The 57,671-nt window shown below is 43.1% G+C and carries 53 protein-coding genes (1 of these 53 cut by a window edge); 16 read left to right on the forward strand and 37 right to left on the reverse strand.

Annotated features, from left to right (window positions below; genetic code table 11):
• A protein-coding gene (locus B5X76_RS00990) for an RNA polymerase sigma factor (protein WP_176140955.1) crosses the window boundary here: on the reverse strand, positions 1 to 573 show its 5' portion. The gene continues 21 nt to the left of window position 1, outside the view; only the first 573 of its 594 coding nucleotides appear in the window; its start codon is at positions 571 to 573; the stop codon falls past the left edge of the window.
• 106 nt (positions 574 to 679) lie between these two features.
• Here B5X76_RS00990 and B5X76_RS00995 point away from each other — a divergent pair, with 106 nt between their 5' ends.
• The 5 genes from B5X76_RS00995 (at position 680) to B5X76_RS01020 (ending at position 5,429) form a co-directional block, all read left to right on the forward strand.
• Complete coding sequence (locus B5X76_RS00995) at positions 680 to 952, forward strand: hypothetical protein (RefSeq protein ID WP_079640562.1); 273 nt, start codon at positions 680 to 682, stop codon at positions 950 to 952.
• A gap of 492 nt (positions 953 to 1,444) precedes the next feature.
• Complete coding sequence (locus B5X76_RS01005) at positions 1,445 to 2,035, forward strand: L,D-transpeptidase (RefSeq protein ID WP_079640564.1); 591 nt, start codon at positions 1,445 to 1,447, stop codon at positions 2,033 to 2,035.
• A 289-nt stretch (positions 2,036 to 2,324) separates the two neighbouring features.
• Positions 2,325 to 2,699: a nuclear transport factor 2 family protein gene (locus tag B5X76_RS01010; RefSeq protein WP_176140956.1), complete on the forward strand. Its 375-nt coding sequence runs from the start codon at positions 2,325 to 2,327 to the stop codon at positions 2,697 to 2,699.
• Between the two features lie 135 nt (positions 2,700 to 2,834).
• Positions 2,835 to 3,347: a pyridoxamine 5'-phosphate oxidase family protein gene (locus B5X76_RS01015; RefSeq protein WP_139375162.1), complete on the forward strand. Its 513-nt coding sequence runs from the start codon at positions 2,835 to 2,837 to the stop codon at positions 3,345 to 3,347.
• A 210-nt stretch (positions 3,348 to 3,557) separates the two neighbouring features.
• A complete protein-coding gene (locus B5X76_RS01020; RefSeq protein ID WP_176140957.1) occupies positions 3,558 to 5,429 on the forward strand; it encodes a PAS domain-containing sensor histidine kinase in 1,872 nt (623 codons plus the stop codon).
• Between the two features lie 17 nt (positions 5,430 to 5,446).
• Here B5X76_RS01020 and B5X76_RS01025 read toward each other — a convergent pair whose 3' ends face one another.
• Positions 5,447 to 5,809, reverse strand: a complete 363-nt coding sequence (locus tag B5X76_RS01025; RefSeq protein ID WP_079640568.1) for a response regulator — start codon at positions 5,807 to 5,809, stop codon at positions 5,447 to 5,449.
• 127 nt (positions 5,810 to 5,936) lie between these two features.
• Entirely contained in the window at positions 5,937 to 6,401 is a 465-nt protein-coding gene (locus B5X76_RS01030) for an SRPBCC family protein (RefSeq protein ID WP_079640569.1), read from the reverse strand.
• A gap of 122 nt (positions 6,402 to 6,523) precedes the next feature.
• On the opposite strand from B5X76_RS01030, the gene B5X76_RS01035 reads away from it, so the two are divergent.
• Entirely contained in the window at positions 6,524 to 7,090 is a 567-nt protein-coding gene (locus B5X76_RS01035) for an RNA polymerase sigma factor (RefSeq protein ID WP_079640570.1), read from the forward strand.
• Between the two features lie 2 nt (positions 7,091 to 7,092).
• A complete protein-coding gene (locus B5X76_RS01040) occupies positions 7,093 to 7,908 on the forward strand; it encodes an anti-sigma factor (RefSeq protein WP_079640571.1) in 816 nt (271 codons plus the stop codon).
• A 59-nt stretch (positions 7,909 to 7,967) separates the two neighbouring features.
• Here the strand turns inward: B5X76_RS01040 and B5X76_RS01045 are convergent, their stop codons facing one another.
• Both B5X76_RS01045 and B5X76_RS01050 read right to left on the reverse strand, forming a co-directional pair.
• Positions 7,968 to 8,798 carry a ferritin-like domain-containing protein gene (locus tag B5X76_RS01045; RefSeq protein ID WP_079640572.1) on the reverse strand — a complete coding sequence of 277 codons (831 nt, stop codon included), beginning with the start codon at positions 8,796 to 8,798 and terminating at the stop codon, positions 7,968 to 7,970.
• A gap of 21 nt (positions 8,799 to 8,819) precedes the next feature.
• Positions 8,820 to 9,536 carry a ferritin-like domain-containing protein gene (locus B5X76_RS01050; RefSeq protein WP_079640573.1) on the reverse strand — a complete coding sequence of 239 codons (717 nt, stop codon included), beginning with the start codon at positions 9,534 to 9,536 and terminating at the stop codon, positions 8,820 to 8,822.
• Positions 9,537 to 9,860: 324 nt separating this feature from the next.
• On the opposite strand from B5X76_RS01050, the gene B5X76_RS01055 reads away from it, so the two are divergent.
• The gene (locus tag B5X76_RS01055; protein ID WP_079640574.1) at positions 9,861 to 10,214 is read left to right on the forward strand and encodes a VOC family protein; all 354 of its coding nucleotides are present in this window, start codon (positions 9,861 to 9,863) and stop codon (positions 10,212 to 10,214) included.
• Here B5X76_RS01055 and surE read toward each other — a convergent pair.
• Positions 10,211 to 10,939, reverse strand: a complete 729-nt coding sequence (gene surE / locus B5X76_RS01060) for a 5'/3'-nucleotidase SurE (RefSeq protein WP_079640575.1) — start codon at positions 10,937 to 10,939, stop codon at positions 10,211 to 10,213. The two genes, B5X76_RS01055 and surE, sit on opposite strands and share 4 nt — an antisense overlap.
• 74 nt (positions 10,940 to 11,013) lie before the next feature.
• Here surE and B5X76_RS01065 point away from each other — a divergent pair, with 74 nt between their 5' ends.
• Positions 11,014 to 11,928 carry a diacylglycerol/lipid kinase family protein gene (locus B5X76_RS01065; RefSeq protein ID WP_079640576.1) on the forward strand — a complete coding sequence of 305 codons (915 nt, stop codon included), beginning with the start codon at positions 11,014 to 11,016 and terminating at the stop codon, positions 11,926 to 11,928.
• Between the two features lie 41 nt (positions 11,929 to 11,969).
• On the opposite strand, the gene B5X76_RS01070 is transcribed toward B5X76_RS01065, so the two are convergent.
• The 6 genes from B5X76_RS01070 to B5X76_RS01095 form a co-directional block, all read right to left on the reverse strand.
• Positions 11,970 to 12,338 (reverse strand): SPW repeat protein, encoded by a 369-nt coding sequence (locus tag B5X76_RS01070; protein WP_079640577.1) that lies wholly within the window; start codon positions 12,336 to 12,338, stop codon positions 11,970 to 11,972.
• Between the two features lie 11 nt (positions 12,339 to 12,349).
• Positions 12,350 to 12,619, reverse strand: coding sequence for a hypothetical protein (locus B5X76_RS01075; protein WP_079640578.1), 270 nt, complete (start codon positions 12,617 to 12,619; stop codon positions 12,350 to 12,352).
• A gap of 128 nt (positions 12,620 to 12,747) precedes the next feature.
• Positions 12,748 to 12,933 carry a CsbD family protein gene (locus B5X76_RS01080; RefSeq protein ID WP_079640579.1) on the reverse strand — a complete coding sequence of 62 codons (186 nt, stop codon included), beginning with the start codon at positions 12,931 to 12,933 and terminating at the stop codon, positions 12,748 to 12,750.
• A gap of 149 nt (positions 12,934 to 13,082) precedes the next feature.
• The gene (locus B5X76_RS01085; protein ID WP_079640580.1) at positions 13,083 to 13,322 is read right to left on the reverse strand and encodes a hypothetical protein; all 240 of its coding nucleotides are present in this window, start codon (positions 13,320 to 13,322) and stop codon (positions 13,083 to 13,085) included.
• Positions 13,323 to 13,424: 102 nt separating this feature from the next.
• A complete protein-coding gene (locus B5X76_RS01090) occupies positions 13,425 to 15,566 on the reverse strand; it encodes a catalase (RefSeq protein WP_079640581.1) in 2,142 nt (713 codons plus the stop codon).
• Positions 15,567 to 15,719: 153 nt separating this feature from the next.
• Entirely contained in the window at positions 15,720 to 16,214 is a 495-nt protein-coding gene (locus B5X76_RS01095; protein WP_079640582.1) for a hypothetical protein, read from the reverse strand.
• Between the two features lie 277 nt (positions 16,215 to 16,491).
• Between B5X76_RS01095 and B5X76_RS01100 the strand changes: the two genes are divergently transcribed.
• Positions 16,492 to 16,998: an RNA polymerase sigma factor gene (locus B5X76_RS01100; protein ID WP_079640583.1), complete on the forward strand. Its 507-nt coding sequence runs from the start codon at positions 16,492 to 16,494 to the stop codon at positions 16,996 to 16,998.
• Positions 16,999 to 17,090: 92 nt separating this feature from the next.
• Positions 17,091 to 17,846 (forward strand): non-homologous end joining protein Ku, encoded by a 756-nt coding sequence (gene ku / locus B5X76_RS01105; RefSeq protein ID WP_079640584.1) that lies wholly within the window; start codon positions 17,091 to 17,093, stop codon positions 17,844 to 17,846.
• Here ku and ligD read toward each other — a convergent pair.
• Entirely contained in the window at positions 17,838 to 20,264 is a 2,427-nt protein-coding gene (ligD, locus tag B5X76_RS01110; RefSeq protein WP_079640585.1) for a DNA ligase D, read from the reverse strand. The genes ku and ligD overlap by 9 nt on opposite strands.
• A gap of 186 nt (positions 20,265 to 20,450) precedes the next feature.
• Here ligD and B5X76_RS01115 point away from each other — a divergent pair, with 186 nt between their 5' ends.
• Positions 20,451 to 21,050 (forward strand): hypothetical protein, encoded by a 600-nt coding sequence (locus B5X76_RS01115; protein ID WP_079640586.1) that lies wholly within the window; start codon positions 20,451 to 20,453, stop codon positions 21,048 to 21,050.
• An 11-nt stretch (positions 21,051 to 21,061) separates the two neighbouring features.
• Positions 21,062 to 21,223, forward strand: coding sequence for a hypothetical protein (locus B5X76_RS21905; protein ID WP_176140958.1), 162 nt, complete (start codon positions 21,062 to 21,064; stop codon positions 21,221 to 21,223).
• 69 nt (positions 21,224 to 21,292) lie between these two features.
• Here B5X76_RS21905 and B5X76_RS01120 read toward each other — a convergent pair whose 3' ends face one another.
• Genes B5X76_RS01120 through B5X76_RS01145 form a run of 6 tightly spaced genes read right to left on the reverse strand, consistent with a single transcriptional unit; the run spans position 21,293 to position 27,893 of the window.
• Positions 21,293 to 21,829 carry a PRC-barrel domain-containing protein gene (locus B5X76_RS01120; RefSeq protein WP_079640587.1) on the reverse strand — a complete coding sequence of 179 codons (537 nt, stop codon included), beginning with the start codon at positions 21,827 to 21,829 and terminating at the stop codon, positions 21,293 to 21,295.
• Positions 21,830 to 21,881: 52 nt separating this feature from the next.
• On the reverse strand, positions 21,882 to 22,082 hold the full coding sequence (locus B5X76_RS01125; RefSeq protein WP_139375163.1) for a hypothetical protein: 201 nt from the start codon (positions 22,080 to 22,082) through the stop codon (positions 21,882 to 21,884).
• A gap of 43 nt (positions 22,083 to 22,125) precedes the next feature.
• The gene (gene pdeM / locus B5X76_RS01130; RefSeq protein ID WP_079640589.1) at positions 22,126 to 22,773 is read right to left on the reverse strand and encodes a ligase-associated DNA damage response endonuclease PdeM; all 648 of its coding nucleotides are present in this window, start codon (positions 22,771 to 22,773) and stop codon (positions 22,126 to 22,128) included.
• Positions 22,773 to 25,220 carry a ligase-associated DNA damage response DEXH box helicase gene (locus B5X76_RS01135; RefSeq protein WP_079640590.1) on the reverse strand — a complete coding sequence of 816 codons (2,448 nt, stop codon included), beginning with the start codon at positions 25,218 to 25,220 and terminating at the stop codon, positions 22,773 to 22,775. Before B5X76_RS01135 ends, pdeM begins: the two co-directional genes overlap by 1 nt.
• Positions 25,204 to 26,805 (reverse strand): ATP-dependent DNA ligase, encoded by a 1,602-nt coding sequence (locus B5X76_RS01140; RefSeq protein WP_079640591.1) that lies wholly within the window; start codon positions 26,803 to 26,805, stop codon positions 25,204 to 25,206. The genes B5X76_RS01135 and B5X76_RS01140 overlap by 17 nt, the downstream gene beginning before the upstream one ends.
• Entirely contained in the window at positions 26,802 to 27,893 is a 1,092-nt protein-coding gene (locus B5X76_RS01145; protein WP_245800883.1) for a ligase-associated DNA damage response exonuclease, read from the reverse strand. Before B5X76_RS01145 ends, B5X76_RS01140 begins: the two co-directional genes overlap by 4 nt.
• Here B5X76_RS01145 and B5X76_RS01150 point away from each other — a divergent pair.
• Together B5X76_RS01150 and B5X76_RS01155 are read left to right on the forward strand one after the other, a co-directional pair.
• A complete protein-coding gene (locus B5X76_RS01150) occupies positions 27,882 to 28,391 on the forward strand; it encodes a hypothetical protein (protein ID WP_139375164.1) in 510 nt (169 codons plus the stop codon). The genes B5X76_RS01145 and B5X76_RS01150 overlap by 12 nt on opposite strands.
• A gap of 164 nt (positions 28,392 to 28,555) precedes the next feature.
• Complete coding sequence (locus tag B5X76_RS01155) at positions 28,556 to 29,659, forward strand: sensor histidine kinase (RefSeq protein WP_079640593.1); 1,104 nt, start codon at positions 28,556 to 28,558, stop codon at positions 29,657 to 29,659.
• 4 nt (positions 29,660 to 29,663) lie between these two features.
• Here B5X76_RS01155 and B5X76_RS01160 read toward each other — a convergent pair whose 3' ends face one another.
• The 7 genes from B5X76_RS01160 to B5X76_RS01185 form a co-directional block, all read right to left on the reverse strand.
• Entirely contained in the window at positions 29,664 to 29,918 is a 255-nt protein-coding gene (locus tag B5X76_RS01160; RefSeq protein WP_139375165.1) for a hypothetical protein, read from the reverse strand.
• A gap of 120 nt (positions 29,919 to 30,038) precedes the next feature.
• Positions 30,039 to 30,671, reverse strand: a complete 633-nt coding sequence (locus B5X76_RS01165; RefSeq protein ID WP_079640595.1) for a YciE/YciF ferroxidase family protein — start codon at positions 30,669 to 30,671, stop codon at positions 30,039 to 30,041.
• 135 nt (positions 30,672 to 30,806) lie between these two features.
• On the reverse strand, positions 30,807 to 31,574 hold the full coding sequence (locus B5X76_RS01170) for a DUF421 domain-containing protein (protein WP_245800885.1): 768 nt from the start codon (positions 31,572 to 31,574) through the stop codon (positions 30,807 to 30,809).
• Positions 31,575 to 31,730: 156 nt separating this feature from the next.
• Positions 31,731 to 31,886: a hypothetical protein gene (locus B5X76_RS21910; RefSeq protein ID WP_176140959.1), complete on the reverse strand. Its 156-nt coding sequence runs from the start codon at positions 31,884 to 31,886 to the stop codon at positions 31,731 to 31,733.
• Between the two features lie 205 nt (positions 31,887 to 32,091).
• Positions 32,092 to 34,722: a TonB-dependent receptor domain-containing protein gene (locus B5X76_RS01175; RefSeq protein ID WP_079640596.1), complete on the reverse strand. Its 2,631-nt coding sequence runs from the start codon at positions 34,720 to 34,722 to the stop codon at positions 32,092 to 32,094.
• Positions 34,723 to 34,745: 23 nt separating this feature from the next.
• Positions 34,746 to 35,750 (reverse strand): FecR family protein, encoded by a 1,005-nt coding sequence (locus tag B5X76_RS01180; protein ID WP_079640597.1) that lies wholly within the window; start codon positions 35,748 to 35,750, stop codon positions 34,746 to 34,748.
• Positions 35,751 to 35,759: 9 nt separating this feature from the next.
• The gene (locus tag B5X76_RS01185; RefSeq protein ID WP_079640598.1) at positions 35,760 to 36,368 is read right to left on the reverse strand and encodes an RNA polymerase sigma-70 factor; all 609 of its coding nucleotides are present in this window, start codon (positions 36,366 to 36,368) and stop codon (positions 35,760 to 35,762) included.
• A 177-nt stretch (positions 36,369 to 36,545) separates the two neighbouring features.
• Here B5X76_RS01185 and B5X76_RS01190 point away from each other — a divergent pair, with 177 nt between their 5' ends.
• Positions 36,546 to 37,532, forward strand: a complete 987-nt coding sequence (locus B5X76_RS01190) for an aldo/keto reductase (RefSeq protein WP_079640599.1) — start codon at positions 36,546 to 36,548, stop codon at positions 37,530 to 37,532.
• A 96-nt stretch (positions 37,533 to 37,628) separates the two neighbouring features.
• On the opposite strand, the gene B5X76_RS01195 is transcribed toward B5X76_RS01190, so the two are convergent.
• From B5X76_RS01195 to B5X76_RS01245, 11 genes are all read right to left on the reverse strand, one after another.
• Complete coding sequence (locus tag B5X76_RS01195; RefSeq protein ID WP_079640600.1) at positions 37,629 to 40,106, reverse strand: phosphocholine-specific phospholipase C; 2,478 nt, start codon at positions 40,104 to 40,106, stop codon at positions 37,629 to 37,631.
• A 26-nt stretch (positions 40,107 to 40,132) separates the two neighbouring features.
• The gene (locus B5X76_RS01200) at positions 40,133 to 41,572 is read right to left on the reverse strand and encodes a SusD/RagB family nutrient-binding outer membrane lipoprotein (RefSeq protein WP_079640601.1); all 1,440 of its coding nucleotides are present in this window, start codon (positions 41,570 to 41,572) and stop codon (positions 40,133 to 40,135) included.
• Between the two features lie 10 nt (positions 41,573 to 41,582).
• Complete coding sequence (locus B5X76_RS01205; protein ID WP_176140960.1) at positions 41,583 to 44,945, reverse strand: SusC/RagA family TonB-linked outer membrane protein; 3,363 nt, start codon at positions 44,943 to 44,945, stop codon at positions 41,583 to 41,585.
• Between the two features lie 226 nt (positions 44,946 to 45,171).
• The gene (locus tag B5X76_RS01210; protein ID WP_079640603.1) at positions 45,172 to 46,350 is read right to left on the reverse strand and encodes a FecR family protein; all 1,179 of its coding nucleotides are present in this window, start codon (positions 46,348 to 46,350) and stop codon (positions 45,172 to 45,174) included.
• 201 nt (positions 46,351 to 46,551) lie between these two features.
• Entirely contained in the window at positions 46,552 to 47,145 is a 594-nt protein-coding gene (locus tag B5X76_RS01215) for an RNA polymerase sigma factor (protein ID WP_079640604.1), read from the reverse strand.
• A gap of 297 nt (positions 47,146 to 47,442) precedes the next feature.
• Entirely contained in the window at positions 47,443 to 48,366 is a 924-nt protein-coding gene (locus B5X76_RS01220; protein WP_079640605.1) for a TlpA family protein disulfide reductase, read from the reverse strand.
• A gap of 99 nt (positions 48,367 to 48,465) precedes the next feature.
• A complete protein-coding gene (locus tag B5X76_RS01225) occupies positions 48,466 to 49,806 on the reverse strand; it encodes a TlpA disulfide reductase family protein (RefSeq protein ID WP_079640606.1) in 1,341 nt (446 codons plus the stop codon).
• 16 nt (positions 49,807 to 49,822) lie between these two features.
• On the reverse strand, positions 49,823 to 51,124 hold the full coding sequence (locus tag B5X76_RS01230; protein ID WP_079640607.1) for a TlpA family protein disulfide reductase: 1,302 nt from the start codon (positions 51,122 to 51,124) through the stop codon (positions 49,823 to 49,825).
• Between the two features lie 65 nt (positions 51,125 to 51,189).
• On the reverse strand, positions 51,190 to 52,272 hold the full coding sequence (locus B5X76_RS01235; RefSeq protein WP_079640608.1) for a TlpA disulfide reductase family protein: 1,083 nt from the start codon (positions 52,270 to 52,272) through the stop codon (positions 51,190 to 51,192).
• 67 nt (positions 52,273 to 52,339) lie between these two features.
• Entirely contained in the window at positions 52,340 to 53,794 is a 1,455-nt protein-coding gene (locus tag B5X76_RS01240) for a RagB/SusD family nutrient uptake outer membrane protein (RefSeq protein WP_079640609.1), read from the reverse strand.
• 20 nt (positions 53,795 to 53,814) lie between these two features.
• Positions 53,815 to 57,405: a SusC/RagA family TonB-linked outer membrane protein gene (locus B5X76_RS01245; protein ID WP_079640610.1), complete on the reverse strand. Its 3,591-nt coding sequence runs from the start codon at positions 57,403 to 57,405 to the stop codon at positions 53,815 to 53,817.
• Positions 57,406 to 57,671: the final 266 nt, after the last annotated feature.

Below are 57,671 nucleotides of genomic sequence, written 5' to 3' on the forward strand. Positions count from 1 at the left end.
TAGAATAACAGCCAAATCGATATGCCGACGAAGGTAATCGCGAATATTTTTCTTCGCTACTTTAAGGTGTGTCTGAACGGTAGATCTGCTTATATTTAGCTTTTCGCTGATTTGGTAACTGTTTAATCCTTCTGATTCAAATAAGCAGTAAACTTCTCGCTGTTGGCTGGATAAATTTTCTATTGCCTGATCAAGTAATTTACGTGCTTCTCTAAGTAGAATACGCTCTTCAGTTTCTTTAGAACTAATTTCCGCTTGAGCCACGAAAAAATCGTTTGCCCGCTTACGGCTTTGTTGCATGCGCAAAAAATCAATCGCCTTATTGCGCGCTAATCTTCTTAAGTAACCGTCGATATTCTGGATATCCAACAACTCCTCTCCCATTTGCCAGATTTTGAGCATGACCTCTTGCACTAGCTCTTCACAAAGTTTTCTGTCTTGTAATATCGGGATGCAGAAATTAAATACGCTAGTATGATGTTGCTCAAAAAAAACATTAAATGCTTTCTCATCTCCTTGAGCTATACGTAAAAGGAGGTTGGAAGTGGTTTTTGAGGACAGTTGGTTTATCACAAGCTTTTCAATTTCGGGGTCAATAATAGCACTTTTTTTTTAGACCACCTAATTAACCACAACTGCAAAAGGTTTGCAGATATACAACCTGAAGTAACTAATTAATATGAAGAAAGTAAAAATGGGACGTGACGGCAACGAGAAAAGCTGTGTATTTATTGTAAAACGTAATTTCTACGGTATGGGTTGCATCGATAACCGGTCTCAGCTCAGCGACATCCATGATATACGCGACAACCTGACCCGCTATGCCGGAAACCACTATATGGCGCAACTGACAATCATCTATGCGAAAAAGTGCCCTAGAAAGGTTTTGAAATTGGGGTGGATGAATGCCGACAGGAGAAAGAGAAGTTTGTGTTGGTCAACTTGTACTTAATTACCCTTGTATATGTAAAATACATGTCCTTTCAAATTCTCATAATTATTGTTGGTTATAGCATCATCTATAAATAATATTTGTCTCTTTATCAAAGGCATCCTGTTATGATATATTTTACTATCGTAAGGATCTATATAAATATCCAAATTTACGCGGTCTGGTACCCAACTTGGATCGGGATGTCCAACTTCTGACGCCGACCGCAGGATATTGAAGCCTAAATCTCGAAGCTCGTATAAAATGGGAATGCTCAATTTTACAAATCCAATCATCTATAATTACGTAATGGTTTTAACATACAACGGCTATGACGTCATAAAGTTGAAAATTTTTCATAATTCTATAAAGAGTATGCACTCTTCGTGAAATTGAAACGTCGGACTTAGAATCTCTTTCCGCGAAAGAGGTTTACGCTAGCGCTCTAAATATTTGGTAATACAATTTTGGTTTGCTTTTTGTAACAATGATTGGAACCAACAATTTTGTACTATGATAAAAACGATTAGCAAATTATCCATTATTACGGCCGTCTTGTTTAGTACTTCATGTGGGGAAAGTCCCTCTAAAAACGGGGCGAAACAGGAAAAACAAGCTGAGAAAGATAGCACGCATGTCCTTATTAGTATTTCACAACGACAACTTTATGTACTAGAAGGTACCGATACACTTAAAAAATATCCTATAGCAGTGGGAAAAGATGGGCATCCTACTCCTGAGGGTGATTTTCAGATTCATAAGATTGACTGGAACCCCGACTGGACTCCACCAGAAAGCGAATGGGCAAAATCCGAAAACTATAAAAAACCTGGAGAGGAAGGCAATCCTATGGGCCGTGCACGTATTGTGTATCAAATGCCATATACTATTCACGGCACAAAGGATATCGAATCTTTGGGTAATGCAGAGTCGCATGGTTCTGTCCGGATGGCCAACAACGATGTAATCGAACTGGGTAAATTGCTCATGCAAAAATCCGGAACAGAAAAGTCTGAAGAGTGGTTTAAGAATGTATTGAATGACTCCACAAAAATGGAATCTGTAAAGCTAGAAAAGCATATATCCTTAAAAAATATAAAATAAAATTTTACTGTCTCCTTGAGTGCTAGCACTCAAGGAGACAGTAAGTTTTGTCTAATCAAAAAGGTTTAAAAGACGATTGCCATTTAATGATCTAATCTTGCTGACGATACTTAGCAAGGCGATGCCGCCCTTCTCCATTTGGGAAATATTTATTCCACGTCCGGCATCCCCACAGAAAACACACATTATCAAAAAATTACAGGCATTTCGAATCAAACCAACAGCTGGAACACATAAAAATTTTGAAAAACTATTTATAACGACAATGGTTATTTATAACAAAAAGATTATGAGAAACGAAATTATAATTTTGGAAAAGAAATACTGGGATGCGATGGCAAACCATGACTTTGAAACGGTAAAGGAACTAACATTCTTTCCTTGCATTGTCGCGGGAAAAAAAGGTGTGCGGAGTATTGATGAAGACACATTTGCTACGATGTTTGAGCAAAGTAAAAATGATACAATCAAAGCTGTTGACATCAGCAACGAGCAGGTCAGTATCGTATCTGAGGACTACGTCGTACTGGGGTACAACATTAGGATGGAATACACGACAAAGGGACAAACCATGAAATTAGATTGTGTATGTACATCGGCCTGGGTGCGTATCGATGGTCGTTGGCAATGTCCATTACATACCGAAACGGAAATAGAAAGATAGTGATGAACTAATTTTGATTTGCCTTGTTCATTGAACATATAAACAGTTTACTTGTCGAGAGATAAGACCAATTCTGGGAGCTTACTCCCAGAATTTTTTTCTAAGATTATTATTCTTAACAAAAACAATTATACGATGAGCGAGGAAAATATTAACAACAGAAAAGAGGCGATATCAAAATTGAAAGAACTAGCGGAAGAAATTGACTTTTGCTTCTTTTGTACGAATGTCAAATCAGAACAATCCGACTCTACCCCCATGAGCGTACAGGAAGTGGATGAGGAAGGCTCAATATGGTTTCTAGCGTCGCTCGCCAGTACCAAATGTGAAAATATAAAAACGGATAGTGCCATACAACTGTACTTTTCGTCACCGAAAGACTTTAAGTTTCTTGCGGTCGCGGGGGATGCAGATCTGGTACGAGACGAAAAAAGAATTGATAAGTACTGGAATAAGATGGTAGAAGGCTGGTTTGAAAAAGGACGTGAGGATCCTAACATTATATTGATACGTGTAAAGCCCAAAAAAGCACATTATTGGGATACTAAATATCATAAGCTATTATCCTATGCCTTGACATTTTACAGCGCTATAACCGGCAATAAAAATGATCAAGGTCTGCACGGAGATATTAATGTCCCGAATTAATTTCGGGACGGCTTTCTTTAAGTAAACGACTCTTTTGGATATTCACAACATAATCCGACTTCAAGGATTAAGCGGTAAGCTATCCTAGTTTTACGCCTGAAACAAACGGTAGGCATCCTTCAATCTGAAAAGTAATTTCATTGCAGAGTTGGTATAGAGCATGATATTTCTTATATTCATGTGCTAACTTAGCAGATGCCTATTAATACTATGAAAAATATACGTGCGCTACAAAACGAACTAGAACAAATCCGCTCCGAAAATAGTCGATTAAAAGAAAAGGTTGCTGAATTAGATGATTGCTTAGAAAAAGCAATGGTCCCCATACATTGGATAGATGACAATGGTATCATCCTATGGGCAAATGCGGCCGAGCTGGATACAGTGGGGTATAATAAGGAAGAATATATCGGTTCATCTATATTGGACTATCATGTCGACAAGAATAAGATTCTGGATATCCTAATTTGCCTAAAGACTAACGAAACTGTCAAAGACTATCCCGCAGATATCAAGTGCAAAGATGGCTCGATAAAACATGTATTAATAAGTACCCATGTAGTCAGGAAGGATGGACACTTTTTGCATTCCTGCTGTTTTACAAGAGATATCACTGCTAGCATCAACGAAGAGCAATCCAGAAACAGACTCCTCCAACAACTGGAAGAAAATGAGACCAAAATGAGACTGGCCATTAAAGCTACTAAAATGGGCACTTGGTATTGGGATGCAAACAGCAATGATATTTATCTATCGGAGGAAGGCCGTAAAATACTGGGATTAGCAATGGAAACCGTAATAGATGAAACGACATTCCTAAACCAACTCTTTCCAAATGGCTATAACTCGCTGAAAAAAAATAGCATAGAATTATCAGAGAATGGTAAGGAAGGACATTTCGACTCTACTCAGCATATCCATAAACGAGATGGCTCTCCGCGTATTGTACGTGTCCAAGGTAGCATTCATCCTGCAGAAATAGGTTTGCCGCGCGTTGTAGGTACGGTTCTGGACGTAACAGAGATGGTAGCCGCACACGAAAACGACGAACTCCTAGCTGCGATAATACGCTCTTCCAACGATGCAATCGTCGGAAAAACCCTCAACGGGACGATCAACTCATGGAACGAAGCTGCCGAACGCATATTTGGTTTTAGCGCGCAAGAGATGATAGGTACTTCTATATACACTATTGTACCTGATGATAAGAAGGAGGAGGAAGCTTCTATACTGGCGACGTTGAGAGCCGGAGGACGGATGGAATACTTTGAAACAAAACGCTTGACAAAATCCGGGCGATTGATAGATGTGTCGCTCACCATCTCCCCGATAAAAGACATGGATGGCAACATTATCGGTATCTCAAAAATTGCGCGCGATATCACCGAAAAAAAACAAGAAGAAAAGCGCAAACATGACTTCGTAACGATGGTGAGCCACGAGATCAAAACGCCTCTTACCTCTATCCTGCTGTACACGCAGGTCCTACTAAAAGGTGCTCAGAATGATGAAAACAAGAACGCTTGGAATATCGGCTTGAAGATCGAAGCGATGACAAAGAAAATCATTTTAATGATAAAAGACTATCTGAGTCTCTCCAAGATCGAAGACGGAAAGATTGATGTTAGTAAAGAAGAGTTGGATCTGCGCAAAGTGATGTATGAGGCGGTAGAAGATGCAAAACTCGTAACGAGTAAACATGATATAACCATACATGGAGGTGACGGGATTAAGGTATTGGCGGATCCCAACAAGTTAGAACAAGTATTTGTCAACCTCTTAAGTAATGCCATCAAGTACTCTCCAGCCGGCGGGAATATAAGAATAGAATGCAAGCCAAATGCTAACACGGTGACGGTATCGGTCATCGATCAGGGTATAGGCATACGCCCTGAAGATCAAAGGAAATTATTCAAAAAATTCGCTCGAATCGACAGTCCTCGTACGCATACAATATCGGGATTCGGTATTGGACTCTATCTGGTTGCCGAAATACTACGAAGCCACGGTACGAGCATTCATATCGACAGCCAAGAAGGATATGGATCGAGATTCTATTTTGACCTCGAACAAAAAAAGTAAACCCATGCAAACATTTTTTATCCAATAGAGTCTTGTACCGCCCTTTCTAATTGTTCTAAATCAAATGGCTTGGCCAGATAAAGGTCAGCACCTGCTTCTCGGGCCAAGTCTTCAACATCACTATTTGCCGATATATAGATCACGGGGATATGTCTTATATTTTCATCCTGCTTTATGAGTTGGGTAGCGCGTACCCCTCCTATATCCGGTATCCAATTGTCCATCAGAATTACATCCGGTCTGACCACCATTACTTGTTCAACAATATTTTCTACCGTAGCAGAAGTAATAACATCATACCCAGAAAACTCAAGTACCATGGTACATACATCCAAAATTTGGGCATCATCATCAAAGAGCATTACGGTTTTATTATTCATAGGTTAATGTAAAGCTATTGCTTTACTAAAATAGATAATTAAATCTAATAATCGTAATTGGACGGAATCAAGTTATCGACATCGCGACTGGAGTCTTTTTTTCAAAGGTATTGGCTCCGACGTGTACTTATTGTCGGCTATTGAACACTGCTTCTAAAACCTGGTATCGGTAATCAAATATCTCTTTCAACTTTCTTTTTACAAATAAGGCATGCACCAGCCTACCTAAAATACCCATAGGCAATATATAACGTACACTGTCTTTGATAAGAACACCATCACTATTCGGGATGAATTGATGTGTGTGCTCCCATTTTTTATATGGCCCTCTTTCTTGAATATCTACAAAACTCTTTTTCGTATCCACATCTTTAATAAGCGTTCTCCAGCGCATGGGCACACCGAATATCGGAACAACTCTATAATCAATCTGCATCCCTTCGTAGATCGTCTCTTGAAGGTCTCTGGACAATACCTCAAATTGTATGTTCTCAGGAGTAATATTTGTTAAATTATGGGGATTGGAAAAAAAATCCCAAGCCGTATCCACATCGCAGGATAATTGTTGCTCTCTAAATAAGAGATATTCCATGTGTAAAAAAAAACTAAATCAACAAAAACAAGTACAAATATATACTATAAAAATCTAATACCCGCCAGTAATATATCTCTTATTACCAATTCTTTTTATTAGCTTTGTTAAAACAATAAACCTTGAGTCCAATAAATTACTTGTCTGAAGATGATCTGATTGACCTTTTGAAAAAGAAGGATCAGCGTGCATTTCATTATCTTTATGACAATTATGCTGGAGCGCTCTATGGTGTCGTGTTACGGGTAGTCACCAACAAGAATTATGCGGACGAAGTCCTACAAGATACCTTTGTCAAGATATGGACCCACGGCTACCAATTTGACCGAGAAAAAGGAAGATTGTATACCTGGATGTTGAATATAGCTCGCAATGCAGGTATAGACTACATTAAATCTAAACGTATCCGCAACGATCAAAAAAACCAATCGCTCCAAGATATCGTAAATAGTGAAGAAAAACTTAGTTTTGCGGAGACAGATTTGGAAGAGCAGTTAGGCCATATTGGGATCAATTCGGTGATTGATAAATTAAAACCTGATTGGCGGATACTGATTAAAATGGCCTATTACGAGGGTTATACCCAACAGGAGATAGCTGAAGAGCTTCAGATACCTCTGGGTACGGTGAAGACTCGCGTAAGAGCGGCATTAATGCAATTAAAGTTTGTTTTAAAAGAGTACAGGTAATTGTGGATATAAAAGAGTACATATCGTCAGGGATCATTGAATCGTATGTGATGGGTCTTGCTTCTGAAGAAGAAGTAAGTGTCTTGGAATGCATACGCCTAAAGCATCCTGAGGTCGAGCATGCTATCCAAGAGGCTCAAGTGCTATTAGAAGACCTAGCGACAACACAAGCAATAGAGCCTGAACCCCACTTAAAGCAATCTATATGGAATAAAATACAGGAATCGGAAGACAGTACGATTCGGGTAGACAGGTCCGCTGATAGACAGAATGTTGTTGCAGTGGAACCAGTACTCTCCGAAAAGCAAGTAAGTACATTCCCTAAAAGCTATTTCGTAGCGGCCTCTGTTGTATTAGCGCTTAGTGTCATGGGTAATATCTACTTCTATCAACGTACTAGTCAAATGGACACCAAACTGGATGAGATGGCTAGCCTACAACAACAGACCGAACAAAAGTTTGTTGAATCTGAAAAACAATGGGCTTTGTTAAATCGTCCCACGATGAACACTGTTACCTTAAACGGTGTAGAATCTCGCCCCACCCTAAAAGCGCTTGTACTATGGGATAGTCAAGAATCTACGCTATATCTGTCGGCGGCATCCCTACCGAAAGCTCCAACGGGCAAACAGTACCAACTGTGGGCCATAGTGGATGGCGTACCTGTGGATGCAGGAGTGATACCTATTCAAAATGCTGAAGCGCTGGTACGCATGCGCAATATCGAGAAAGCCCAGGCTTTTGCAATAACACTGGAAAAAGAAGGTGGTAATCCGACACCTACATTGACCGAAATGTATGTCATCGGTAATATCTAGTAATAACAAAAAACCATCTCATAGAGATGGTTTTAAAAGATAAAAAAACTATAACTAGACTAACTTTTTATAAATAACTTGGCGATATCCAATACTGCTGTCGCAGCCAACGGTTCGTCAAAAGATTGTGTAGCCGCATCGAGCGACAACTTGCCCATAACGCCGTTTAACCCCGTGATATCGACCCCTGCCTGTAGCTTATTGTCTTCACCCGCATACACAGCATCCACAACAGCTCCTATTCCGGAGTCATTTGCCCCGGTGATCCATGGTTTTTGCATAGATGCGGCACCTCCTCTAGCTCGACGCATCTGTCGGATATGGGATGCATGTCTGGCCTCAACGGAATGAATCTGCAACGCAGCTGTAAGCACCACTTTGTTGCCTTTTAATATACCCGCCTGTCCCTTGTAAGCACGTACGCCTGTATCTTCAAAGGCTTGTGCCAAGGCAAGAAAGGTGTCATAATTTGAAAACACATTAGCAAATGTACCCCCAGCTGTAAAATCAAAAGTTGGTTTGGATACGGCATTACTCCCTAAAACCTGCTTCAAAAAGTTAACATGGGCGACTTCGTGATCACGGATGGTTGTGATCGCACCCATAGGCTTGCCTGTAGGGACAAGATTGGATGCAGCAGCGCCTAATGTGTAATATTCGGCTTCTAGATATTCTAAGGTTAGCGCATAATTTAGCACGCCATTTACATCCGTTGGGGTCTGCCCATAGGCTCGCTTGAATAAATCATTTAATACAAAAGGCATTGCGGCAATACCAACCTTTTTACCAAAGGACATCATATTACGAATAGCCGCTCTACGTGGGCTCACACGTTCGTTGAACTCAGGGTCAACCTGTGTTACTTGGTCAAATATATCGAACAAATTCATGATTACTAAATTTAAATGTGACTAATAAGTAGGAAGATCCTTTGCGTCTATCTTGGTTTTTATAAATGGTGTCGCTGCCTGTAATACCACGGTAGGGCTCTTTGCCACATCCAGTCCATTACTATCGACCACTTCTTGGTTTGCAAACGTACCGTTATCGATAAGATCCCTTACCAATGCCGCGTGTCTTGCTTCTACCGATACGATCTTACCCGCCAATACTAAATAGGCTTCGTTTTTAATGAGCCATCCTGCCCCATTGTAAGCGGCAACACCTAAATCTTCAAATGCTTTGGCTGTTGCCAATACACTATCTCTAGATGAAAAATTTACTCCTGAAAAATTAAACTCTAAATTTCCTATTGCTCCTTTACCTAATGCTGCTTTGAAAAACTCCCGATGAGCGACTTCATGATTTCGAATATCCGTAAACAGTGTCTTCTCCCAATCCGAAATCCCAGTATATGGTTTGTTCGCTACTTCAATATAAAAGGCTGCCTCCAATTGCTCTAAGGCGTAAGCATAATTGAGTATAGCTATGTCTCCACTACCCATGTAATATCCATTTCCCCCCATATCTGGGGTATCATTATCCCGTTTGCAACTATATACACCCATCAATGCCATACCGGCTACCCCTGCACCCGCTAGCTTAAGAAAATTTCTTCGCTGAAGCGATTCACCTGTTCTAGGAATGATTTCCTCTTTCAGGCTTTCATTTGAGATTGTCTTGTTCATAACTCTTTTTTTTATTGTTTATAAATGTCTTTCTTCCTCATATACGAAGTCCGCTCCTACTTGGATTTTTATTTTTCACTTTTTTTTTAAACAATAGAATGTAGATACACATTAGCGTTAGTCTTCATTAAAGATCTGGGGATCGCATAGTCCATCAACAAGGCAATCATTTAGTTAGTGGGCTTTGTTTACTTTTTATTAAATTTGAATGAGGGCTTTTTAGGCGTAGAATCACCATAGTTAACACGCTGTTGCATGTTGTTATCGTATTCTCAAAAAGCTGGAACAGAAAGACAAAATTTAAGAACTTAAATAAAGTAGAATATGTTAAGTGCAATCCATCCAAAACTACCTATGCGGGACAAGGAAACGACAAAAAGGTATTACCTCGATAGTCTAGCCTTTGAGGAATTGGCTGACTACGGTGATTATCTAATGATAGGTAAAGATAATATAGAAATTCACTTTTTTGAGTTTAAAGACCTTAATCCGCTGGATAACTATGGCATGGTGTATATCCGTACTACGGCCATACATACACTGTACAACAATTTGCTTGACTATAAAATCGCGATTCACCCGAATGCTCCATTGCTGCAGAAACCGTGGGGACAATGGGAATTCTCCTTGTTAGACCCAGACAATAACCTATTGACCTTTGGGCAGGGCTTGGATTAACTATTGACTAGTTTTTCTTTCAACGTCGTTTCATCTGTCAAATCAAGTCGTAATGGCGTAATAGAGACGAGATTATTCTCGACGGCCCAGCGGTCGGTACCTTCATCTGCGGGCTCCAAGGGCTTCACGGTAAACCAATAATGTTTGCGCCCTAGGGGATCGGTGCCTGGTATAATAGTTCCATCGTACAGTCGAACAGATTGTCGCGTCCATACAATATCGGTCGGGTGAGGTGGAAAATTGACGTTGTACAATGCCAGTTCGACCGGGGGCAGCAACAACTTAAGGGTCTGCTCCACGTAGAACGCTAAGCCCTCAAAGTCGGGCTCCGTATTACCCACGGGTGTGCTCAACGCAATACCTTTTATGCCGAACAAAACCGCTTGCTTGGCCGCAGCCAATGTACCGGAATGCCACATTGAATTGCCCAGATTAGGCCCCATATTGATCCCGGAAAGCACGACATCTACGTCGCTCCACAAATGCGTGCCCATGGCTACACAATCGGCTGGTGTGCCATTTACTCTGTACGCTTCTATATCTTTAAATTCTATGGGCGATTTCTTATAGCTTAAGGGTCTGGAATGGGTAACAGCATGCCCCATGGAAGACTGTTCAATATCGGGTGCCACTACCTTTACCTCGCCAAACTTCTTAGCTACTCTTGCCAGGGCTGCAATCCCTGGACTATATATACCATCATCATTGGTGATCAATATTCTCATAACCTTTTCTATATATATTTTATATCCTATAGAACAAATGGTTGGCTCAAACGTTCATTAAAAAACCTTATCACATGGAGCAATCAATCTTATTGCATAACCCCGGAGCGGGAGACGAAGAGCATCTGAAATCAGATCTCGTCCAGGCTATTGAAAACGAAGGGTTTGGCTGTATATATTTTTCTGTCAAAAAAGATGATAATTGGATCCAGCAATTGGATCGTGCGGATTTCGCGATTGTAGCTGGTGGTGATGGAACGGTAAGACGAGTAGCCAAAGAGCTCGTAAAAAGAACTTGGCTGGATAAGAAAATCCCCCTAGCCATACTTCCCATGGGAACGGCAAACAATCTTGCTTTGGCACTCGGTATTGATAGCACAGTTAAGTATAAAAGTCATATTAAGAAATGGAAAAAATGTATCCATCAACAATTTGACGTAGGCATCCTGAAAAACCCAGGTGGTACCGACTTTTTCCTTGAAGGGACAGGTTTTGGTCTATTCCCCAACCTGATCCAACAGATGGATAATATAATGGATAGTGATACCGAGAAGGCTAAGGAGGAATTGAATCTGGCATTTGAAACATTACATACGCTCATCTTAAACTGTCCTGCTGAAAACTATTGGTTAAAAACAGATACCGATACCTACGAAGGAAGATGTATTCTGCTTGAAATAATGAACATCCCCTCTATCGGTCCAAATCTCATCCTCGCACCGGATGCTGTTCTCAATGACGGCTTATTGGACGTGGTTCTTGTAGAAGAAGACCAACGCGAAGATTTTGCAGCTTATATCAAGAAACTTACGAAAGGCAAAACCGCTAACTTCCAGTTCAAAACATTTAAAACGAAGAGCCTAAATATCGACTACGACGGGGCCTATATGCATGTGGATGATGAACTGGTGCTGCCTCTAAAAGGCCCTATGACGATAGGGGCGCGTGAAGATGTACTCGAATTTCTGATACCAAGAACAGAGAAATAACGGACGGTAAATAATTGGAATGTAGTGTCTAGCTGCTAAAGCTAATTGGGCGAAAATTCGGAAGGTATATCGCCGACAGTGCAGACCGCTACGCTAAGCAGTATCGCTCCTGTAATAACATGGAACAGAAACGTCTGTGTATTAAAACCGAAAAGCCATGGTGCAATTATTAAGAAAACACCCACAACTTTATCTATTAATAAATGTAGTTTCATACTTACTAACCGGATAATGCCACCTTCATACAAGGTAAAAACATTGACCAAAGCCATTAGTATACCCACCAATAAACTAACACACTTGGCGGTAACTCCTGCACTACTTATAAATATGGATGGACCGGCAAAAAGAATTAGAACCACTGAATAATCGATACACGCGTGAAACATAGGGGGAATGATCTTTTTCATAATTTTACCGGTTATTCTGTTATAAATACGATACCCGATAGTTCATATTCACTAAGGTTCTCTATAGCATCCTGGATCCACATTATCATAGGTTGGTTTAAGGGGGCACGATAGCCTCTATTTATTAATTCAATGATATATTGATGTACATTATCGACCTCTTCGGGATACCAGTAGATCTGCGGATCCGAAAGCTCATTATTAGATATCAAAGCATTATAGCCTTGCTGCTTTAGTTCGTTTAAAAGCCCATGAGTCACTTTCTTGAATTGGGTACCCATATTTTTATCCTTGGAAAATAATCTTTACACATTTAATTAACCATCTGGATCAACGAAATACTCTTTTTTATGAAAAGTGGTGTTTCTAAAGAAACACCACTTTTCAATCTAATCAATTACAAGAGCCATTACAAATCATTCAACCAGCTTTCTACCTCATCCTTGGTCTTACCTGTTTTTTTCTGCAGTCGTCCCAACAGTTCATCTTCCTTACCTTCAGCATACAATAGATCATCATCGGTCAGATCCGCATACTTTTGTTTTACTTTTCCTTTGAGTTCGTTCCAACGTCCTTTCCAAGTTAATTCGCTCATAATGTTTCTCCTTTATTAATGTAAATTTTAATTGTTGTTATCATTATAACAGTTGTGCTCTAAAAACGTTTACTAACTTTTTATTTTTAAGAATAATTATACTATCGCCTACCCAGCCTGTGGTTAGGTAGGCGATAGCATGAAATTAACTAATCGTGTCCTTGGGTTTTTACGATCTTGTTGTAAATCCCAAATAGTAAAAATGGAGCCACCCATTGGCCCACAAAAAGGGAAGTATGTTTTTGGCCCATACATTTAAGTGCCAATGAAGCAGCCATCGCCGTAACAGCCGCACACAAGTATACCTTGGATGGTATCTTGGCTGTTTGATTCTCTATTTCCTTAGTCATCTCCCCTTCTTTGAGGTTTTTGTTTTCTACATTTTCCATAGTTATTGTTTTTTAAGTTTAAAATTTACTTGAATGTATTGTGCTCTTGGGTATAAACCAACTATCCTACTGACCGTCTGTCTTCCTATTCAATGAGTAGGCCTATAACATTTGATCTTGGCGGAGCTCCCGGCTCCAATTGCGATGCATGGCTACGGACTGTATAAAAGTATCGAGGTCGCTTTCTTCTTCTAACAAAATTACAGCTGTATCTCCATCGGCCAAGGTCATGTACATCGGATCGTATTCTTCGGTACTTCGATGTCCAAAAGCAATAGCTTTATTATGCTTAAAGGAATCATCTATATAGGCCTGCGCGGTGATATTGAGATACAGGCGGGCTCTACTTTCCTTCCCTCCTACGACATATAACGCATCAAACAATACCGAGTCCATAGTTAAGAAGGTATAATCCACCTTTGCCGTTTGGCCGTCTTCGCCCCGCAATTCTCCAAATTTGCTGGAGATTAGAAATAACTCGGCTCCCTCCTTTTCCATTCTCATTTTCACCTGTTGAAATTCTTCAAAGTCAAATCCTTCTTCGGCTAGGGCCGCCACTTTGCGCGTCTTTATTGAATCATAGTCGCAGTGGTATTCAATACTTAGCGAAGGATATACGTTCTCTGCGTCATAATCAGGCAACACCGGATAATTCTCGAAAATCTGCGCCGCCGTCTGTAAGGTTTCGTCCGATAGGCCCTGAGGTACTAACACGCCTAAACGATCGGCAACTATCCGTGCGAGGTTGGAATCTATCACGACCAAAATCCCCATATATCTTTGACGCACTTCTTCTCTCGTCACTTTGCCCAGTTCAAAACTAAAAGCATCCTGTATATGTTTTTTGCCTATATCGGTCTGACTGTGATAAAACGTACGTGCCTGTGTAAAGTGATCGGCAAAGGTTTCACTTCGTCGTCTTACTTTCTCACCCGTTGATGGAGCCGCATCGCTTTCGAAAGCCGGTTCTCCCTGCATCATCGCAGAGAGATAAGGACAGCCACTTCCCGGTACAGAGTGTGGGTTGTAATTTGCCTCCTCTTGCGGCAACTCATGCCGCATCATTCCGTCACGTCGGAAATTGTGTATCGTCTTTTTAGGTCTATTGATCGGCAGTTCGTGAAAATTTGGCGAGCCCAAACGGCTCAGCTGTGTATCTATATAGGAAAATAGACGCCCCTGAAGTAGTGGATCGTCCGAAAAATCTATTCCGGGCACCAAGTGTCCCGGATGGAAAGCGACTTGCTCGGTCTCGGCAAAGAAATTATCCGGATTTTTGTTCAATTCCAATGTCGCTATGTATCTGATAGGAACCATTTCTTCGGGAATGACCTTGGTGGCATCCAAGATATCAAATTCAAATGCGGCTTCTTGTTCTGCCGTAATAATCTGAACTCCAAAATCCCAGATGGGATAGTTGCCTGCTTCTATAGCATCCCATAAATCTTCCCGGTGAAAATCGGGGTTTTTACCACTTATCTTTTGTGCCTCATCCCATACTACCGAGTGCACCCCCAACTGTGGCCTGAAGTGAAATTTAACAAAGACGGACTTGCCCTCGTTATTAATTAACTTAAAGGTGTTTACACCAAACCCCTGCATCATCCGGTAACTGCGTGGAATGGCGCGATCGGACATCAGCCACATGACCATGTGTGCGGTCTCCGGCATTAGTGAAGCGAAATCCCAAAAAGTATTGTGCGCAGAGGCGGCTTGTGGGATCTCATTTCGCTGCTCCGGCTTTAGGGAATGTACCAGATCGGGAAAGTTGATCGCATCTTGTATAAAGAACACGGGCATGTTATTGCCGACCAGGTCAAATATACCTTCATCGGTATAGAATTTGATCGCAAAACCTCGGACATCTCTCGCTAGATCTGTAGATCCACGGGATCCCACCACAGTTGAAAAACGTACAAATACCTCAGTTTCTTTGTTTGGTTCGGTTAGAAATCCAGCCCGTGTAAATTCGGGAATAGGTGTATGAAGTTTGAAAACGCCGTGTGCTCCGGCTCCCCTTGCATGGACAACGCGCTCGGGAATACGTTCGTGGTCGAAATGAAAAATCTTTTCTCGAAATAGAAAATCTTCAAGCAGACTTGGTCCTCTACTACCAGCACGCAGTGTATTGAAGTCATCTTGGATAGGTAGTCCCTGATTGGTCGTCAAACCTTGATCGTTATTAGTCACACTGGAGGTCTTAACTTTTTTTGAGTCTGGCCCTTTCTTGTCATTTTGTTTCATAGCAGATGTAGTTTATTGGGTAACTGCTGTATGTACAGACGAGCTTAAGAAAGGTTGTATTTCAATGAAAAAAGCGTAGTTAACTTTAGCGTCCAGGTATTAATACGGCAAATGCTAGAAGCAACTTATATCCAACAAAGAAAGGAGAGCAATCTACTTTTTCTTTAATTTACGGATCTCCTGTTGTAGATTGAAGAGCTCCGGCAATGCCGTAAAGGAGAAATGTGAAATATTTTCCCACCGTTGCTCCTGCACAATTTCTGCATAGAGCTGTATACTTTTGTTGATATGCTCTTCAAATAGCAGCAAGTAATCGCTGTCCCTTTCGGGTTTATAATTTTCAAATCCTTTTTTTAATCTACTTAGCAACAGATCCACATCTTTTTCATCAAGCTGTAAATCTTTCCCACGACACAGTTCAACGGTTTCGGGTTGGGTCTCTACATAATAGGTTTTCATACGGACACATAGCGCTTTGACCTCTTTATTGTGGGTATGTTGATTCAGCAGATCGATCATCCCCAATCCTTCCGTCCGCATAAACACGATTGTACGAAGTACTTCATTCTCTCTGGGATCACTCTGCGCTTCCGAACGCGGCGTAGGAATAATAAATAAAAACAACAATGCCCAAACCTCGATATTCATAATCAACTCATTTACTTGATATACTTTTCCAGATTAACAAATATGTTGCTCATTTGTTCAACTTTATCTTGTAAAACATCGATAAAACCGTAATTATTACAATTACCCGTTTAATAACCCCTAATCCGCCGGTAGTTATACCGGACTTGAAACGTATTTTACCGTGCGGCGACGTATATATAACCTTTATGACCGAACGAATACGCGAAATATTGCAAATCTGAAGCTCTCGCATATTTTTTGTAACACCCTTGGTACATCTTAAAATAACTTCAACATGGAAAACAAAGATTTGAACCTACAGCTTATTGAATACCGTTCGGTATTAAAAAGTCTTGCCTACAAGTTTACTAATGATCCAGAAGATATTCAGGACTTAGTACAGGAGACACTAATGCGTGCATTAAAATACGTAGATCAGTTTTTTCATAATCCACGGGTAATATCTTGGTTGTTTGTTATTATGAAAAACATCTACATCAATCATTACCGGAATCGTAAGCACAGGCATCTTTACGAAAATCAAAAAGTATCCCAACTGCACGATCTGGGTTGTCAGGAACCGTTTACCGAGAATACGGTAGAAAATAGTCTGGTACTAAAGGATGTAGAGCATGCCCTCGAAAAACTCCCTACAGAACATAAAGAAATGTTTGAATATCACGTACAAGGGTATAAATACAAAGAACTGTCCGAACTATATGGTCTCCCTGAAGGAACCATTAAGTCTCGGATTTTTTTGATACGTAAAAGTTTGCAAAAACAGTTTGCCAACTATATGTAGCAATGCAGCAATACTTATTATACAAGGCGGACAGTGTAAACTAATCCGCCTTTTACTTGTTAAATAAAGTAGAATTTAGAAGGAGAATTACTATGAGAGCAATATGGACGGGAGCGATTGGCTTTGGCCTGGTCAACATCCCTATAAAAATATACAGTGCTACACAGAGTAGCAGTCTGGATCTGGATATGCTGGATCGTAAGGATCAATCCAACATTAAGTACAAACGGGTCAATGAGGCTACGGGTAAAGAAGTGAGTTGGGACAATATTGTCAAGGGTTACTTAATGAAAGACAAATACGTTGTCTTGGAAGATACCGACTTTGAGGAGGCGAGCCCGGAGAAGAATAAAATGATCAATTTGCACTCCTTTGTCAAAATAGAAGAAATCGACAGTATATATTTTGAAACGCCATATTATTTAGAACCGGCAAAAGGTGGTGAAAAAGCTTACCAGCTCCTGCTTAAAGCGCTGGAGAAAAGTAAAACTGCGGGGTTGGGTTCCTTTGTGATGCGCAGCGTCGAAAACCTGGCATTGGTCAGGCCCCATGACAATCTATTACTCCTGAACAAACTGCGCTTTGAAGAAGAGATCCGCAGTACAGAAGAGCTCAAGCTTCCTGCTAATACAAAAATGAAAAAGGAAGAAATGGATATGGCATTACAGTTAATCAAGCAGCACTCTCACCCGTTTGATATCTCCGCTTATAAAAACGAGTATACGGCCGAACTTCTTAAAATCATCAAACAGAAGGCCAAAGGAAAGCATACTTCGATCCGTAAAATAAATGTCGAACATACCAAGTCGACCGATTTATTGGCGAAACTGAAAGCCAGTCTAGCCTAGCCGCTTTAATGCTTTTTTTATGTCGACCGGTTTGCTCCAGATAGCTGTCCACGGATCTTTGACTTCTTTCACCCGTTTTAACATGCTCTTGATCGTAAAGCTTTTGATATCTAGGCCAGGTTGCACTTCATCCCAATGAAGCGGTGCGCTGACTGTGGCCCCCTCCTTAGGTCTTAAGGAATAAGGGGCAGCAATGGTCTGTCCTCTCCTATTCTGCAAAAAGTCCAGATAGATCATCCCCTTACGTTTTTTAGGATCCCGAACGATACTGGTCGTGTCCGGGTACCTTTCATGCAGCATCTCCGCCAATAGCTGAATAAAATCGCGTACGATAGCGTAATCGTACTTTTGGGCGACATTGAGGTAGATATGTATTCCTGTAGAGCCCGATGTCTTCACAAAGGCAGGCGCGTCCATCTTGTCGAACATCTCCTTAGCCAATTGTGCAACGCGGATCACCTCCTCGAAGTCGGCTCCATTGGGATCTAAATCCAATACGGCAAAATCCGGATTCTCCGGTTTCTTATACGTCGCCAGCCAGGGATTTATTTCAATAGATCCCAGATTGGCGATGTACAATAAGGTGGCCTTATCGTTGCAGACGATATAATCAATCTCCTTGCCGGTACTCTCCGCATGAATAGGTACGGTCTTTACCCAATCGGGAATTTTTTCCGGATCAACATCCTTTTGAAAAAAGCTATCCGCATCGATACCATTTGGAAAGCGATGCAGTGAGATGGGCTTATCTTTTAGATAGGGTAATATATAATCGGCCATTTCTTCATAATAAGCAATCATCTGTCCTTTAATATAATTGTCCTTCGGCCAATATACCTTATCCAGATTCGTCAGCTGTACGGTCTTGCTTCCGATCTTGATACTTTCGTCTTTACTTTCCATATGTAATAGTTCTTCTGATTCTACTTCCTTAGGTTTCTTATCTGTACGTAACATCTTAAACACCGGATGGCGCAGATGTTTGTCTGCTGTCCATTCGGAATAGTAGACCTCGCAGAGGAGCTCCGGTCTCAACCAGGTTACCTCCTTCTCTTTGGCGACCTTTACCCCTTTTGGGAAGGGCTTTTTATCGCTTGTGACACTTTGCATCTGCCTGTAGATGAGCTCCAACGCTGCGTCATCAAATCCTGTCCCACAATTACCGATATACGTCAACATCTCGTCTTTGTATATCCCCAAGACGAGGGCGCCAAAATATGCTCTGCTACCCTGGGGCGCGGTATACCCACAGATAATGGCCTCTTGACTGTGTCTCAATTTATATTTTACCCAATGCGTACTCCGTGTGCCCTGCAGGTAGCGGCTTTCCTTTTCTTTGGCGATGATTCCTTCCCAGTTCTGATGTTCCGCTTTTTGCCTTAATGTATCCGCATCACCCTGCAATTCCTCCACAGGCTTGATGTATTTGCTACCCTTTAATCGCTTAAGAAGCAGCCCGAGGAGTTCTTTGCGTTGTACCAAGGTATATTCGGTGAGCACTTCTTTGTCCAAGCTGAGGATGTCAAACACATAATAGCGCAACTGCAGCGTACTGGGAATAGGCTCGCCACTGGCAATGAGCTGGAAATGTGAACGTCCCTGCTTGTCTTCAATCAGCAGTTCGCCATCTAAACTCACTTCCTTATCCAGTGTTGATAGCTCTTGGACAAGTGATGGAAATAAATGATTCATACTTTTTCCGCTACGCGAGTACAAGTATACTCCCTGTGCAGCCCGCACCGCTACTATTCGGAATCCGTCATATTTCTTTTCATACAGCCAGTCTGCCCCCGTGGGTAGCTGATCGACCAATTTGGTCAGCATGGGCTTGGGCGGAGGTTGTTCCTTAAAAGCAATTCCGGCTTCTTTAACGCTATCTGCGACACGCTCTTCGCTATTATAAGGCTTATCCGTAGCATATCTATCCCGATGTTTGATCAGCAGCCAAGCCTTTTCGTCATCGCCTTTCATCCGTACCAGTGCAAATTCGCCACGCAGGATATGACCAAACAACTTAAATTTCAAAGATCCTTTGCGCCAATTTTTCAGAAAATCGGCTTCATCCTTTGCTTCTGAGAACTCATAATAACCCGAATCAAAAATATGAACTGTACCGGCACCATAATTACCTTTAGGGATGCTTCCCTCAAAAGAAGCATAGTCTATCGGGTGATCTTCCACTTGCATGGCCAGTCGTTTGTCTTTGGGGTATAAGGATGGTCCTTTGGGTACTGCCCAGCTCTTTAACACGCCGTCCAGTTCAAGGCGAAAATCGTAATGGAGCCGAGATGCGTGATGTCGCTGGACCACAAATCGCAGTTTACGCGTATTTTTACTACCTTTTCCAGAAGAGGTTCCTTTCGGCTCCTCCGTATTGTCAAAATCCCGTTTCTTATTATAGGTACTCAGCTTAGCCATATCTTTGTTATATAGCTGCTGAACAAACGACTGTCCTGAAGGTTTTTAGTCAGCCTGAACAACAGCCAACAGACAGGTATTTACCCCCGGCTCATCGCGTACTTTATATCAAAATCGGGTATTTTATACCACAACCGGACGCACATCGAACTGTTAAAACCTTACGTACACAAAATCAAAACAATTATGGCTGAACAGATTCCAGAACAGATCGAGGGCAAGGCCTTAGATTACTTCAAAAGCGTAGACTTTTCCAGCACCAACGAAGCAAACCTCCTTTTCGAAAAGGCAAAAAACAGGCTATTGGACGTCAACCATTGGGACGAAATCACAGGGACACCCTCCGCCATGTTCAAAATAAAGGATAAACATGGACTGGAGCTGGATCGGCCTGTACAACAGGGCGATTATATTCAGATCGATATACCAGGGCCCGGTCTACCCTCTGCCGGTGGCTACGACTGGGTACACGTCGAATCCATCAACAAAGAATCTTCCAGCGACAGGCGACAGATCTCCATCACCCTAAGACCATGTGCTGATCCTACTGATGAAAATAACGATACCGCACATTTTTTTAGAAGTCTAGCCACTTCTTCGATCCTGATTGAACAAAAAGACAAACATATCTTCTTGCATTACGCGGGTCGCAATGAAGTAATCAATACAGATAATACCGCATTATTGGACAACTTCAGGAATTTCATGGTGGGCCTAGGCGCTAAGATGGGCGCCTCATTTCCGCAATGGAAAGCCTTGATAGAAGGTTTAGGTAGTACACATTAAATCCATTACATATGAAAAAGCAAAAATCAACCACAGTACAGCAGGAGAAGGAAAAAGAGTACAAAGATCGTAACACCAAAACAGAGGTAGAAAGCGATACGGGCAAGCGTCCGGAGAAGGATACCAACCCTTTACCACCCAATCCGAACAAAGTCGATAATCACGAGGACTAAAAAAAGTGGTGTTTCATTAAGAAACACCACCTACTATTAATCCAGCTACAGATAACACGGAGCTACTCTTTACATACGCTTCGGACTGACACGCCCCCCGCTTTGCGACCCTTCGCCTTGGATATGTTCATTAAGCGAGCTTTCGAACACTTTATGCACGGCCAATTCTGTGCCCGAATTGACCCGATCCGAATCATACGAAGGGAGATCCATAATCTGTCTTAAACTAATAGGAACCACCACGATACCACTATCACACAAGGTGTTGGTTCCATCATGGAATGGGATGTTTTCTGGATGATCCGAATCGTCGACTATTCTGGCAGAACTGTCATTCCCTTTCTCGGGGCGAAACTCCGCAATCCTTATCGGTATCATGATCTGTTTCTCCAACTCCGCAGCATAGTTTTCGTAGTCTACATCTACTACGATGTAATGTACCCGCTGCGAGGATGTGTCGAATAACAATTCAACGACTTCTCCGATCATTCTACCCTGTTCATCTTGCACATCCCAGCCTCTAATATCTGGCTCACCATCCACAATATCATAATCACTCCCTGTCAATTCGGTAAGGTGATTATTTATATTTTCTTCCTGTGCCATAATCCTGTGTATTAAAATATCCTATTTATCCATTTGTACCCTGAAGTGCAAACTACCTGTACATTGCGACTCTGTTTTCTCCCTGTTGATCGGAAGTCAGATTGGTGCTGCTGTCTATAATCCTTGTATCTTTAGACCATTCAAGGTTGTCTCCCCTGATCCACATAATTAATAAAACCAACACCACCAATATCAACAATAACCATACCCACCAAGAGGTAGGGGCTTTCCTTTTTACTTCTAAATGTGCCATATCAATCTCTTTTTTTGAATGAACACGCAGCATTAATAAAAGTTCAAAATAGCTCTATAACCCCGTTGCCCACAATGGGAAATAACCGATTGTTCAAGGTCTGTTTTATCATATGAAGGCCAGTCCATCGTCCAAAAGCTGGAAGCGTAAATACATTACCCTGCAAAAAGAAACAAGGCAGACGGTATAGTTGTCTCCCCCGTCCTTGAATGTGTACGCCGGGATGTAGATGCCCTACGATATTCAAGATTTGGGGAGGAACGTTGGTCAAAGGCTCGTGGGATAGGACAAGAAGATCTCCGAGTTCTAAATAATCGACGACCTGAAGTCGCGCGGCACCCATTATCGCTTCAGAAAGAATATCGTGATTGCCCTTGGTCAAAACAAAAGTGATATCCTCAAATTGCGTTAAATACATCACGAATTCATCCCATTCGTTATTCCAGCTCGAATGAAAGAGGTCTCCTAAAAACACCACACGTTGCACGGGCATAAGCTCTAGCAAGCTAGTCAAGCGGTCAAACTCTTCCTGCACCTGCATAGCTGGTACAAAAAGTCCTTCTTGCCTAAAATGTCCTAACTTACCCAAGTGCCAATCTGAAAGGACAAGCGTATGATATTCGGGGATATACAGTACCTTCTGCGCGAATAAAAGCAACGCTATCCCATTCCATTCTATTTGTTTTTTCATTATTCAAGTCTTCCTGTCAACTGTAATTTTAAACGATCCAACCGACTTTGCCAATCTTCATTACTATATCTCTCCCGAAAAGATTCTGAAAATATAGGAAATGCAAACGGAGTCAGCTTCTCTGGAAAGGTTAAAATAATCTTATGGCTGCTTATGCGCTCAAAAGCACGTTGCATCCGCCCTTCCTCAAGCTGAAAATCAAAAACCTCGTCGTAGGCCTGACGCAACAATAGATTGTGCGGATCATAATCTTCAAATACAGAAAAAAACAGCCCTGCATTTGCCTGCAAATGCTTGCTTTTCATCTGCTTGCCGGGATAGCCCTGAAATACCAGTCCGGCGATGCCTGCGATATCCCTAAAACGTCGTCGGGCCATCTCCTGTACATTAATGCCTGATGTAATATCCTGATGAAGATCCTTGCCAGACAACAACTGGGTGATCAGATCCAGATCAAGAGAAAATGGGGTTGCCGACAGTAATTCAAAACCGTACTCGTTGCTAGCGATGCTAAAGGTTGCCGGTTGTATCTTTCCTAGCCGATAGGCCAATACCTGCGCGAGTCCCTCGTGCACCAATTTTCCCTCAAATGGATATACAAAAAGATGATAACCGTATTTGGTATGGATGTACTCGATTAAAAGTTCATCTTCCTGTGGTAGTCCCGATCGCTGCTCTTGTTCTTTAAACAAAGGGGCTAAAAACTTGATTTCCGCACTCCTTCCTGATTTTTTGTGAATATGGCTAAAGCTGTGCCGTATCGCAATACCTAAGTCCGGAGAGATGGAAAACCGTCCCCCCATCCAAGAAGGCACGATACCTGTCTTGCGTGTAGCGGGCTTTACTATCGCCTCTATGCTCCGAACATGTAAAAGCTCCAGCTGCCGACCGGAAAACCAAAATACGTCCCCAGGCTTCAATCTGGATATAAAGGACTCTTCAATGCTGCCTAGGTACTTGCCTGACATAAACTTGACCCGCAACATCAGATCTGAAACAATGGCTCCGACGCTCAACCGATGCCGCATGGCCAATTTACGACTTTCGACTTTGTATAGGCCATCTTCCAATACCAATCGGTGGAAATCCGGATAAGCCGATAGTGAGCGGCCACCGTGAATGAGCATCGCCATACACTGTCCAAACTCTTCGATACTGATACTGGCATAACAATGGGTAAGCTTCAGTTCTTTAAAAATCATATCTGCATCAAAGCCGTCGCCTACGGCCAATGTGGTGAGGTACTGCAGCAATACATCAAAACTGCGCACGTAAGGAATGCGCTGCTCGACAATATGATTAGCTACGGCATACTTTAAGGAATCACCTTCGATAATCTCTAAAGAATTGGTGGGCACATAGTAGATATACGAAGTCTCAAAAGGGCGGTGTCCCGATCGTCCGGCCCGCTGTAGAAAGCGTGCTATCCCTTTGGGCGAGCCTATCTGTATCACGCAATCAACAGGTCGGAAATCGACACCCAAATCTAAGCTACTGGTACAAACCACCGCCTTCAACTTTCCTTCATGTAGCGCCTGTTCGACCCATTGTCTTATCTCATCGCTCAATGATCCGTGGTGAATAGCCAACAAACCCGCAAACTCAGGGTAGTGCGTTATAATATGCTGGTACCAGATCTCCGACTGTGAACGGGTATTAGTAAATATCAAGGTGGTGCGATAACGATTCACAATATCTACCACTTTATCTAAAAGTTTAATACCAAGATGCCCCGCCCAGGGAAATTTTTCCAAACTATCGGGCAATACGGTTTCTATGGACATATTCTTTTTTATATCGGCACGCACCATTACTCCCTTATGTTGCTTTCCTAAAAGTATTTCCTGAGCTTCCGCGAGGTTTCCTATTGTTGCAGACACGCCCCATATCTTGAGGCGCGGATTAATGGCTTTAAGACGACTTAAGGCCAGCTCCACGAGTACGCCCCGCTTGCTCCCCAGTAGTTCGTGCCATTCGTCTACGACGATAAACTCTAAGTGCTTGAAGTACGCTGTTGCACCTTTGGAGGTCAAGATAAGGTGTACGCTCTCGGGCGTAGTGATGAGTGCCTGCGGTGGAGATTTGCGTTGCTTCTGCCGCTCGGAGGTAGAGGTATCGCCTGTACGTAACTCCACTTTGTAGTCCAGGTCCAGGTCGGCACTTACGGCCAATGTGGTCTTATAGATCTCCTTCGATAATGCCCTTAATGGGGTGATCCACAGCGTATGCAATTTAGTCGTTTTAAATTGCGCTTTTTTCTTCAGAAAACGATCATCTCCGTAATAGTGCTGCAAGATACCAAACCATAAGGCAAAGGTTTTGCCAAAGCCTGTGGGCGCATTCAATAGACCGGACTTGCCGCCTGCAACAGCAGCCCAGGTTTCTTCTTGAAAACGGTGTGGCTGCCAGCCCTGATTAAAAAACCATACTTCAGCTATTGGATTCATGTAAAGACTGTATCAAGGTTAATAAATCCTGTTTAGTATTCGCTTCCTCTGCCATCTTATCCTGCCGCCACCGTAAAATACGGGGAAAACGTAGGGCAATGCCCGACTTGTGCCTGCTGCTCAGATTTATTCCTTCAAACGCTAGTTCGAAGACTAACTCTGGTTTCACACGGCGTACAGGGCCGAATTTTTCGAGCGTATTGCGCTTTATCCAATGATCAATCTGAAGCAGTTCTTTATCCGTCAATCCGGAGTATGCCTTTGCAAAAGGTACCAGTGTACCGTCATCCCAAACAGCAAATGTATAGTCGGTATATAGGTTGGCTCGTCTTCCATGCCCCGATTGGGCATAGATCAATACACCGTCTACAGACATGGGATCTGTCTTCCATTTCCACCAATTACCTCGTTTACGCCCAACTTCGTAAATGCTGTCCTTATATTTAAGCATCAACCCCTCGGCATTGTGCGTCCGCGCAGATACTCTAAAGGACTCGGCTTCCTCCCATGTTGAAAAATGTTTGACCTCCGATAGCCTCAACCTATTATCCACCGGATAGTCAGCAAGAATTTTTTCGAGCAGTGCGCGCCTTTCCATTAGAGGCCTAGTACGCAGATCTCTGCCCTCCCATTCCAAAATATCGTAACAGACCATCACTAAAGGCACCTCTTCCAGATTGCGTTTAGTAATTGTTTTACGTCCTATGCGGGTCTGCATCATCTGAAAATCCAATGGTCTACCCTCTTTCCAAGGGATGATTTCACCATCGAGTACGGTACCATTGGGTAGAATAGAATGAAGCTCCTGAAATTCAACAAACTTGTCTGTCATCAAATCTTCGCCACGGCTCCAAACAAAAACTTCGCCTTGACGAACAATAATCTGCCCACGGATACCGTCCAACTTGGGCTCTATAATCCAGTCTTCGATAGTTGCACTATCAAAAAATGAAGATTCGACAGGATAGGCCAAGAAAAAGGGATAAGGCAAAAAATGTTTGTCTTTTAAAATTTCCTGATGGAATAAGCTGGCAAAACTCTCCTGAAATGGGTCCCAACGGCCCATCATACGATGCTCAACAACCGCTTCATCCATGCTGAGATAGTCGGATAGTGCTTTGATCACTAGTTTTCTGGATACCCCCACGCGAAAATTACCGGTCAACAGTTTGTTGAACAAAAATAGACTGGTACCCGCGAAGCCAGACCAGTAGTGCTCCAGAATAGTACGTTGCTGCTCTAACACACTTCCCTGCATCGCAATAATATCCTGCAAGATGGAAGATAAATTAAAGTCTACCGTAGGTCTACCCTGAGGTAAGACTAAGGCCAATGTCTCTGCGAGATCACCCACGACATAGTACGATTCTTCCAACAACCATAAGGGTATCCCCGCCCGCTCGGCCACCCATAACCTCAAATCCGTGGTCTTAACTGGTCGCTTGGGTTTGTAGCCCATCAGCACCGATACGGCTAATAGTTTTTCCCCTTCGTCGGCATATTGCAGGTAATCCACTATAGCTTGTACCTTTTCCGAAGTTTTTGTCGTGGTATCGATCCGCTCAAATAAATGTACAAAATTCATTCCTCACCCTCCATGTCATCGCTGTAGAGGGTCTGTAGTACGGAAGACTGCACTCCATAATTCTCGGTCGCCCACCGAGCAAAACTACCTTCGTAACCATGGGTCAGGTAAATATGAGAAGCGCCGGTATTTCTGACTGCCGTATTAAGCTGAGTCCAGTCACAGTGATCAGACAGTGGAAAACCTTTGTCCACAGATCTACGTCTTCTAGACCCACGCAATTGCATCCAGCCGCTACACATGGCCTCTCGATAGGGTTTGAGCTTCCTTGCCCATGGACTGCCATTGGCCGATGGCGGCGCTACGATTAGCGCTCCTTCCATCTTACTCGGATCCGGCCCCGATGACATACGCGTTCCAGGAAAGCTATAACCCAAATCTGAAAGGGCTTCGTTCACATTTGCGACAGCGCCATGCAGGTAGATATCTCCCAAAGATTGATCTAAGTGTGCCAGTATATTCTGAGCTTTGCCCAGCGCATATCCGTAGATAACTGTATTATAACCCTTCTGTATATTTGATCTCCACCAATCATTAATATCGTTATAAACCTTCGTCGGGCTGGGAAATTGATAAATGGGCAATCCAAATGTACACTCTGAAATAAAATGATCGCATGTCACGAGTTCGAAAGGCTCGCTCACGCCATCGGATTCGAGCTTGTAATCGCCTGTAAAGACCCACACCTCATCGGCATACGATAACCTGATCTGTGCCGAACCGATGATATGACCCGCAGGATGAAATGAAATGCTTACCCCATTAATCTCGAAAGATTCCCGGTAGTGTATGCCTTGCACCGATTGCTCTCCCCCAAGTCTTAGTTTTAAAATCGGTACGGTATCATGATGACAGATATAATGCTGCATCCCCCATCGCATATGATCGCTATGACCATGCGTAATCAATGCCGTTTTTACAGGCCTCCACGGGTCGATATAAAAATCGCCCTGTTTACAATATAAGCCGTTTTCGTTGACCGTTAATAAGGACATATGCTGCGGATATTTGTGTACTGTAGTTATTTCTAATGCTAACAAGTGACCAGACTTATTGTTTAAAACAAATAACCGCCAATGAACTTTCATTTGAAACGACTGTTTTACAACGGTATCGAAAATTATAATACCATGAATGCAAACACACAAAACTTAATCGCGGGAGCCATCGGAGCAGTAGCATTGAATGCTGTACACGGATTAGCTAAGAAAATAATAAAAGATGCTCCAAAAATAGATGAGATCGGAAATGAAGGTCTCAGTAAAGCCATAGAATCGGTAGGTTTGGCGTCCCCATCCGAGCAAGTCGTCGACAATACCACGACCACATTCAACTTCGTCACGAACACCCTGTCCTACCGTATGATTGGTGAATACGACTCGAAAAATTTAGTGCTATTGGGGGCATTGCATGGCTTGGCTGTCGGTGCGTCGACCTTGTCCCTGAGTAAGACATTAGACCTTGACGAAACCCCTGTCGCCAGAACGTTACTGACAGAATGCTTAACGGTAACTTGGTACATATTAGGCGGAATAGCGACTGCCACAGCGCTGAAGGTGATCCGAAGCCATACCGACAAAATGTGAGTAGTCAAAAGAGCGATGTAACAGTCACTGAAGCAAATAGAAAACAAAGAGTTACAACACTCATTTACAACACGTTTTAATTCAAAATATTAATCAACAATTTACTTAACGTGGCATGATTTATGCCATAGTCAGGACAGACTTACATCCTAAAATTCGAACTTATGATACAATATGATCTGGATTTGCTACAGGTTTTAGAACACTCTCCTTTGGCCTGCGCTGTCTATGACAATCCAGATCTGCGTATAGCATTCGTTAATGACGCGATGCTAACCATGTGGTGCGCTCCTAAGGATATTCTGGGAAAGAGGTTTGGCGAAGTATTTCCCGGCTTTCGAATAGAAGGTTTTGAAAGTATACTGGAGAAAGTTTGGCAGAGCGGTATCACCTACCGTGCGACCGATACTCCAGCAGTTATTGTCGATGGTTCAGAAAAGCACCTCCGTTATTTTGACTTTGAGTACAAGGCGCTACTGGACGAATCGGGTGAGACTTACGCTATACTACATACATCTACAGATGTGACGACACGTGTCGAAACCAACAGCAAGCTTCGCATTCAGCAGGAACAACTATCGTTTAATAATGATTTAGAAACGTTGACGCACACGCTTTCCCATGATGTTAAAAATCCGTTGTCCGTCGCTAAAATGGGCATACATTATCTTAAAAATCAAAAAGACGCACTATCAGCCAATACGCTACAATGGTATGACATGATTGATCAAGCGCTCATAAATGTGGAAAATATAATTAATCAAACCGCCCAACTTAGTGCAGCGCGTTCTATTGCGAACATACAGAATGTACATTGCGTAACCGCTAAAATACCCGCTTGGTGCGAAGAGATTAAATTACTACAACCCTCATTTGCAGGAGATATAAGGCTCGGTCAGCTCTTGCCCATTTATGGCGACATTGGAGCTATCTATCAGATCTTTATGAATATTATCAGCAATGCAATAAAATATACGGCTCAGATAGATAACGCGGAAATAGCTATCTACAGCGAGCAAACAGACAAAGGTGTTGCTTACTTCATAAAAGACAACGGTATTGGAATTCCAGAATCCGAATTGAGCAAAATTTTCTGTGTTTTCAGCCGTGCGAGTAATGCTGCCGAACATCACGGTACAGGCATCGGATTATGCTTGGCAAAACGTATCATCGAACGATACGGGGGTAGTATCAACGTATCCAGCACAGAAGGTAAAGGTACACTGGTTCGTCTTTTTTTCTTAGACAAAGGAAATAGTAAAAGCTAGTCCATTAATCTTCGGTCGTATAACTGATGACGGCATGCGATTCTTTATGCGTAAAGCTTATAGAAAGACGATCTTCAAGTCCATGCAGCTTCTCGTAGAGGGGGCTTTCCAAATATTTTCGTTCCAGTTCCCTTAAAGCTCTTAAAACCTGCTCATTATCGACATACTCACCAAACAGCACTTCTGTATGTGTTAACTTATCGGCGGTCTCGACGCTCTTTATTATTTTGATGTTCCTACCATCTATCACTTGTTCCATATCGAATTGAAACTGAAATTTTAAATTAGGCTGCCCTAGCATCCATCTTATTATCTACCGTATATAAAATAAAAAAGAAGAACATATTAGCCTATTTGGGCAGCCTAAAACGGTGAGCCTCTACTCTGCTTTTGAATTGAGATTCGTGTCTGCTATACTTGTCAATAGCTCATCGCATTTTTTCTCCTCTTTGAGGGTCTGCAATAAAAGCTTAAGTGCTTGTTCGTGCCCCAATACTTTTGCAAAAGCGGCAAGAGTACCATATGTGGCGATCTCATAATGTTCAACCTTTTGTGCTGCCGCGATAATTCCGGCATCGCGTACTGCTCCGGGTTGTGTCTCTTCCAAGATACTTGCCCCCTCTTCAATCAAGCCCTCCATAGCGTCACATTTTGCTGCCTGCGCCTTTTTTCCGATACTTTCAAAGCAATCTTCAAGACGCTGTACATGTGTCTCTGTCTCTTGGATATGTAGGGTAATAGATCTTTTCAATTTTTCCGCTGTAGCATTTTTCTCCATTTTTGGAAGTGCCTTTAAAAGTGCTTTCTCGGCCCATAAAATATCCTTAAGACCATCTTCAAACAGATCCTGAAGATCCTTTGCTGCATCAGCCTTGGCTTTTACTTTTGTCGCTGTAGTCCCAGCGTTACTTTTTGCCTTCTGCATGTTCGAAGTTGATGACTCCTTTGCTCCTGCTTTTGCTTTGGAACCTGTAGTGGAAGTCTTTGTTGAAGTTTTCATTGTTGTTGCCATAATATTGAATAATTTAAGGCTGTAACAGCCGTGATCAATAGGTGAACAACATCGCGTTCAGAGGGTTGCGTGCGGCGATCAAAAAGCGTATTATTTGCCCGACATCAGGTACAAATACCTGTTAATCCAGTAAAATCAACTGTATCGCTTCGTGTTAATAGCGATCGTCCAACTCTCTTTTCCGCAACGCTGGCACTGCGGAGACGCCCCATTTAATTCCTGCACGACAACTCCACAGTACATACAGGCAAAGGGGCCGTAACTTGTGGCGGGATCTACCTTCTTGTAACGCGACGGAAACAAGGGTAATCCATACCGGACTTCTTCGTCGGCATAAAACAATACACTTAGCGTGCCATCAATCTCCAATAGTCCTTCGCGCACCTGTCCAAGATGCTCCACATTCAAATTTCGGAGTTCCGAAAAAAACTCCATTTTAGAAAAGTCGTTATCATGCTCGTGCTTAATATCAAACATTCCCTCTTCAACAACCGGCAACACCTTGCCTTCCAATAACCGGGTTACCTTTTCAGATCGTGAAGCTAACCAGGTTACCAATTTATACACCAGGATCACACATACAAAAACGATAACGGCATGTACAATAGGGATATCGCCCTGAAACATGGGATCACCTGCCGCAGATCCAAGGCTAATGATAATTGCTACCTCAAAAACGGTTAACTGACGAACACCGCGCCGTCCAGACAAACGGAGGATCGTAAGAATCAACACAAACATAACTATGGTGCGAATAGCAATTTCTCCTAGAAAAATAACCTCCGAATCGCGGCCAATAATATCCTCTAAATCGATCATATAAATCACATAAACAGAAAAAAGGTGGTATTTCATGACTGAAACACCACCTCCATTTGCACACACTAAACTCCTACTAAACATAACCTGCCAGTGGAGATTAACGCACTAACTATTGTTGATTTTTAATTGTTGTTTCGTCGATAGAACAGCCGTGCCCTACAATCGTTTTAATTTATTTTACTTTTTTAAAACGACGGATTCCCAACTCTAGTTTTCAGACGCTGCAACAAAGAACCTCTATCTGTTTAGGGCCTCCTCAACCGCGCCCGACAATGCCTTCGCCCACTTGGCATAACCTCCTGAAAGGTGGATTCCATCCCCCGAATAATCGGCTGGAGAGATACTACCATCGTGGCTTATAAAGGTGGTGCATTCGGCTATAGCGATCCTCACAGTAAAGCGAATGGCGTGTTTGTCTGGATTTACTTTTATTTAATACCCACACCGTTAGCCGGCTATCTCTCCTATATTCTTCATAATCTTCTTGTTTTTGTGATTTATTGGCTATCACAAAAATAAGAAGATTATACAGCAGCGATGCCTACTATATTCACAAGTTCTAAAACTATTTTACCTTATGCGAGCGATCACTTAGCTATCAATTGGCCCTGCTTTTCGCTTCCTTATTACTTTCCTCGATCTTCTTATCCTCGATCTTCTTACCTTTTGATAATACATAGGTAAAAGATAAACCAAACGTACGTGTAGGTCTTTTCTGATAAAAATCGACAAAGGCGCCCTTGCGTTCGGTCCACTCCCTTTCGCGGGCGGTATTGAAAATATCATTCAGGTGAAAGGTGATCTTGGCTTTATCCTTTGCCAACCGCTTACTCAAGGTAAGGCTTGAATAAAATTGATGGGCAAAGCGGGTATTGGCCGAGATGCGTGGCGACGAATACGACAGGTGGAGTGAAGCATCAAACCATTTCTTCACTTTCCAGTATTGATTTAAAGACGTTTCAAAGGTCTGTTGGTTCAGGTCCTCGTCCTCCAGGCGGAATACATTCTGGAACCAGGTGGCATTGGCCTGCCCCGACCACCAGGCGTTTAATTTCCAAGGCACAAACAAATTGCTGCCCCATTCGGTGCTTTTCGCAAAGTTACGAGACTGGTAGACCAACATACTGTTGTCCTTTGTTTCTGTAAACTGCGCAATTTTATCTTTGGTGTAACTGTAAAATAGATCTAAGGATATATTGTTCTTCAGCTGTATACCACCCTCCACACGGTGCATAATCTCCGGCTTAAGATCGGCATTACCCTGTATCAGTATAAAATCATCAATCTGCAAGGTGTAGGGATTCAGGTTTTTAAAGGAAGGGCGATTAATCCGCTTGGCGTAGTTTAAAATCAACGAATGCTGGTTGCCAATCTCCCGTTGCAGGAATATAGAGGGAAAGAGGTGAAAATAATCCTGCTGTATCCTATCGCCCGAAGTCAGGGACAAGGCATCGACAATTGTTTTTTCGCCCCGCAGGCCAATTTTTGCAGACAGCTTATCCAGCTTATAGTTAAAAGCCGCATAGCCCATAACCAGGTCTTCCTTATACAAAAATTCATTGCTCAGCAGATCATCCTTAATCCAGCTATCGTTCATTAGATTTTGGCGCAACACCTCATTATTCCGATCCGTACCGATATACTTCAGACCGGCCAACCAATTAAAGGAATGCTTATAATATTGTGTCCAATCGGTCTGTATACTGTAGATCGATGTCTGGTTGGGGGAATAGTTGATATACTGCTGGCTCGATGAGCTCCCTACCTCCTTCAGGGTATAGTGATTCTCCTCCCGATGTTTGTTATTCACATAATCGGCTAGGAAGCGTAAAGACGAGCCCAATGAATCGCGCTTCCAACTGTAATTTAGTGTGCTGGACAACTGCCTTGGCTTCGTCAACCAGTTGTTGAATGTTGTTTTAAAAACCGTATCCTGAAGATCAAAATGTGCATTGTCGGTATAAAAATTCTGATCCGTATGGTTATTGGTTAATATGGTCTGAAACCCGAGACTGTGATTGTCGGCAAGATCGTAGGATGCTGTAATCCGGCCATTGTACGATTTACTTTCCCGATAGCGATCCGTACTACTGGTATACGTCGACTGGTCGGCATAGGAAATATCGTTCGAGGCAAAGATATATTCGTCGTTTCTTAAATAGCCCACCACCGCCGTAAGCGTCAATTTGTTTTTCTTGAAATCCACAATGGTCCCGACATTGTAGTAAGGATCATCGACCTGCTGTAGATAGCGCGCGAGTAGGTTGACCCGAAAACCATCGAGCGTATTCTTACGAAGTACAATACGAATAATCCCAGCGGTACCCGAGGCTTCATACTCCGCGGCGGGATTGGGGATAATTTCGATCTTGCTGATGCTCTCGGATGGCAAAGACCGTAAATACTCTGCGAGCTGTTCGCTTGACATCCTTTGGATCATATCGTTGATCATCACCTGTACACTTTGGTTGCCACGCAAGCGTATTCCACCGTTTGGATCCACCCATATCCCCGGCGAGCGCTGCAGGATATCGAGTGTCGATAGACCACTTTCGAGGATAGAGCCTTCTACCTGCACGATCAATCGATCGGCTACCCGTTCAAAAGGCCTGCGCATCGCTTTGACATGTACTGTTTTGATCTGTACCTCGTTGGCCTGCAACACCATTTTTTGCAGTGGGGCACCATAGGGAGGTTGGAGATCCATTTTGTGAGGCTTGTACCCCAGCGCTGAGAGTTGTAGGCTATACTTGCGATCCGCTTTTAGGCTTTCCTGAATCGTAAAAACACCTTTTGTATCGGTACTGTAGATGGCTACCAGTCTGCTTTGCTCATCAAACAGCCGGATATTTGCAAATTCTATCGGACTATTTGCGGTATCTACAACGAGTCCTTGAATCGTCTGCTGTGATTTTATAGTCGGCTGCTTACCAGGATTATATATAGCAATAACTTTATCATCAATATTCTTAAAATCGAGCCTATATGGAGACAACATAGTCTGCATCAATTGCTGCAACTCCATATCGGTAGCAGGTACATCGTAGCGCATAGCATCCGTAAGCACCTCATCGCTGTAAAAGATAATCACCGGACATTGTTCCTGAATCTGTTTTAAAACAGTCTTTATCTGCCGCTCCCCTTTATCCAGCTTAATATTATGTTTTTGTCCGTAGGTAATCACCGTCGTCAACAATGACAACACGAAAATATAGGTCCCTTTGTTCATCTGCTCTGCGTTTGCGTAAAAACTTATTTAATGATGACTACCGAATCCTTTATCTCATACTCAAATGGATACGCAATACTCATTACACGTAGGAGTTCTTGCAATTTAACATTCGATATATTACCCGTGTACAGCCTTTTTGCTACTTCCGGATTCTCAAACACGAACTCCTTTCTATAACGTTCTTTCAGCCGGATGGCCAAATCCTTAAAAGCAATTTTGCTAAAGACCAAACTATCCTGATAAAGCTGTCGTGCTGCGACCAGTTCTTGAGGACTTAACGTATCTACGCGTATATCCCGGGTGCGGCTGGCACCTGACTTCCAGGATACTTTCTGATTAGGCAAGATAGACAGCACCTGTGCCGGGTCTTTTTTGTTGATCAGCTCTACTTTACCGTGGTACAAAGTCAACTCTTTCTGATCGCTGTCGTCGTGTTGCTGGATATCAAACAAAGTGCCCTTTACGACAGCTTCCCAGGTTCCTAAATCAATATGCATAGGTTTGGCGGCATTTTTCACCACATCAAAACGCGCACTACCTTTCAGGCTGGCCATTCGCTCCAGCCGACCAAAAGCTTCGTTGTAGCGCAGTGTCGCCCCCCGACTTAAGATCACCGAGGTACCGTCGTCCAAGGTCAACCAATAATTCTTATCAGAACTCAATACCTCTTGATAGGCAGACTGTTCTCCATCAGAACCAAAGCTATTTTTTTCAGCAAGGTAATTCCACAGTAAGAACAGTGACAGGCAGGCAGCGACCAGGGCCGTTGCTCTCCAGATAACAAACCTGGATTTCTTCGGGGGCGCTGCATCGCCCAGACGCAGGCTTAATTTTTGAAAATGTAATTCCTGCTCCTTATCCGCGACATTCGGTTCCTCGTATGCAAAGAAATCCTCCAGTTGTTCGACAACGGGAACATAAGCGTTATGACTGTTTAAATAGATATCAAAAGCAATCTGCTCCTCGCGATCCAGTCCATCCGCGACTTTTTTTGATAATAATCTTAAAAATTCTTCCTTTTCCATGATAACACATTAAAAAAATAGGCTAAACAGACTCCGTCCTCTTCGTTTGGGAGACACATCTTTATCCAAATAAAGCTCGATGATCGTTGTCAGCTGTTTCACCGCCTTATACAAATGGTTCTCGACTGTCCGAAGCGATATTTCCAACAGATCAGCGACATCCTTGCTTTTCATCCCCTGCTCTTTAATCAAGGTAAATACCAGTCGCCGCTGTTCGGGCAACGAATCAACAGCCGTAGTCAAAAGCTGCATCAATTCCTTATGCTGCAGCAGGTCTTCCGGACTATCGGCGGCCCCTCCCTCTATCTCCCTATCCAACAACTCCGTTGCACCTACTTCACGTTGTTCTCTACGTAATATATTGAGGCAAATATTTTTGAGCGAGCGGAATATATAAAACTGTGGATGTGTCACTTTTCCCAATTGCTCTTTCCGGGTCCACAACTTGATAAATAGATCGGATGTGGCCTCTTCGGCTAGTTCCCTAGATTTTAACAAGCTGTAAGCATAGGCATGCAAAGACGAATACAAAAGCCGATGCAGCTGCTCGAAGGCCAGTCTATCCGCAGCTTCAATACGGCCAAACAACGTCAATAATCGTTTTTCTTTTGTATACATATCCTTATCAGGTATAATTGTCCTAAAATACTATAATATTCCCCGCTTACTGATAGCCCCTCGTAAATAGTATTGCTTTCTATTAAAGACACGGCTTTTTGCAAACTTACTCACTCCTTAAAAAAATAAATTTAAAATGCTCCTTTTTGTATCTTGCGGTAGCAAACGTACAATAAAATGGAATTTAGCGCAGAAAGATATTCAACAACAGCCTATCGCCGCTGTGGACACAGTGGTATTCTCTTGCCGGCACTGTCCTTGGGTCTATGGCAAAATTTTGGTGATATAGATGACCCCTCGATCTTTAAGGAGACTTTGATAACGGCCTTTGACAATGGCATAACCCACTTTGACTTGGCCAACAATTATGGCCCGCCTCCGGGTTCTGCGGAACGTAATTTTGGAAAAATATTAAAAGATAATTTCAGCGGATATCGGGATGAACTCCTGATCTCTACGAAAGCCGGGTACACCATGTGGGATGGCCCTTACGGCGATTGGGGAAGTAAAAAGTATTTAGTTTCCAGTCTCGATCAAAGTCTTAAGCGACTGGATTTAGATTATGTAGACATATTCTATCACCATAGACCAGATCCTTTGACGCCATTAGAAGAGACCATGGCTGCCCTTGATCTGCTCGTGCGACAAGGAAAAGCGTTGTACGTTGGTCTGTCCAACTACCCTCCCGATCAAGCAAAAAAAGCAATAGATTTACTACGGTCTTTGGGTACGCCATGTCTAATACATCAACCCAAGTACTCGATGCTCGTACGGACACCTGAGGAAGGCTTGCTCGATGTACTACAGGAGGAAGGTGTAGGCTGCATCGCCTTTTCGCCACTTGCCCAAGGTCTTTTGACCAACAAATACCTTAAAGGAATACCCGGTGATTCCCGAGCTGCACGCGAACATTTTCTCAAAACTTCTAATATTACTCCAGATTTAATTGAGAAACTTACGAAGCTGAACGAACTGGCAACCGCCCGTGGACAATCGCTGGCTCAAATGGCGCTTTCCTGGATTCTAAAAGATGAAAGAGTAACGTCGGTATTAGTAGGTGCCCGAAATAGAGAACAGTTGTTAGACTCTTTGGAAAGTCTGAAAAACATCCAATTTGATGACGAGGAACTCCGTAAAATTGAGGAGATATTGCGTGAAGAATAAGTATCGGTAATCATTCAAACATGTCTGAGGATTAGCACCTCAGACATGTTTACAGCGGCGCGTTCTACATGTTGCTTGCGCGCCTTTCCAACCCTCTTAAGCCATCTGTGGATCGGTTTTCGAAGCCTTACCGATCTCGACCCGCCCAGCAAACTGCTCTGAAAAACCAGCACAGTCTTTACAGCTCACCTGCACATCATACCATTGGTATTGTCTGTCGGTATCCCAGACTACGGTCTTGTGCGCACCTGCCTGCAGTCGTACCAGCTTTGCCTGCTGCCCGTAGCTTAGATCTTCCAAACGTAATTCCAGCTCCGTCTTACCTCTATTTTCGAGATGTAACAACAAGCGACCCGTTAATTCCTTCGACCGCTTACGCTCATAATCGCAGTGTATACTGACCAATGGATTCTTATCACTTCCTTTGAACAAGCGATAGAAGCCATTCGGGCCATACACGGCAAGCTTATAGCTGTTTAATTTGAAGTTCCCTATCGACCATGAATCAGCAACGTTATCAGCCGCACGTACCGCATAATTTCTAGATCCACCCTTTTCACCCAAGTATTCGGTCTCACTATAGATGGTAAATGGTGCCCCTACCGATGCTTTGCCAAACACTTCCTGTCCAGCCTTCATTGCAATGCTGTAAGCCCCTTTCGCAGCGTCCCACGTTCCATCCACGTATAGTTCGTAAGGCAGACTACAAGAGTCACTCATGCCGGCCTCCTGTTTTGGAAAATAGGGCGATCGCCTCGGCGTCTTATCCATCAAACCGATCTCCGAGTCTGACAATGCATGGAATCCTTTGGGGTTTTCCTTAAACTTCGCCTGATGTATACTTTCCATAAAAGGCGTCTTCTCTAAAAAAGCCGGCTTGGCGATCGCCTCTCCATTATAAGGTCTAAAAGCAGAAGTTAAGTCTCCACAGACCGTACGACGCCAGCTTGTAATATTATCCTCTCTCACAGGTTTGCCCGTCTTATGGCTTATAAAGGACTCCAAAAATTGCAAAGGCGACGTATGGTCAAAGACCTGCGAATTGACCCAGCCCCCTCTAGACCAAGGTGAAGCAATCACCATAGGCACCCGGTAGCCGAGACCGATACTACTTTCCCGCCCACTTTCCGGATAATACTGCTCTTCTCTTTTCACATATTCCAATCGGGCGTCGATACCATCAGATACCTTACCCGAATCCCCTACATAAGGATTAGGCGCGACAAAGGGTGCTACATGATCAAAATAACCATCGTTCTCGTCATAGGTCAATATGAATATTGTTTTCTTCCAGACTTCAGGGTTCTTGGTAAGAATATCCATCACCTCACTCACGTACCAGGCTCCAAACCAGGGCGAATCCGGGTGATCCGAAAACAACTGTGGTGCAGCCAACCAGGATACGGTGGGAAGTTTGCCGTTGTTGACATCTTGTCGAAACTGATATAAAATATCGCCTTTCGGAATCATCAATTCCCGCTCAGTGTCCCCATCCTTATAACGCATACTTTCCAGCTCCATATAGTCCGGATCCCCACTATTATTGACTAGCGCCCGCCGGTGTATTTCTTTGGTATAGGCATCTAGCTTTTCAAAATTAGCCTCCGTATACTGCTCCTGCTCTATAGTGCAAGTCTCCAGTCTCTTCGTCAGTTTATCGAACTCATCACCAGAAGTGATCCCCGCCACTTTCAATTTCTTCAAGTCCTCTTCCAGTTGCTTTCGGCGCGATGCTAATAGATCCCGGTACCGTTTGCTGTATTTGACCGCATACTGCGGAAAATACTCCATCACATTACAGCCAAAATTGCCCAGCCAGCTATTGGCCTGTCCGCTGTAACCCGCACTGCTTGACGATATCTCATTCTGGTATATTTTCCATTCTACCCCGGCATCCGATAAGCGTTCCGGAAATGTCTTCCATTTTGCCTTACCACTAAACTCCGAATCTCCATTCCATACCAGCGCATTGTCTTTCCGGTTTTCCCGGATATTTCCTGTCCAGAAGTAAAGCCGATTTGGATTTGTCCCGGTCAAACTGGAACAAAAGTGCTGGTCGCACACCGTAAAAGCATCCGCCAGCGAATAGTAAAAAGGGATATCTTCACGCGTATAGTATCCCATTGTTAAGGGCATATCCGCAAACTCTTTAACGCCAGAACGCTTGAATTCCAACCAACGGTCCATCTTACCCTGATTACGTGCATCGGTCTGATCCGTCCAGTTGTGCGGTAGGCAACCCATCCAGGTTACCTTTGAATCTTTAATGTCCAATCGAAACGGCGCATAGGTCGTATCGTCGGGTTGAGATTGCATCCACACCCTACGTCCATTGGGCTGACGGATAGCTCTTGGATCGTTAAATCCTCTTACCCCCTTCAATGTACCAAAAGCATGATCAAATGACCTGTTCTCCTGCATCAGTAATACGACATGCTCCGCATCTAAAAAAGTACTGCCCAGCTTTGGATCTATAGCCATCGCTTTAGCAATCGAATCCGGTAGCAGCTGAGACAGGGATACGCCCCCCGTTAGCATGGCTACCTTTTTCAAAAATTCTCTTCTATTATCCATTTATAATCCCGTAAAATATAAGCTATCTATTTGATTAACCACATACTGGCGTTAGTATCATCCCCTTCAGGGTATTGTCTTTTTATCGCTTCATTCAGGTTTACTTCATTTAGCTGAACCTCCGTCAACGGATACTGCCAACGTTTTGGCACCCGTCCCCCATTTAGTGTACCTGGGCCAACACGCAACACTGGGACTCCCGTGCGCCTTTGCTCATAAAAAGGTTCCCATCCCGAATTCATATAAAAGGAAATATATTTCTGTATCCATATTTTATTCAACACATCGGTTCCGTTCAATGCGACTAAAGGTTCCGCCAGATAAGTGGTTACACGAGCTGCGTTGATGCCGTAAAATGCCATCGACGCTGTAACAGCTTGCTTATAATGTGCTTCTAGATCGCCTGTAATCCATCCGCGTTGAATCGCTTCTGCAATTATAAATTCCTGTTCCGCATAGCTCAGGAATATCATCGGTTCATTGACGGGATTCTTGAGGTCAACATAGCGACGGGCGATTAAAGAAGAGCCTGCTGCTGTACTCTGTTGGTCCGCTGGCGACAAACCTGCGTCCACACCCTTATAGTTTTCAAACACACCTGCAGTCTTGCCTGCTATAGGCTCGCCAAATGAAAACAGACGCGGATCCCGACGTAGTTGCAGCATTTCTACAAAGGAGGCCTCCAGTGAAACCAGCGTCGTAACGCTCAAATGCCCCGCAGTAGGATAGTAATTGGAAGGATCGGAGTTATTAAATACCAACTGCCCATTGTCCGTATTACTTGTCATTAATGGATAGCCGGCCGGATCGTCGATTATTTGCTTGAACTGCTCTCTTACGTTAATCTTTGTCTGCCCGTCTTTTTTAGAAAGATGCATCAATATTCTTAAACGGAAAGCATTGACCAGCTTTTTCCATTTCAAGATATCACCTTTATAAATAATATCTCCATCAACAATACCGTTTTCGGTCTGCAGCAGCTTGTTAGCCTCCTCTAGCTCGACCAATACGTCAGCGTAAACATCCTCTTGGGTATCGTATTTGGGTTGATTATTTGCTTCACCCAGCAATGATTCGGAATACGGTATATCTCCAAATGTCTCCGTTAGTTTTGTAAAATAAATCGCTCGGAACAACTTGGCTATCCCCTGATAGTTTTTATTATCCGACGCCAGCTCTGCCATCTTCTTCACCTGCGTAAGACTCGTAAAACCAGCAAACCCGCTCCTGTTCCAGTTGTAATTAACCGATTCGCTAGGTCGCTCATAATACGTCAAATGACGGGAGGCATAAGCTGCATTGATCGGATTATTATTGAATATATTCTGACAGATGGAAGCCATCAATAATGCCGGTGTCGCATTGGTTGGTTTGTTCGGATTATCTTGGTAATAATCGAACTTCTGACAGCCCAATAGCGAGAAAAGCATTAGAATTACCCCTATGTATATATAGTTATTTTTCATGTCGCAAGGATTAAAATTTAAGATTTAGATTAAAACCTATATTCCTGGTCGTAGGTTCGGCCAGTTGAAGATCCGTATAGCCTTCTGGATCCATATAAGGCACTTTGGACCACATCAGAAGATTTCGACCTACCAATGAAAAACTAGCGCTCTTAAATGGTGTCTTTGTAATCAATCTATTGGGTACATTATAGCTCAATGTAACCTCCCTTAGTTTTACAAAAGTACGATCATACAAGGTGGATTCAACTATACCGTTTGCATATTTGGCAAAGATATAATCCACGTAATTGGCAGCAGTGGTATTCTCTTCAAATGTACGCGTATCACTCGTGGTATTACCTTGCGCATCGTAAGTAACATTACCCCCCGTCTGCGTTACACCTCCGCCTACATAAGTCTTTTGCCCCAGGTAGGCATCGTCCCGATAACTGTTGGCCGTGTTTGGATGCATACCGCCTTCATACATCTTGGCCTCTAGCCCATTGTACATCTTACCTCCTATGCGTCCGTCGATGGCAAATGAAAATCCAAAGTCCCTGTATTGAAAATTGTTTTGAAAGCCAAATTCCCAATCAGGTAGCGTATGTCCTAGATTGACGACCTGATTTATATATTGCGGGATACCATTTTCGTGCACGATCTGCCCATCTGCAGACCGCTGCCAGGCCCAGCCTCTGAAGGCATCCTTACGTTCGCCAACCCGTACACCTTCCCGTATTTCCTCTCCACCATGGTATTCCAGTACCGTAGTGCGCAATTTCGAATAATTAAAGGTGGTGTTCCATCGGAAATTATCATTCTGAACAGGTGTACCACTCAGTACCAGTTCTATTCCGCGACGACGATCCTTGTCTCCGTTCAACAGCATCTGAGTATAACCCGAAGCCTCCGACATCGGCACATATACGACATTATTGGTCAGGTCGTAATTAAAGAACGTAAAATCTAAGCCTAAGCGATTTTCCAAAAAGTGTAACTCCGCACCGTACTCTTGCGATATGGTTTTATTCGGCTTCAACCCCGGAGAGATAAGTGTTGATGGCAACGACAATGAAGGCGTTCCATCCCAACGGCTACCAACATTATAAGTTAGCAAATTACTATACGCAGCCACATCTGTCGTAGCATCTGTCACGGCACCACGCAGTTTGAACAAGGATATCGCATCCGGCAAGTTGATCATCTGAGAGACCATCAAGCTTAATGCAGCCGAAGGATAAAAGTATGAATGATTTGGAGCTTGTAGTGCCGATGTCCAGTCATTACGTCCCGTGATACTCAACGTTGCCATATTCTTGTAATCCAAATCTATATAACCGTACAATCCGTACACCTGTTTTTCAACCCGTTGATTGGTGGATCGGACCGGATCTCTAGAATTATCTAGGTTATACCATCCAGGTACAGACAAGCCTCCTGTAGTACGGGATTCCAACTGACTATACTGATCCAAACGTGTACTGGCTCCAACACTAGCTGTCAAATTGAAAGACGGCGTTATTTTTTTATCGTATGTCAAAAGTGCATCACTCACAAAACGCATTCTATTATTCCGATCTACCGAATAGTTACCATAAGGAGCTGCGTCTGTCCCATAGTTAATATAACTGTACGGGATCTTCGATTCACTATTGGCAAAATTAGTTGTCACACCGCTACGTACCATAAACTTCAGGTCATCATTGAATGTATAGGTCAAGTTGCCCTGTGCTACAATAACATCGTTGCTGTAAGCCCGTTCCTTTTCATAGGCCAGAAACCAAGGGTTATTGTACCAACTGTAGTTATAAGTAAGCTGTTCTAACCCCTCCCGACCGGGTTTCCAATATTGTCTCAGATCCCGGATATCCACTTCCGATCCCATCCAAAGAATGATATTATACAAGTAATTATCCGGTGAATATCCGCTATTCGGATAGTTTGGCGAGTAGTGTTTATTATAAGACAATGTAGCTTCAGCATCCAATTTACTATTGATCTTCAACTTACCACCGAGATTCAGTGTGGTCGAATTTAACTTCGTATTGGGTACCTGTCCACGCTGGTACATATGAGAAACGGATATACGGTAATCCGTCCGATCGCCCGTACCAGCGACACTTAGGTTATGTGTCGTTATCAATCCATTATTTAAGAAATTCTTCAGATTATCCTCACCACGCTCGACCCAAGGCAAAGGAACCAGTTTATTCGTGGTCATATCCAACGGGCTATTGTATTGCGGTATCTCTACAAATCCACTAGCTGTAGAAGGGTCTTTTTGATTCAGTTTAGGTCCCCACACATAACCGTAAGCATCATTCACCCCACCTCCTTTACCATCCACAAATGCATATTTACCGTTAAAACCCATCCCATAGTCACGTTGCGTTTCAGGTATTCTTAAAAATCCAGCTTGAAACTGTGTACTGGAGTTGTATCCCAAATCGACACCTTTATCTCCTCCCTTACCCTTCTTGGTCGTGATCATAATGGCACCATTTTGTGCTACCGAACCGTAGAGTGCCGACGACGCCGTACCTTTAAGGACGTTGATACTTTCGATATCATCTGCGCTTAGACTCCACATATCAAATCCATCGGGAGCAGGCACACCGTCGATTACGATTGTGGTCGCTGATCCGCGGAGGCTGATCCCTGGGTTTTCGAATAGTGTAGACTTGGACGAAATGCGCAGCCCCGCCACCTTACCGACCAGATTGGCCGCTACATTGGACTCCCGGGCTACATTCAGGCTCTCACCTTTTACTTCCTGCACCGCATAGGCTACTTTTCGCTTCTCCTTGCTAATGCCTAATGCCGTCACCACTACTTCTTCTACATCATTATTCGCCGGGGATAGTTGTACCGAAAGATGTGCAGTGCCCGACACCGTCACCTCCTTACGCTCATACCCTAAATAGGAAAATACCAAAGTCGTGTTCATAGGTACGGAAAGGGTGAAATTACCATTTTGATCGGTGGTAGTTCCGGTCTTGCGATCAGCACGGCTTGCAACCGAAACGCCTGCCAAGGGAGCAGCGCCATCCGTGACCGTTCCAGAAACTTTTACCTGTACAATCTCCTCGGAACTATTATCCGCTTTTGAAACGGTAATCGTCCGTGCCATCTTTTTGTAGGTCAGTTTATGCGGTCCCAAAATGGCGAGAAGCACCTCGTCCAGCGGCTTGCCCGAAAATGATACATTCTTTAAATTTAGATTTTTGACCAGATCATTCGCATAAAAAAACTTATAATCCGTCTGTTTGGCAATATCTTTCAACACATGCTCTAAAGAGGCATTTTTTAAGGAAAGATTTATTGTCTGACCGTTACTATGCGCTTGCACAGTGAACGAAAAAATAAAAATCAATACAACCGTAAGTTTCATTTTTAGATAATTCATTTTTCGTATTGGCCCACAACAGGTTTTACCCATTTGTTGTTTGCCGTAAGGGAAATATTCAATAATTTTGAAATAAGAGTTTGTTTATTTTTTTGAACAACTATTTTTTGAACTTTAGGCGGGGATGTTGCAACCATCTCCGTCTTTTCATCATCCTAATACACCGCTTTTCTGTTTTTTATCATAGGCAACTATTTTTCTGAAAATGTTTTTACGAAAGTTTTTTTGCTTTAACAATCAATTTGCGTCCATCGATCTCAAATGAACAGGTGCTCACCGACTCCAACATAGCCAACACGCCCTTTAAACTGCTGTTTCTATCCATACTACCGCTGTAGACTCCTTGTGGTAAATCTCCCACAACGACAACCTGTAAATCATACCAAAGACCTATATCTTGAAGGATCTGCTTTAAATGCTCATCTTTAAAGTAGAAATAACCGTTTTTCCAAGCTGTAGCGCTTTCCAGGTCTGCAGCGACAACCTTAAGAGAGTTGTTCGCTTTATTCAACAGTACCTTATTGCCGGGCATGAGCTTTCGACGGTCGCCTTTATACATGGCTTCTATCACCCCCGTCACTAGCGTCGTAGAGATCAGATTTTCACTTTGTGCCTTGATATTAAAAGAGGTACCTAGCACTTTGATCGACAAATCATCTACCTGTACCGTAAATGGTTTAGTGGCATCTTTACGAACATCAAAAAATGCTTCGCCCTCGACCTTCACCATACGGCTATCTGCAGCAAATCTGTCGGGAAAATATAACTTGGAGTTCGCATTCAGCCATACTTTGGTGCCGTCGGGCAATGTCATTGCGTAAGTTCCTCCCTTGGGCACCTCTAGCATATTCCACTGCGTACTTGACCCTGCGCCAGATTGACCACGATAATCCAACTGACCGTTACGCGCTTGCAGCGACATGCCGTAGATATCTTTATCCATATCGGCTACGTCATTCAGATCGATCGTCTTTCCATTCGAAAGATGCAGCCTAGCCTGGCTCGATCCCGGAGCTACATCATTGACCACAGCGCTGCCCATGGCCTGCCGATCCGTTGCCGGCCGCTCCAATTGCGGTAACCAGAATAGTCCGCTAAACCCAATAAACAAAATGATCGCTGCCGCAGCCATCCAAACCCAGCTCCGTTTCTTTTTAGTTGGACGTATAATCTGCTTTCTTAGGCTTAGATCTACCCGTCCCAATATCTGCGCGATCTCATCAGTAGGCGAAGATATCGGATCGGTCAACTCCTTCTCCACCAACAATCGCAATTCATCCAGGGATTCGGGATTGCCAAAATGAGCCAAGAGTCGATCAATTTCTGATTCTGTACATCTATTCTCCATGAAATTGTTAAACAATTCCGTTAGATCTTTATTACTTTTCAAGTCGTTTGTTTTAATACATTACGCTCAACTCTTAAAAAGTCATTACAACAAAATGAAAAAACTTTTTTTTTCCTTTAAATCACCAACAGACATCAACCGATCCGATGTCATCGGCAGAGCTCTTGAATACCAATGAAAAAAGAAGGCATCATGAAAAAAGTTCTTGATGGCCATTGATAACAAACACTTTCAGAAAAAAAATTAAATACCCCAGAGAATTAATAGTAGGTAAGGTAAGTTTACGGGATCTTTAAAGAACACCTGTAATTTTTTATGGGCTCTATTGAGGTGTACACTGACTGTGTTGGGCGAGATCTGAAGTATATTGGACACTTCCTGGTAGCTTCTTCCTTCGACCTTACATAATTGATATACCTGCCTACATTGGGGAGAAAGGATGTTCAAGGCTTTATCCAATAATTCTTTGCTTTCCTTGCGCTCTAAGATACGATCGACATGCTGGTAACTCCATTCGGCATAATGCTGTAGATAGCTACGATAGGCATTGGATCTGGAAGATTTTCTATAGAAGTCGATTACTTTATTGGATGCTATCCGGTGAAGAAAACCTCCGAAGGAAAGATGAGGATCCACCTCCGCCCTATTCTCCCATACCTTCACGAAGACATCCTGCAGTACATCCTCGACAGCCTGAGGACATTTCAGTAACTTGAATAGATTCGTCGCCAATTGGAGCTTGTGCATATTATATAGATATTCAAAGGCTTCCACATCCCCAGACTGCAGCCTTTTGATCCATACTTCCTGTGCCAAGCTATCGACTATTATCTCCATGATTCAAGCAACAAAACTATAGAACAAATGTAAAATCTATACTAATGCAATATTAATTTTAGATCACCAAGGTGTTAAATAGTATTTATATTGGTTATGCACTTTATGCTATAAAGGTAATAAGTCCCTTTATAAAAACAAACTATTACGTGCTTTTAAGAGAAATAGACTGCAGCAGAGAAGATGGAGAGGAGTTCCGAAAAATGGAGGAGACTTTAGGTACAGAATAAAATGTATCGGAATAATTCAAAAACAGGTCTGAGGATTAATGCCTCAGACCTGTTTGCGTCTTAAAAATTAATAATCTACCAATAACTCTTTCAACTTCGCCTCCAGAGCGTCACCATGCAGATCGGTAGCTACTATAATTCCCTTGCTATCGACTATAAAATTCCGAGGAATGGCAGTAATATTATACGTTTTGACTATTGGGCTTTCAAAACCTTTCAAATCACTTAAATTTGTCCATTGGTAGCCATCGGCTTTGATGGCATTCTTCCACTTGTTTGCCTCCGTATCGAGCGAAACTCCAATTACCTGAAATCCTTTCGACTTATACCTGTCGTAAAGCGGGATCAGTTCACGGCCCTGTATGCGGCAAGGTGCACACCAGCTGGCCCAGAAATCAATGAATGTGTATTTACTGTTGGAGACGATATCGTTGGATGACAGCAGCGTACCTGCGGTATCTTCCATTTGAAAATCTTCATAACGCAAAGACGCCGACCCCCGCTTCAAATCGCCCGTTGCGACAGAATTGTTATCTATTAGGACCTCATCACCATTGACCGTCAGACTAAAGCGTTTGATCGATGGAGGTAAGCACATTCGGTCGTTGCAAGCCTGCGATTTAATTTTTATCGACAATACAAATGGAGCATCCGATTTTAAGCGCACCACCTGAGCAAATGTCACACCCTTTGCGTAATACGGGACACGCTTTTCCGCATTGGTCGCCTCTCCTTTTTCCGACGTGGCCCCGATAAATTCTAATCCATCTGCTTCCGTAAATGTAATCTCCGTAGGCATGCCCAAGCCACCCCCAGACGACTGCTGCGGATAAATATGGTAAGGCTCCTTTATCGTAGCATTCATATTAATGCGATAAGTTAGATCAGCGATCTTCTCACTGTTTATTTCCCAGGACACGGGGTTATTACCTTGGGCAAACCCTGAGAAGGCCAGGATATTCAGCCATACGAACCATGCAATTTTCAACATACCATACTATTCTAAAGATCCATTATTCGCCTTTGCGCGCCATCTCTACCATCTGTACCAATTCTTCGGCTGCAGCCTCGGCCGTACCGTGAAAACCCTCTACCTTAAAACGCGGATATTCCCTTGCGGATCGATCACAAATTTGGCAGGGATTCCAGTTACTCCAAAAGCAGTTACCGCAGGCGGTACTTTCGTGACCGGATCCTTCACGTCCATATACAAGTCGAAATTATAATTACGCTTGCTCAGGAAATTTTTGGCATCCGTAAGAGGATCTGCTACATTTTCCCAGGTATGAATAAAGAGAAATTCGACGGTCTGATCATCTGCAAATCGGTCTACGGCCAACTGCATTGCCGGGAAAGAGGCAACACATGGCCCACACCAGGTCGCCCAAAAGTCCAGAACAATAGTCTTACCTTTAAAATCAGTCAACGAAACTCCCTTTCCATTTACATCGGTCACCCTGAAATCCGGGGCCTGTTCCTTGACAAGCAACTTGGCTACCTCCCCTTTAATTTTATCCACAAAAACCTGTCTCAGTTCAGCGATATAAGCATCGGCATCCTTTCCCGGATTTAAACTGCTATACCCTTTTTTGACCAGCTCAATATACTCTTTATCATACTTACCGCCCTTGATTGCGTCCGAGAGAACAGGCAACGATTCTTTGTATTGTCCTTTTAGACCAGACAGGAAAGCGTAATTTTCGATCAATGTTAAATCGTCGCGCCCCTCCATCGCATCATAAGCCTCTCGAGTGTAGGGATACGCTTCTTCATATCTACCTGCTTTAAACAATAATTTGGCATAGGCAGTGATGAACTCTCTGTATGCCGATCTTGGATCAATTTTCAGTGCAGCACTAGGTTGTGTCTGCCCCTTCAATTGAAGCACTTTGGGCAATTCTTTTGTAGCTAGCGATAAAGCCATTTCGCTATCCAAGGGATCTATCAATTCTAACATCAGCGATAGGCCGTATACTTGATATACCGGATCCTGCATTAGATTGATATACTGCATAGCCTTTTCAACATCTGGAACTTCGGCGTAGTTAAGTGCTGCCAAATTCTTCTCCAGATCAAGATTAATGTCAGGATAGTCCTTCATCATTTTCTGTACCAAAGCCTCGACATCCGTGGGCTCCGACAAGGGAAGAAATAGCTGCATTCTGGACATTTGAGCAGGAAAGCTTTCGGGGTATTTGTTACGTAATTTTTCTCCTATCTGCTCTTTATTAGCTTTATCTTTTTCGTAGTACTGAATCAATACCTGTAAGTCATCAGCCGAACCATTTTCGAGTTCCTTAATCTTTTTAACCCGTATGGATTTGTCCTTTTCATTTTTCAAAGCCTCCAACTTCTGATTTCCAAGTTCGTTTTCTTGCGCGTAGCCACTCCACGATAGGAGCAGCAGTAAAACCCAAACTATATTTTTCATATGCAAATAATTATTTCTATTCTCCCATAGCAGCAGATACTGCACGGGCTTTAGTGATTTCGACCATCGCTTTCAATTTGTAATACTCCCTATCGGTGGAGCCGGCATAACCAGCGGCGTAAAAACGAATATTTCCCGAAGGATCGAAAATAATTTTCGTAGGTGTGCCCTGCACATTGTACGCTAGGTTCTCTTCATCCCGGAGTACATCCAATGTAATCCCCTTTTGCGCCACATAAGCTTTGACGGTACGGTCTGTCTCGAAGAGATTGATAACAAAAAGCTGAAGGTCGGCTTTATTGTAATCGGCCACCACACGTTCAAAGCCTGTAAATGCAGCTACGCAAGGCGTACATAATGTCGTCCAGAAATCAACAACCAAGATCTTTCCGGTATGATCTGCCAAGCGAACGGGCTCGCCTTTCAGGTTTTCTAAGGTAATTTCCTGAACCGGTTTCTTTCCTTCGAACAAGGTCATCATTTCGGTCGGATCATCCGGACTAGGCAACTCTCCTTTCATTTTCTGTTGAGGCGAAGCGATATATAGCTTTTCGACCTCTTGATAATAGTGCTGGTAAGCTTCTTTTTGTAAGGCGATAAGATAGGTTTCAAAGCCCTGATCCGAACCTTTAGTCTTCTTATAAGCTTCTTTGAAAGTATCCAACATATATGGATTAGAATCCGCATCTTTAAAGGCTTTAGTCAATAATTCAAATGCGTCTTTATCTTTTCCCTCAGCCAGAAGAACCATCGCGTAGCGATTTATATAGTTTGACTTACTATCTTTAAAATATGGAATATCCCGCATCGCCACATCTGCCTCCGAAGATAATTTACCCATCATCTCCTTAGCACGGGCCACATTCCCTAATTTTGCATTTGCTGCCGCATTCAGTTCTTTCATTACCGGTGCCCTACCTAGTAGATCATCGAGCGTCCCTTTTTCAATCTCTTCAAGCAACTCTTTGGATATGGTTTCTACAGATTTATAATCTTTACCTTCATCGAATAGCTTTTCCAAAGCATTAACCAAATAAAGGTATTGTCGTCCAGAAAACTCCGGGTTGGTGGATTTATAATACCGGTATCGTTCTACATTACCTTTATTCAACCAAGCAAATGTAAGCTCGCCCCTGAAATCATTTGTTACGGAAGTGCTATGTTGCTCGGGGCTCAGCTCTTTGAGCATCGCCTTATATTTTGCCTCCTGATCTTCTACTTTCTCGATCAGCATAAAATCATTAAAGCTATATTTAGCCCCCTGCTGCTGTGCCAACACATTGGTCGATAGCAACAATAGGAATAGTATCTTTTTCATTGTTATTAAAATAAGGTTCTGTTATTTGTCTAATATTTTTATTCAGTTATGCAGTACCACCGTAATTAATTCGCCAGCAACTGTTCCAACTTATCGTGCAATGCTTTCTCTCGGAGGTCCTTTCCTACTATAAATCCATTGGGATCGACCAGTACATTGGCCGGAATACTGGATATATCGTACATGATGCTCACCTCGCTTTTATTTGCTTTGAAATCGCATACCTGTGTCCAAGGCAGTTTATCCTCCTCGATGGCCTTTAACCAAAGGTCCTTCTTGGTATCGAGGGATACTGCGAGAACCGTAAAGTTTTTGTCTTTATATTTTTCGTAAGCAGCCACGAGATTCGGGTTTTCGGCGCGGCAAGGTCCGCACCAGCTGGCCCAAAAATCGACCAGTACATAACCGCCGCGGTAAGATGCCAGCGACACCGGATTTCCGTCGACATCATTCAGCGTAAATTCAGGCGCCAAAACCGTACCTGACACCGCTATCTTTGCCTGCTCCAGCTTACCTATCCAACCTAAAACTTTTTCCGATTGCTGCATTCTTTTACTCAAGCTATTATACATAGGCTCCACCAGCTCAGGATTGATGGAACTCTGGGTAAACAGGTCCATCAAATCTACACTCACATAACTATCTGGATGCGTGCTAACAAACTCGGAAATTGTCTCTGCGAAAAACTCCATCCCCCCCATTTTATCCGATTGCTCTTTCATTTTGCGTGAAGTCAGCTTATCATATGCACGCCAGGATTGCTGTTCCTTACCACCACCAGCATAAGACGCCTTGCCTGCTGTATCAAAGGTCACCTTGATATTGCCATCGAGGTAAAATAGCCCCACATTCTTCATATTGTCTGCTTCACTGTCGCGTCTTCTCCCCGCGCCTTCTGGACGAGGCTCTATCAAATTCAGTTCTGCGAGCTGTGGTCTTGCTATCGCACCCTTGAATTCAAACTTACCCGATTTGACTGTAGCGGTATCTGCACGGTACTCACCTCCTTTGTCATCCGGTGGATAAGAAAGCACAGCCATGACTGCTTTACTCGTATTAGACACCTTCCCTTTAATGTTGTATTTGGTTTGCGCATGCAGTGTTATTGAAAGAAAAACTGCACCAATCAAAAATATAGATTTCATCATGCTCTTAATTTATAAAATGACTATCTGCTAACAGACATAGCGCCTACAGCAGATAGTCAGGTTGTTTTTACTGATTCTCTACAAGCCCATCATTCTCGGACAGCATACGCTCTCCAAATTTCAAAGCAAATCTCTCGGGCCTCAGTGTGTACGTATGTACCACGTTGCCCTCTTCATTGTAAATATTGTGCTTGTAAGTCAGCGTATGCTTAAAGATTGGGTCTACCGACAATCTCCTCATATCTAACCATCTTAAGCCTGTCAAAGGAAACTCGCGGATACGTTCATCTAGAATAAATTTGACCAGCGCATTTTGATCCGAAGCGATGTTAGCAGGTACTTCTATATCGTCTGACATACGCTTGGCGCGTAGGTATTCCACATCACTAGCTGCGCCATTGAGGTCGCCCGCACGTGCTTTAAGCTCTGCACGCATCAGGTATAGATCTGGCACCGAAGGGCCCGCATTAGAACTAAATCCAGGGTAACGACGCATTCCCTTCGGAAAAATATAACTTCCAAACAATTCGGTATCCGAATAAAGTGCAAGGCGCTTATCCGACTCATTATACAGCGCTGCTGTCTCTGGAGATATCACAACCGCATTGGCAGATGCATAATGAAACGTATTGACCACGACATTGTAAAGTATCTCGGTATTATTTGCGTCCAACGGCTTGTTGGAAGGTCCAAAGCCAAAGTCCATATCTGCCCCCCATTCACCACCTGGTGCTAACACATCGTTGTAATCGTACAGGGCAAGGGCGATATTAGCTTTGTCCAATTCGGCAAATACGTTATCAATGTGTTTACGCGCGTCCTCAAACTGCCCCATATACAAATAGACACGTCCTAAGAAAAATTCGGCAGCCGCTTTGGAGAACTTACGGCGATGCTTTACTGGCCCCAGATCAGGAATCGCTTCCGTTAGATCTCTTATGACAAAGTCATAGCTCTCTTGAATCGTCACGCGTTCAAATTTACGCTGCGTAACATCGGCCGCTGTGATCAAAGGTATACCCAATAGCTGTGATGCAGTAGCAGGGTCATAAGGCAAGGAAAAATCGTTAAGAAACATGAGGTTACAGAGTGCTCGTCCCACTCTAGCCTGCGCAAGAATATTGCTTTTCTGCTCTTCGGTGCCCCCCTGAGATTCCATTACTTCGTTGATCACTTTGTTAAACAGGTATAACCTGTTGACATAAGATCCCGCATCGGTAATCTCAACCGGCAACTCGTCGGGTTGGTATACTCGGTCTTCGTGCCGAAATAGGCGTTGCAATCGACGGCCAACACCGTCAAAGAACTTTTCTTGCAAACCTACCTCATCGCCTTGGTAAGCAGAGGCCATAAATGCGATCATAATGTCAGAGGCATTTAAGATCTGGTCATAGTCCATTGTATTTTTTGCAATAAGATATCCCTTTGGCTCGATTTCCAAAAAGCTCTTCTTACAGGAATTAAGACCAACAAAAAATACGCTTGCGAATACGACTAGAAGGTATTTAGTTATAGTTTTCATAATCTGATAATATGTCTAAATTAAAGTGTAACATGGGCTCCAAAAGTGAATTGGCCTTGCCCAAAACGCATCTCTCTACCTCCGTGTGGATGGTGAAACTCTGGATCTATACCCAACTTGTTCGCTTTCCACAACATGATATTGTTGACCTGAAATCTAAAGCTCAGCGCTTTGGCCCCTAATCTTTTCATGGCATTATCGGGCAGATTATACTGCACACTTATATCTCTTAGTTTAATGTAAGACGCATTGAAAATATTGGTATTGGCATAGTGGTAATACAAAGGTTCACGGCTATTCGTTTCGTCGTTGCTACCGGAGTATCTTGGGATATCAGTATGTTTTTCATCACCTTCTTGTTTCCAGCGATTCACAAACTCTGGATGAGCATTATTGCCATATAAGACACCGGCCCAAAATAAATTACCATCCCTAAACATCTTGTGTCCGGCGTTGTAACTGATATTGAATGACAACTGTATGTTTTTGTATATAAAACTATTGGACAGACCACCACTCCATACCGGTTGATAAGTCCCCATGTACAACATATCATCCGGCGTACTTACATCAATATCCGAAGACACGGTACCATTCTGAAGATTAATCTGCGGATCCCCTGTTGCATTAAGCCCAGCATAATTGTAACCAAACATCACAAAAGACGGATATCCCACCAAGAAACTTTCCTCAATCAGTTGCCCACCCGTAGAGAACGGGGTAACCCGCGCTAGTTTGGTAATCTTATTTTTATTATACCCCACTGTCAGACCAGAACTCCAAAAGAAGTCTTTACCGATAATATTCATTGTATTTAAACTGATATCGATACCCTTATTTTGCATGTCACCAAAATTTCCGGTTACGCCAGGAAAACCGGTAAGCGGTGCGGTGTTCAGCACCCCAATAAGATCCTGCGTATTTTTGATATATCCATCTATAGATCCAGATAACCTGGACGACCACAAACTAAAATCAATACCCGCATTATATACTTTGGTCGATTCCCAAGTCAATTTATCATTAGCCGGAGTGCTAATTATCAAACCTAAGCCCGATTCATAGTTGGGATCCATTTGTGCACTCAAAATATCTTTTGAAGCAGCAGCGCCCGGTCTTGGCGCATTGCCAGTGACTCCATACGTAGCCCTTAGATCCAGACTACTAATCCATTCTGTTGATTGCAAAAACTGCTCCCTGCCCATCGCCCATTTACCACCGATGCTGTATACCGGTCTATTTTGTGCCGATTTGTTCATACCGAAGAGATTACTTTGGTCGATACGCCAGCTCGCGTTAACGGTATATTTACGCAAGTAGGAATAGTTGACATTAGAGTAGTACGACGTCGTTCTACTAATAACACCTTCGCCTCCAGATATGTTATTACCTAATCTACGAGTCCCCCCTGTAACGGTTCCCGTCACTCCCAAACCTAGTGTCTGGTAATCAACAGGTCGTGCTACCTGAAGCTGATCGTCCCAACCTCTATAGATGGTGCGTGTAGACATAGGAGTCGTACTGGTAGCTTCCTGACCAGCCAAAAATGTAAGCTGATGCACGCCTTGCCAGTCACGATCGTAAATTAACTGGTTACGCACGGTCCAATTCTTGACGAGTGAATTGCTTTCTGTCAGTCTTCCTCCATCCTTAGGCACGAAATAAATCGGCGTACTGTTCAGGTTAGGCGCCTGTGTATACGTCATCACTTCGTTGCGAACGGTATAACTGTCCTCATTAAGTATAGCGCGATTGTTTGTAGAGGACACGTTGTAACCGTAAGTACCTTCAAAGCGAAGACCTTTGTACAAGTTGATCCGGCCACCTCCCACGATTCTCGCAGAAATCCCCGTACCATTGCTATGGCCCCTATTGATTTCGTCCAATGGCACATAATCCAGATTAATCCGACTTCTCCCTTGATAATCCAATCTTTGCGAATCACTGAGTCCGCCCATGTAATGAACCGGTAATGGCTTTCCGTTTTCATCTGCTAACAACTGATAAGGTACTGTAGCTGGCGAAATAGGCGTATAGCCCAGCGTATTTTGGCTGGTCAGGGTTCTTAAATTAGTTGAAGCCGTATTGGTAGTACCCACATCTGAGACAAGATATAGACGTACGTTCTTTCCTAGATCGAGGTCTTGACGCAGGTTTATCTTGAATCGGTTATCCTTATCGCCCGGTGTATCATTCTTCATACCGATGTAGTTTACCGATCCGTAAAAAGTATGTTTGCTTCCGCCTCCGGAAACAGAAACCGTATGATTCGACGTCGTCGAATTGCGATAGATATAATTGGAGATCTGGTCGAAGTTATCTACCCTCGCCAGGCTATCGAGTTTGGCGTCGACCTGCGCCTGTGTCATCAACCCTCGCTCGACCGCATATTGCAGATTAAGATGTGGGGGTGTTGCAGAGACACTCTCTACACTGCTCCATGGATTGTATTGTTGAAACAAAGGAAATATTTCTCTCGCAGTCTGTATAAACTCCCGACTATTCATCCGATTCAAGTAGCCTCTGTCTGGGCGTCCCTGTACATTATAATAGCCGTCGTAGTCAATCTGTAATTTTTGATTTGCCCTTCCCTTTTTTGTTGTGATTACGATAACACCATTCGCAGCTTTTGCACCCCAAATAGACGCAGAACTAGCGTCCTTTAAGACGGTAATATCTTCCACATCCTGCATATTTACACTTTCGATATCGACGCCCTGAAGCTCCACCCCGTCTACAACCACAAGTGGTGCTCTCGTTGAGTTGATCGAAGTAAGACCTCGAATCAGTAAAGGTTCGGCCGTGACGCCATTATTCACGGTCAATCCCGGCACCAATCCGTCCAACCGCTGCAGTACATTCACGCTGGAAGAGCGATTTTTCATAATATTGACATTGGGCTTCGAAAAGGAACCCGCACTGCGCTCACGCGAAAGATTCTGGTAACCTGTAGAGTAGCTTACCTCCACCTCCTCGACATCACTGCTCAGCATTTCCAACCGGATATCACCCAAGTTGGGTGCTGCTTTTACCTCTCTACGGTAGTAGCCCACATAGGAGATCTGGATAGTGGCATTCTCGGCGACCTGCTGCAATATAAACCGTCCATTCTCATCGGTAATGATGTCATTGCCCCCGCCTTTGACTCGGATCGTCGCACCGACCAACGGATTACCTTCTTCGTCGACCACACGACCACGGACGTCGATATTTAGTATGGCTGCTCCCGCCGCGTCACCCGATGAGGGCTGTTCGTTCTTGCGGATGGAAATGATCTTCCCTTCAATGCTGTATGTAAAAGGCAGGCCTCTTAGCACGCTTTTTAGGGCGGCATCTATACTTGCATTTGTTAAAGCAACATCAATCACCTTGTCTTTGGGTAGACTCTTTCCATCAAAGAAGAAGTCATAACCGCTCTGCTCCCTGATTTCTTTCAGGGCAGATTCTATAGATACATTTCTTTTGGACAAGGTGATCTGCTGTCCGAATGTCGATGCACTGACCTGCATCAGGCTTGCGATCAATAGTATGGTGGTTAGTCGCATAATCAGCACGATTTTAGCATAGAGGCCTTTGTATACCTCTATATATTTGGCAAAGGTTTTATACATTTTATTGTCATAGTTTTTAAACAAGCCTAGCAGCCGACAAGAAGCCTCCCATTGTACATACGCACAATTTTCGCTAAGTTTGTTTAGTTTGGTAAGACGGCAATCCTTAGCTTTCGACGGATGAGGTTGCTGTCATAAATAGTTATAATTCCAAGCTGGACCAGGAGCATCTTATGCTTCTGGTTTATCGTTTATAGCAGTTATGTCTTCTCTCGCTTCATGCTCTTCAATTTTAGATTTAAAAATAGGGTTAGTTAGTTTTTTGT

The sequence above is a fragment of the Sphingobacterium nematocida genome, from assembly GCF_900168125.1.
Taxonomy (GTDB): Bacteria; Bacteroidota; Bacteroidia; order Sphingobacteriales; family Sphingobacteriaceae; genus Sphingobacterium; species Sphingobacterium nematocida.

Excerpts from the sequence above, each read along its gene's own strand:
- B5X76_RS00995 (WP_079640562.1), top strand. The coding sequence starts at position 680 with ATGAAGAAAGTAAAAATGGGACGTGACGGCAACGAGAAAAGCTGTGTA.
- pdeM (WP_079640589.1), bottom strand. The coding sequence starts at position 22,773 with ATGAAAAAACAAATAGAATGGAATGGGATAGCGTTGCTTTTATTCGCG.
- B5X76_RS01055 (WP_079640574.1), top strand. The coding sequence starts at position 9,861 with ATGTTAAGTGCAATCCATCCAAAACTACCTATGCGGGACAAGGAAACG.
- B5X76_RS01020 (WP_176140957.1), top strand. The coding sequence starts at position 3,558 with ATGAAAAATATACGTGCGCTACAAAACGAACTAGAACAAATCCGCTCC.
- B5X76_RS01070 (WP_079640577.1), bottom strand. The coding sequence starts at position 12,338 with ATGAAAAAGATCATTCCCCCTATGTTTCACGCGTGTATCGATTATTCA.
- B5X76_RS01145 (WP_245800883.1), bottom strand. The coding sequence starts at position 27,893 with ATGAAAGTTCATTGGCGGTTATTTGTTTTAAACAATAAGTCTGGTCAC.
- B5X76_RS01175 (WP_079640596.1), bottom strand. The coding sequence starts at position 34,722 with ATGAACAAAGGGACCTATATTTTCGTGTTGTCATTGTTGACGACGGTG.
- B5X76_RS01170 (WP_245800885.1), bottom strand. The coding sequence starts at position 31,574 with ATGTTTAGTAGGAGTTTAGTGTGTGCAAATGGAGGTGGTGTTTCAGTC.
- B5X76_RS01085 (WP_079640580.1), bottom strand. The coding sequence starts at position 13,322 with ATGGAAAATGTAGAAAACAAAAACCTCAAAGAAGGGGAGATGACTAAG.
- B5X76_RS01090 (WP_079640581.1), bottom strand. The coding sequence starts at position 15,566 with ATGAAACAAAATGACAAGAAAGGGCCAGACTCAAAAAAAGTTAAGACC.
- B5X76_RS01235 (WP_079640608.1), bottom strand. The coding sequence starts at position 52,272 with ATGATGAAATCTATATTTTTGATTGGTGCAGTTTTTCTTTCAATAACA.
- B5X76_RS01125 (WP_139375163.1), bottom strand. The coding sequence starts at position 22,082 with ATGGCACATTTAGAAGTAAAAAGGAAAGCCCCTACCTCTTGGTGGGTA.
- B5X76_RS01005 (WP_079640564.1), top strand. The coding sequence starts at position 1,445 with ATGATAAAAACGATTAGCAAATTATCCATTATTACGGCCGTCTTGTTT.
- ligD (WP_079640585.1), bottom strand. The coding sequence starts at position 20,264 with ATGGCTAAGCTGAGTACCTATAATAAGAAACGGGATTTTGACAATACG.
- B5X76_RS01100 (WP_079640583.1), top strand. The coding sequence starts at position 16,492 with ATGGAAAACAAAGATTTGAACCTACAGCTTATTGAATACCGTTCGGTA.
- B5X76_RS01015 (WP_139375162.1), top strand. The coding sequence starts at position 2,835 with ATGAGCGAGGAAAATATTAACAACAGAAAAGAGGCGATATCAAAATTG.
- B5X76_RS01160 (WP_139375165.1), bottom strand. The coding sequence starts at position 29,918 with ATGGAACAAGTGATAGATGGTAGGAACATCAAAATAATAAAGAGCGTC.
- B5X76_RS01140 (WP_079640591.1), bottom strand. The coding sequence starts at position 26,805 with ATGAATTTTGTACATTTATTTGAGCGGATCGATACCACGACAAAAACT.
- B5X76_RS01220 (WP_079640605.1), bottom strand. The coding sequence starts at position 48,366 with ATGTTGAAAATTGCATGGTTCGTATGGCTGAATATCCTGGCCTTCTCA.
- surE (WP_079640575.1), bottom strand. The coding sequence starts at position 10,939 with ATGAGAATATTGATCACCAATGATGATGGTATATATAGTCCAGGGATT.
- B5X76_RS01115 (WP_079640586.1), top strand. The coding sequence starts at position 20,451 with ATGGCTGAACAGATTCCAGAACAGATCGAGGGCAAGGCCTTAGATTAC.
- B5X76_RS01200 (WP_079640601.1), bottom strand. The coding sequence starts at position 41,572 with ATGAAAAATAACTATATATACATAGGGGTAATTCTAATGCTTTTCTCG.
- B5X76_RS01195 (WP_079640600.1), bottom strand. The coding sequence starts at position 40,106 with ATGGATAATAGAAGAGAATTTTTGAAAAAGGTAGCCATGCTAACGGGG.
- B5X76_RS01245 (WP_079640610.1), bottom strand. The coding sequence starts at position 57,405 with ATGTATAAAACCTTTGCCAAATATATAGAGGTATACAAAGGCCTCTAT.
- B5X76_RS01190 (WP_079640599.1), top strand. The coding sequence starts at position 36,546 with ATGGAATTTAGCGCAGAAAGATATTCAACAACAGCCTATCGCCGCTGT.
- B5X76_RS01050 (WP_079640573.1), bottom strand. The coding sequence starts at position 9,536 with ATGAACAAGACAATCTCAAATGAAAGCCTGAAAGAGGAAATCATTCCT.
- B5X76_RS01150 (WP_139375164.1), top strand. The coding sequence starts at position 27,882 with ATGAACTTTCATTTGAAACGACTGTTTTACAACGGTATCGAAAATTAT.
- B5X76_RS01095 (WP_079640582.1), bottom strand. The coding sequence starts at position 16,214 with ATGAATATCGAGGTTTGGGCATTGTTGTTTTTATTTATTATTCCTACG.
- B5X76_RS01240 (WP_079640609.1), bottom strand. The coding sequence starts at position 53,794 with ATGAAAACTATAACTAAATACCTTCTAGTCGTATTCGCAAGCGTATTT.
- B5X76_RS01065 (WP_079640576.1), top strand. The coding sequence starts at position 11,014 with ATGGAGCAATCAATCTTATTGCATAACCCCGGAGCGGGAGACGAAGAG.
- B5X76_RS01010 (WP_176140956.1), top strand. The coding sequence starts at position 2,325 with ATGAGAAACGAAATTATAATTTTGGAAAAGAAATACTGGGATGCGATG.
- B5X76_RS01180 (WP_079640597.1), bottom strand. The coding sequence starts at position 35,750 with ATGGAAAAGGAAGAATTTTTAAGATTATTATCAAAAAAAGTCGCGGAT.
- B5X76_RS01155 (WP_079640593.1), top strand. The coding sequence starts at position 28,556 with ATGATACAATATGATCTGGATTTGCTACAGGTTTTAGAACACTCTCCT.
- B5X76_RS01120 (WP_079640587.1), bottom strand. The coding sequence starts at position 21,829 with ATGGCACAGGAAGAAAATATAAATAATCACCTTACCGAATTGACAGGG.
- B5X76_RS01030 (WP_079640569.1), bottom strand. The coding sequence starts at position 6,401 with ATGGAATATCTCTTATTTAGAGAGCAACAATTATCCTGCGATGTGGAT.
- B5X76_RS01215 (WP_079640604.1), bottom strand. The coding sequence starts at position 47,145 with ATGGAGATAATAGTCGATAGCTTGGCACAGGAAGTATGGATCAAAAGG.
- B5X76_RS01225 (WP_079640606.1), bottom strand. The coding sequence starts at position 49,806 with ATGAAAAATATAGTTTGGGTTTTACTGCTGCTCCTATCGTGGAGTGGC.
- ku (WP_079640584.1), top strand. The coding sequence starts at position 17,091 with ATGAGAGCAATATGGACGGGAGCGATTGGCTTTGGCCTGGTCAACATC.
- B5X76_RS01230 (WP_079640607.1), bottom strand. The coding sequence starts at position 51,124 with ATGAAAAAGATACTATTCCTATTGTTGCTATCGACCAATGTGTTGGCA.
- B5X76_RS21905 (WP_176140958.1), top strand. The coding sequence starts at position 21,062 with ATGAAAAAGCAAAAATCAACCACAGTACAGCAGGAGAAGGAAAAAGAG.
- B5X76_RS01075 (WP_079640578.1), bottom strand. The coding sequence starts at position 12,619 with ATGGGTACCCAATTCAAGAAAGTGACTCATGGGCTTTTAAACGAACTA.
- B5X76_RS01025 (WP_079640568.1), bottom strand. The coding sequence starts at position 5,809 with ATGAATAATAAAACCGTAATGCTCTTTGATGATGATGCCCAAATTTTG.
- B5X76_RS01045 (WP_079640572.1), bottom strand. The coding sequence starts at position 8,798 with ATGAATTTGTTCGATATATTTGACCAAGTAACACAGGTTGACCCTGAG.
- B5X76_RS01080 (WP_079640579.1), bottom strand. The coding sequence starts at position 12,933 with ATGAGCGAATTAACTTGGAAAGGACGTTGGAACGAACTCAAAGGAAAA.
- B5X76_RS01205 (WP_176140960.1), bottom strand. The coding sequence starts at position 44,945 with ATGAAACTTACGGTTGTATTGATTTTTATTTTTTCGTTCACTGTGCAA.
- B5X76_RS01165 (WP_079640595.1), bottom strand. The coding sequence starts at position 30,671 with ATGGCAACAACAATGAAAACTTCAACAAAGACTTCCACTACAGGTTCC.
- B5X76_RS01185 (WP_079640598.1), bottom strand. The coding sequence starts at position 36,368 with ATGTATACAAAAGAAAAACGATTATTGACGTTGTTTGGCCGTATTGAA.
- B5X76_RS01135 (WP_079640590.1), bottom strand. The coding sequence starts at position 25,220 with ATGAATCCAATAGCTGAAGTATGGTTTTTTAATCAGGGCTGGCAGCCA.